The following is a 57,671-nucleotide window of genomic DNA, read 5'->3' on the forward strand; positions in this document are numbered from 1 at the left end:
TCTTTCTATTGCTTTGGTGAAAATTGCATCAAAATAGCAAAATCCGTACAAAAAAACTTCTAAATCAGGAATTTTTGTACGGATTTTCTTCATTTTGCACGTTCAGCGAAAATAACAGCTTTTTACATGGCAAAATCTCCTGTTTTTGTATTTTTTTAGCCGAAAATGGTGTTTTTAATACAAACAGATCTACCCGGGTGGCAGATGGCATCCGCAATGAGCCACGCTATTCATAAGATTGTCAGCAAAAAGCGCTGCCAATCTTATTTCATATCGCGGCGTTCGCCGCATCACGTCAAAAGTAAAAACCGTGATTTGTGAGCAAGCTCCAAATCACGGTTCTTATTTTGCCTATGCGCGGCTCATTGCTCGCGTAAACTCTCAATTTATATAGCAAAGGTGTAAAGAAAAAATACTTGACACCTATGACTTTCTATAGTATGATAGCCAAGGTGCATATCGCATGACCTATAGAAAGGCACTGGATAAGATGGACAGGATTTTGGAACAGAATCTGTTGTATGATTTCTACGGTGAGCTTCTCACCGAGCATCAGCAGCGAGTGTATGAGGATGCAGTATATAATGATATGTCTCTCAGTGAGATCGCTGGAGAACAGGGCATCAGCAGGCAGGGCGTCCATGATCTGATCAAGCGTTGTGATAAGATCCTGCAGGATTATGAAAGCAAGCTTCATCTGGTGGAACGCTTTATGGCAGCCAAGGAGAAGATCGGTGAGATCGAACAGTTGACAGCGGAGGATACCACGGATCCCGAAGAACGGATGAGACGCATCCGAGAATTGTCCAGATCCCTTTTAAAGGAATGGTAAGGAGTAGCAAATGGCATTTGAAAGTTTAACAGACAAACTCCAAAATGTTTTTAAAAACTTAAGAAGCAAAGGCCGTCTGACGGAAGAGGATGTCAAGTCCGCACTGAAGGAAGTCAAGATGGCGCTACTGGAGGCAGATGTTAACTTCAAGGTAGTCAAGCAGTTCGTGAAGGCAGTGGAAGAACGTGCCATTGGTCAGGATGTCATGAACGGTCTGAATCCCGGACAAATGGTGATCAAGATCGTAAATGAAGAGATGATCAACCTCATGGGCAGTGAGACCACAGAGATCGCCATGCAGCCGGGTAAGGCCATTACCGTCATCATGATGGCAGGTCTTCAGGGTGCAGGTAAGACCACAGCAACTGCGAAAATTGCCGGTAAGCTGAAGCTCAAGGGCAAAAAGCCGTTATTGGTAGCCTGCGATATTTACCGTCCCGCAGCCATTGAACAGTTACAGATCAACGGTAAGAAGCAGGAAGTCGATGTGTTCTCCATGGGAACGGATCACAAGCCTGCAGAGATTGCACAGAATGCGATCGCATATGCGGAGAAGAACGGTCATAATGTAGTAATCCTCGATACTGCCGGACGACTTCATGTGGATGAAGACATGATGGCAGAACTTCAGGAGATCAAAGAAACCGTGACAGTGCATCAGACACTGTTGGTAGTCGATGCAATGACCGGTCAGGATGCTGTAAATGTGGCAAAGGAATTCGATGAAAAGGTGGGCGTCGACGGTGTGATCCTGTCCAAAATGGACGGCGATACCAGAGGCGGTGCGGCACTTTCCATCAAAGCAGTCACAGGTAAGCCGATCCTTTTTGTAAGTATGGGAGAGAAGCTGTCTGACTTAGAGCAGTTCTACCCCGACCGTATGGCAAGCCGGATCTTAGGCATGGGCGACGTATTATCCCTCATTGATAAGGCGCAGGCAAGCATTGACATCGATGAGGAGAAGAGCCGTGATATGGCCGGCCGCATGAAGAAAGGTAAGTTCGATTTTGAAGATTACCTGGAGAGCATGAAGCAGATGCGCAACATGGGCGGTCTGTCCAGTATCTTAGGGATGCTTCCCGGAATGGGTATCAAGACCTCGGATTTAGAGGGTGCCATTGATGAGACCCAGATGAAGCGCACGGAAGCCATCGTATTATCCATGACGAAGGAAGAGCGCAGGAATCCCAAGATCCTGACCCCTCAGAGAAAACACCGCATTGCAAAAGGTGCCGGCGTGGATATCGCAACGGTGAACCGGTTTATCAAACAGTTTGAGCAGACCCAGAAGATGATGAAACAGTTTGGCGGCGGCAAAAAGGGCCGCGGTGGCATGGGCGGTATGTTTGGCGGCGGAAAATTTCCCGGCATGGGCGGCAGATTTTTCTAAGCACTTTTACTTATTTAACTTAAGTCCGATATGAACAATCAGTTCTTATCATATAAATTTAATTTTTTATTAATGGAGGAAAAAGAAATGGCAGTAAAGATCAGATTAAGAAGAATGGGACAGAAGAAGGCTCCTTTTTACAGAATTATTGTAGCAGATTCTCGTTCTCCCAGAGACGGTAGATTCATCGAGGAGATCGGTACTTACGATCCTTCCACCGATCCTTCCACTTTCAAGATCAACGAAGACCTGGCTAAAAAGTGGTTACAGAACGGTGCTCAGCCTACCGAGCAGGTTGCTAAGCTTTTCAAGGTTGCGGGAATCGAGAAATAAGTTCTAAATATCTATTCATCGGAGGTGGATTATGAAGGAACTAGTAGAAGTAGTTGCAAAGGCACTCGTTGATAATCCGGATGAAGTAGTTGTAACTGAGAAGACAGAAGGAAAAAATATCGTCCTTGAACTTCATGTAGCTGCGTCCGATATGGGTAAGGTGATCGGTAAGCAGGGACGTATTGCAAAAGCAATCCGCTCCGTTGTGAAGGCAGCATCATCCAAAGACAACACAAGAGTGGACGTTGAGATCGTTTAATTCAAGTTAGAAGATCACAGACGTTGAGCGGAGAAACATACAGATGTGTGTTTCTCCGTTTTTTGGCTATCAGCCGGAATGGAGTAAGACTATATGGAAGATCTGTTACAGGTCGGCATTATCACTTCCACCCATGGGGTAAGAGGAGAAGTGAAGGTATATCCTACCACGGATGATCCCAGAAGATTCCGCAGATTAAAGGAAGTCGTTTTGGATACCGGCAGGGAAAAATTAAATCTGGAAATCGAAGGCGTCAAGTTCTTTAAACAGTTTGTGATCCTGAAATTCAAAGGACTGGACAACATTAACGATATAGAAAAATACCGTCAGAAAAGCCTGTATGTGACCCGTAAAAATGCGGTGCGTCTGCAAAGAGACGAGTATTTCATTGCAGACCTGATCGGACTTAAGGTGCAGGATGAGGATGGCATAGAATTAGGTACGGTAAAGGATGTCATCGAGACCGGTGCCAATGATGTTTACGAAGTGGAGATGGCGGACGGCAGAAGTCTGCTTTTGCCCGCTATCAAACAGTGTATACTGAACGTGGACGTGGAGAACGGCATGATGCAGGTACATGTATTGGAAGGATTGCTTGACTTATGATGAAGTTTCACATTTTGACCCTGTTTCCTGAGATGGTGCAACATGGACTGGCGACCAGTATTTTAGGAAGAGCGGCGGAGAAGAACCTGATCTCCATCGATGCGGTGAATATCCGGGATTACACACAGGACAAGCATGGAAAAGTAGATGATTACACTTATGGCGGCGGCGCTGGAATGCTGATGCAGGCACAGCCGGTCTATGATGCTTACCGGGCGGTAGCAGGAGAAAAAAAGATCCGCTGCGTCTATCTGACTCCCCAGGGAGAGCCTTTTACACAGAAAAAGGCAAAGGAATTGTCCGGGGAAGAGGAACTGGTATTACTTTGTGGGCATTACGAAGGAATTGATGAGCGAGTATTGGAGGAAGTGGTAACCGATTATATCTCCATCGGAGATTATGTTCTCACCGGCGGAGAGCTGGCTGCCATGGTCGTGGTGGACGCTGTGGCGCGACTGGTGCCCGAAGTGCTCAATAACGACGAATCTGCCGAGACAGAGAGCTTTCATAACGATCTGTTGGAATATCCCCAGTATTCCCGCCCGGAGAACTGGCATGGAAAGAAGGTACCGGAGGTTCTTTTATCCGGAAATCATAAGAAAATAAGCGCCTGGCGCCGGGAACAGTCCGAGCGACGCACCGAAGAACGCCGTCCGGATCTCTATGCAAAATATCAGGAAAAACAGCGGGTCATCAAAAAACTTTCCGCGAAGAAACGTATTTTTATTCATATGATGGAGACACTGTCCAGAGGACTGGGGGAAGTTCTCTATGCGGAGGGGAAAAATGTACTGATCTATCTGCCGGAGATCGGCAATGCTATGCTGAATGCGGAGGATGAGGAGCATTTGGAGCAAATGCTGCCACTGATTCCGAAAGCCGTGTCGGAGCATAGTATGGTGACCGTGACAGACCGGTGGAATGAACGTGTCAGTGAGATTTTAGGGTATCATGGCAGTATGCTATGTTCCCAGGCGTGCTATACCAGAGGAGAACCACTTCCGGTGAAGCATAAGGACATCCGGCAGCTGACAGTGGAAGAGGTCCCTTATGTGGCTGAGCATTATCATCTGGGAGATGAGATTTATGTTCGGGAGAGGATTGCAGCCGGAGATGTCTTCGGTATCTATATTGAAGGAAAACTCTGTGGTTTTATAGGATGTCACAATGACGGCAGCATGGGAATGCTGTATGTGGAGGATGCATACCGCAGACAAGGACTTGCAGCATCCCTGGAAGGTTATCTGATCAACAAACAGAGAGAACAGGGGATGATACCCTACGCCCATATTGTGAATGGAAATGAAGCGTCCGTACAACTGCAGGAACGGTTGGGGCTGAATCTGTCGGAAACTGTGATCTGGTGGCTGTACAGATAAAAAAAGCTTGCTTTTTATGCAGGCTTATGATAAAATCTGAATGTTGTGAAAACGAGATGGTCCTCTGTTACCAATAAGCGTATTAAGAACATCCATTTTATGAAGGAGGCTCATTATGAGTAACATTATCAAAGAGATCGAAGCAGAACAGTTAAAAGAGACCGTTGACCAGTTTGAAGTTGGCGATACCGTTAAGGTATACGGCAAGATCAAAGAGGGTAACCGTGAGAGAATCCAGGTGTTTGAGGGCGTTGTACTGAAGAGACAGGGCGGCAGCAACAGAGAGACTTTCACTGTTAGAAAGACTTCTAACGGAATCGGCGTAGAGAAGACCTGGCCTTTACACTCTCCCAATGTAGAGAAGATCGAAGTTGTAAGAAAGGGTAAAGTAAGACGCGCTAAGCTGAATTACTTAAGAGATCGTGTTGGTAAGAAGGCAAAGGTTAAGGAATTAGTAAAATAATTGTATTGACCGGTGAGGGCAGCTGTTTTAGAACAGCTGCCTTTTATATTTGAAAAAACACCCCGGATATGGTACACTTTGACTTGTAAACTTGGATAGTAAGATAGGGCATAACATTGAGAAATAAAGGACTAAGTTTTTACAAAAAAAAGAAAAAGATCAGTCAGGCACTTTTGCGGGAGATATTCAGCTGGATCTTCGGCATTGCGTTGTCTGTGTTTCTCGCCGGAGTTATAGTGATCTTCCTCGGCAGGTCGGCAAGAGTGGTGGGTATGTCCATGGAACCGACATTGGAGAACGGACAGCAGATCTACATTGACCGTTTTACCTATATCCTGTCGTCCCCCAAGGCAGGAGATGTTGTGGCATTTCTGCCCAATGGCAATGAGAATTCCCATTATTATATTAAGAGAGTCGTGGCAGGACCGGGGGATAAAGTACGGATCGCAGACGGAACACTGTATGTGAACGGTCAGCAGAGTATCTGGGTTACAGAGAGGGTACTGGATGCCGGTATTGCTGAGAATGAGCTGATTCTTGGAAGCGGAGAATATTTCTGCATCGGAGATAATCCGAATAACAGTGAAGACAGCAGATCAGCCAATATCGGTCCGGTGGATGAGGATGATATTGTGGGCAAGGCATGGTTCCACCTAAAATCTTCTACAGAAGGTATGGGATTTATCAAATAAAGGAATGCAGGAATAAAGGAAAGAGGAAACGAATGAATTATCAATGGTATCCCGGTCATATGACCAAAGCACGTCGTATGATGCAGGAAAATATAAAACTTATCGATCTGGTCATTGAACTGGTAGATGCCAGAATTCCCATCAGCAGCAGAAATCCAGACATTGATGAACTGGGAAAGGGAAAGTCCAGGATCATTTTATTGAACAAATCCGACCTGGCGGATCCTGTCTGGAATAAAAAATGGGTGGAATATTTTGCCGCAAAGGGAATGGGAGTGTTGGAGATCAATTCCCGTACCGGAATGGGAATCAAATCCATTCAGGGACTGGTACAGGAAGTCTGTAAGGATAAAATCGAGCGTGACAGGAAGCGTGGAATCGTAAATCGTCCGGTACGTGCAATGGTCGTAGGAATTCCCAATGTAGGAAAATCCACTTTTATTAATTCTTTTGCAGGCAAAGCCTGTGCAAAGACCGGTAATAAGCCAGGCGTGACAAAAGGAAAACAGTGGATCCGGCTGAACAAGGGACTGGAACTTTTGGATACTCCCGGTATTCTGTGGCCGAAGTTTGAGGACCAGCAGGTGGGAATGCGGCTGGCGTTTATCGGATCCATGAATGATGAGATCCTGATCCCTGATGAGCTGGCATGTGATCTTATCGGAGCCATCAAAGAGCTGTATCCGAAAGCACTGCAGGAACGCTACGCAGCAGATCCTGTGGGTAAACCCATAGAAATACTGGAAGCGGTGGCAGAGAGCCGCAAATGTTATTCAAAGGGAGAACAGCTGGACCTGGTAAAGGCATCCGGACTTCTGATCGATGATTTCCGTAGCGGTAAGCTGGGAAGAATGACACTGGAGAGGATAGATTCAGACAATGAATAAAGTAATGAAAGAATTTTTGAACACTGCCATTTACCTGCTCTGTGTTCTGGGAGCGGTATGGCTTGTGATCACCTTCGTGGGACAGCGTACCGAAGTGGAGGGAGCCTCTATGGAGAATACCCTTCACAATGGGGATAACCTGATTGTGGATAAGCTGAGTTATCGTTTTCGTGATCCGGAGCGTTTTGATATTATTGTATTTCCGTTTCAGTATCAGGCAAATACATATTATATTAAACGTATCATCGGATTACCCGGAGAGACGGTACAGATCATGGAGGATGGCAGCATTTACATCAACGGCGAGAAAATGGAGGAGTCCTACGGAAGAGAAGTGATTCAGCCGGAGACGATCGGGCGGGCCGCGGAACCAATCGTACTTGGAGAGGACGAGTATTTTGTCATGGGAGATAACAGGAATAATTCCAGTGACAGCCGGACGGATATCGTAGGGAATATCAAGCGGGAAGATATTATCGGAAAAGCATGGCTGAGAATCTGGCCGCTTTCTGATTTCGGAGTGTTAAAGCATCAGTGAATTTAACAGATGATCGGAGAAAAAGATGGAAAGTGCAGCGAAGATCAAAGAAATATTACAGGCAGCGGAGTTAGAGAAGCTGCCTGATTTTATAGCAGCATATCAAGAGGATCCCAGGAACGGCGTACAGAAACTGGTTGCATCAGCACAGAAAAAACTGGGCGCATTGGAAAAGGAAAAACAGAGAATAGAGAATCTGAAAAAATATGAGAAGGAATATGCAGGATACACTTATATCTGCGGTATTGACGAAGTGGGCAGAGGACCGCTTGCGGGACCTGTGGTAGCGGGTGCTGTCATTTTACCTAAGGATTGCAATATTCTCTATATTAATGATTCCAAGCAATTATCCGAAAAAAAGAGAGAAGAACTGTATGATGTAATCACAAAGGAAGCAGTAGCCTGGGCGGTAGGGTACGCATCTCCGGAGAGAATCGATGAGATCAATATTTTACAAGCTACTTATGAGGCAATGAGGGAAGCTATCGGTAAATTGTCACCGGCACCGGATCTGCTTTTAAACGATGCGGTTACAATTCCCGGAGTGAATATCCGGCAGGTACCGATCATTAAGGGAGATGCCAAAAGTATTTCCATCGGGGCGGCCAGTATTGTGGCAAAGGTGACCAGAGACCGGCTGATGGAACAGTATGCGGATGTGTTCCCGGAGTACGACTTTGCTTCCAATAAGGGGTATGGCAGTGCAGCGCATATTGCCGCTTTGAGGCAATATGGCCCCACACCGATTCACAGACACAGTTTTATCAAAAACTTCGGATTTTAGAAGAAAATCTCAGGGGAGAGCAGAATATACGATGAAACTGACAGGATGGTTTTCGCAGGACAAAATCACGGATAACAGCAAAGTGCAGACGACGGATACCCAAAATGCGGAACAGGTGAGTCGGCAGATCCGGACATTGGTTCCGGGACAGACGATTCGAGGGGAGGTAGTCTCCAGAGAAGGGAATAATGCGCAGATCCGTCTGCTTCAGGATGTTCTGATCGATGCCAGGGTGGATGCGGATATTCGTCTGGCTTTAGGACAGAATATTACATTTCAGGTCAAAAATAACGGACAGGTACTGAGCTTAAGTCCGTTATTTACAAATATGGCAACGGAGGGAACCGTGCTGAAAGCATTGGAAATGGCATCGCTGCCGACCAATGAGAGTACAGTAGCCATGACGAAACAGTTGATGGATGCAGGTTTCCCTATTGATAAAAATACTTTGCAGCAGATCTGGCATGAGAGCAATGTGTTTCCGGAAGCGGCAATCGAAGATATCGTGAACCTGCACCGGCTGGAACTTCCGGTTACGGAGGAAAATCTGACGCAGATGGCATCTTATCGTAATCTGACACATCAGCTGACGGAGGGAATCACAGCTGTGGCGGAGAACCTGAATAGTACATTGCAGGGACTGACAACAAACGGTGAGATAGAACAGGCAGCTACGATCTATGGTCATATTTTGGAGTTGTTGATTCCAGGAGAAGAGAATCCGGAAGCACAGCGGGCAACCGTACAATTCCCCGATTCGGAGCAGACAGAGACGGTATTGCAGCCGGGGGAGACCATGTCACAGACAAAGGAGGCAATAGCGCATACGGATACTGCTGTTACGAATGGAACGCCGGAAGCATCAAAAACTATGCTTCCTACACAGAAAATGATCGTGGACGGAACGAAACCGGAAGATGCCGCAGAAGTGGTGTTGAAGCTGTTAAAACAGGGATTGGCGACCAAGGACACTGCTTTACTGCGCAGTGTTTTACAGAATTTCAAAATAGAGGGATTGCCGGGCGAATTGTTGCAGGATGCATGGAGTATCCGACCGGAGGATGTGGAATCTTCGGAGAAGGTGGAAGAACTTTATCAGAAACTTGGAAAACAGTTAAAGAGTCTGGCGGGTCTTCTGGAAGAAAACGGACAAAGCAGTTCCAACGCTTTTCAGGCGGTGACAAATTTAAGCCGGAATGTGGATTTTTTACAGCAGATCAACCAGACGTATGCCTATATCCAGCTCCCTCTTCATTTGCGGCAGGGGGAACATAAGACAGGAGAACTGTTTGTATATACAAATAAGAAAAACCTCGCAGGGAAAGACGGACGGGTTAGCGCACTGCTTCATCTGGATATGGAACATTTGGGCCCGTTGGATGTCTATGTGGCGTTACAGGATACCAAAGTCAGCACGAAATTCTATGTTCAGAATGATACGATTCTGGATTACCTGGAAGCCAATATGGAGGTACTGACACAGAGACTGAAACAGCGGGGATATGTTTGCAATTGTGAGACTACTCTGCGAACAGAACTTCAGCAGACAGCACAGGCAATGGCCCCCATTCTTGAGGCGGGAGGCAGTGTTCCCGTGGCACAATATGCATTTGACGTAAGGACGTAGCGCAGTGAATGGATAGGGTAAGCAAAACTGGAGAGGGAACAGAATGAATGGATGACGAGAAAAAGAAAGTAAAACAGGCGATCGCCCTGGAATACGATCCTTCCGATGAGGCGCCGCGGGTGGTAGCCAGCGGAAAAGGAATTCTGGCAGATAAGATTATCGAAAAGGCCCGGGAGAGCAGCGTGCCGATCCATCGGGATGACAAGCTGGCAGATACTTTGTCCAGGCTGGATATCGGAGAGATGATCCCACCGGAACTCTATGAAGTGGTAGCGGAAATTCTGGTATTTGTAGATGCGGTAGATCATCGTATGGTAAAAGAGAGTGCAGCAGATGGGGGAAAACATAAGAATTGAATAACAGGCAGACGGGGAATGCTTATGAGCAGGTGGCAGCAGAATATCTGCAAAAAAAAGGAATGATAATCCTGGATAGAAATTTCCGCAGGGGGAGAAACGGAGAAATTGATATTGTAGGCAGAGACGGAAAATATCTTGTATTTGTCGAAGTGAAATATCGATCCGGAACCGCCAAAGGAAATGCGGCAGAAGCTGTGACAATATCAAAACAGCGAAAAATATGCAGTGTAGCGGATTATTACCGTTGTCTGCATAACTATAACGATAATACATGGGTGCGCTATGATGTGGTGGCAATTCAGGGAGAGAAGATTCAGTGGATCCCTAATGCTTTTCCACATTATTATCGCACAAGAGGTTAGAGATATGTATCAACTGATCAGAAGTAAGCACGGCGATAAAAACAGCATACAACAGAGACAGGCAGGAGAACTGGAGTATCTGGTGTTCCCGAAGCTGGAAGAGACCGGAGTGGTGAAACATTTGTTTACCACCAGAACCGGTGGTGTAAGTAGCGGAATTTATGCGACCATGAATCTCAGCTTTTCCAGAGGGGATGATCCTTTGAATGTTATGGAGAATTACAGACGGATCGGGGAAGTACTCGGCACGGACCCGGAGCATATGGTGGCATCCAGACAGACCCATACTACCAATATACACGCGGTAACGGAGAAGGATTGCGGCAATGGAATCGGCAGAGCTTCCTCTTATGAGGATATTGACGGACTGGTAACGGATGTTCCGGGGATTGCACTGGTGACTTATTATGCGGATTGTGTTCCTCTGTATTTTGTAGATCCGGTACACAGAGCAATAGGTCTGGCACATTCCGGATGGAGAGGAACGGTTGCGGGAATGGCTGCCTGTATGGTACTGTATATGCAGGAGCATTTTCATAGCAGACCGGAGGATCTGGTGACGGCAATCGGTCCATCCATCTGTGCTGACTGTTATGAGATCGGTGAAGACGTAGCGGAACAATTTCGGGGACATTTTCCGGAAAAAGTTCTGCAAAAGGGAAAGGCACCCGGAAAATATCAATTGGATCTGTGGCAGGCCAATCGGAGCATTTTATTAAATGCGGGGGTACTTCCGGAACATATTGCTGTAACGGATGTATGTACCTGCCATAACCCGGAGTACCTTTTTTCACACCGTGCAAGTCACGGACAAAGAGGGAATCTTGCAGCTTTTTTAATGCTGAAAAATAATAGTTAATAACATTTTAGGTGGGAGTAGCGTGCAGACGCAGAAATGAGGGAAGTATGGCAAACATTTTAGTGTGTGATGATGACAAAGAGATCGTGGATGCGATTGAAATCTATCTGAGTCAGGATGGTTACAAAATATATAAAGCATATGATGGAGAGCAGGCGATACAGATTTTGGATAAGGAAGAAATTCATCTGCTGATCATGGATATTATGATGCCGAAGCTGGATGGCATACGTGCAACACTGAAGATCCGTGAGTACAGCAGTATTCCCATTATCATTCTGTCGGCGAAATCCGAAGATACGGATAAGATTCTGGGTCTGAACATCGGGGCGGATGATTATATCTGCAAGCCGTTTAATCCGTTAGAACTCGTGGCCAGGGTGAAATCGAACCTGCGCAGATATACTTCCCTGGGAAGTCTCACCGGAGAGAATAAGGCAATCTATCAGGTGGGAGGACTGGTGTTGAATGACGACACCAAACAGGTAACGGTGGATGACGAACCGGTCAAGATGACACCCATCGAGTACAATATTTTATTGCTTCTGATGAAGAATCAGGGGCGCGTATTTTCCATTAATCAGATCTATGAGAGCATATGGAACGAGGATGCCATAGGGGCAGACAATACCGTTGCGGTGCATATCCGGCACATTCGCGAGAAAATAGAAATCAACCCCAAGGAACCAAGATACTTAAAAGTAGTATGGGGAGTCGGTTACAAGATTGATAAGGAGCAGGCATGAGAAAACCAACGTTAAAGCGGCTGGCACTGGGATTGGTACAGCAGACGGCCGCATTGCTGCTGATGGTTGCCATTGCTGCGATCCTGTTTAATTCTTACCTGGCAGTGGATACGGCAGACGGAACCAAAGTATATGAATTATCACCATTGGATGCGGAGACTGAATTTGAGGACTCTGTGATTTTCCATGATCTGTTTCAAAGCTCAGTATCGGACATTATACAGCTTATGGTGATTAAGGGACAGATGGAAACAAATGGTTCGTTTGATCCCTACAAACATATTGACATTACGGAATTTGTCTCCGGTAAAACCGGCAGTGCAGACTGCCCGGTGACTGCGGTGTACGAATTGGAGGATCTGATCAAATGGGGAAAATACGGCGTGGAATATACGGATCGTATTATGAGCATGTCGGATTTTGTGAATTACTTTGGATCGGTGAATCAGAACTCTAATTTCAGACTGGACGCAGACGGGCAGCTGGTATTCTCTGTGGAAGGCACACAGACAGAAGAACAGCAGCAGGCGGTAACACAGGCAATCGAAGCAATTCCGGAGAGCCAGCGGACAGAACGGCTGGAAGATCTGGCATTTACGTATATCGTCAAAGAGAGTGTCACGGATATCAGAGTGTCCAGGGAAGATGACGGAACATTGACTGTCTATTTTCCTATGCTCGTATGCAGATATGCCACGGTGGATGGGGAAAAACAACTGACCGCCTGTGCCAATAACTGGGTGGAGTACACTGCTTTACAAAATAATCTGGCACTGGCAATCCATACATTGTCCGCAAATTACGAACAGTATCAGAACTGTAATGATCTGTATCAGGAGAATGCGAGCAACCTGAAGTATGCGGTGCGCCTGATGTCAAAGGATGGCATTACGAGGACTTATACAAATGTCTCGGAGATTGCGGACAGTTCCGATAACGAGATGACGGATTATTTCTCCGAATACAGAAGGTATCTTATTTACTATCCGGACAGTCTGGAATTTACCGGCAATACCGGAATGACGGAGAGACAGATCTACCAGTATCTCAAGGATTATGATTATGCGCATCCGGATATGACACATATATGGATCGCAGTGGATACGAACTATCCGGTACAGGGAGATGCATTTTACAATGCCAATGTAGTGTTCCAGAGAATTGTTCCGAATATCTGGTATTTGATCGGCGGGGGCATTCTGCTGGTGGTGTTATGGCTGTTGATCGGTATTTATCTGACGGTGACAGCAGGAGTGGCTTTTGACGAGGAAGACGAACCGGTATTGTATCTGAACGGAATAGATCATGTCTGGATCGAATGCATGGTACTGGTTTTGCTGGCATGTGTTTATGCCGGAAAAGTGGGATATGGTTATCTGATGGATACGGCCAATAAGGTATATCTGAGTCATTCGGAAATACAGGGCCGGGAAATTACCCGCCTGGCGGCCTATGGTGTGTTCGCAGTGTACGGGTTCTCGGTTAGTGCCGGAATCAACGTATTCTGGTATAGTCTGATCCGCAGAATTAAATCTCATAATATGTGGAGTGACAGTTTTCTGCACTGGCTGGTCAGCAGCTTTGGCAAGGCGGTACATTTTGTGTCATCCCACAGGAACTCTGCGGTCAGTTCCCTGATTCCGTATAATCTGTTTCTGTTGGCAAATCTTGCTGGAATATTAGCGGCGTATCTGCTTCGCGGCAAGGGAGTATGGTGGCTTCTTCCTGCATTTGCGGCCGTTATTCTGGATGGCATTGTGGGAGTGCTCAAATTCAAGCAGAAGGCGGAACAGATTGACATTGTGGAGGGAATCCGCAGGATCCGTGACGGAGAAGTGGATTACAAACTGGATGTGGAGGCGCTTCACGGAGATAACCGCGAGATGGCGGATGCAGTAAATAACATCGGCGAAGGTATTCGCAAGGCGGTAAGTACCAGCATGAAGGATGAACAGATGAAATCGGATCTGATCACCAATGTCTCCCATGACATCAAGACACCTCTGACTTCCATTATTAACTATGTGGATCTGTTGAAGAGACTAAAAATTACAGAAGAACCGGCCAAGAGTTATATTGCGGTGCTTGACAGTAAGTCTCAGAGACTGAAGCAGCTTACAGATGATCTGGTGGAGGCTTCTAAAATATCTTCCGGCAATATCGTACTGAACCTGGAACCGTTGAATCTTACAGAATTGCTGAATCAGGCAGTAGGAGAATTCTCGGATCGGCTGGAAGAGAAAAAGCTGCAGATCATATTTGACGGAAGTGATGTAGCGGGGATGATATATGCTGACAGCCGCAGAATGTGGAGAATTATAGAAAATTTATTCCAAAATATCTGCAAATACGCATTGGAAGGAACCAGAGTTTATCTGGAGATGAAGGTTGAAGGTGGGAGAGTAACCGCTTCCCTTAAAAATATTTCCGACAGACCGATGAATCTGAAGGGAGAAGAGCTTTCGGAACGTTTTATCCGGGGAGATACCTCCAGAACAACGGAAGGAAGCGGACTGGGACTATACATTGCAAAAAATCTTACCCAGGCCCAGCATGGTGAATTTCAGATTCAGCTGGACGGAGATCTGTTTAAAATCATTCTGGATTTCCCGGAGTATGAGAGACCGTCGCAGGAGGAGACAGCGGTTCCGGTTAAAACTATAGAAGAAGCATAATAAAAACGCAGGAGCCATTACAGGCTTCTGCGTTTTTATGTTTGCTAGTTAAAAATGAAATTCATTCATATCTTTTCGGCTGTTGTATGCCTCTACAATACCATGAATCTTGTCGGTAGTGGCCATGACGTTAGACAAAGAAGCGTCATGGTTCATAAAGTCGATCAGGGAAGCAATAAATTTGCTCATATCGGCTTCTACGAAATAAGGTCTGGTGTAGATTTCGGGGGGCAGATAAGTGAGATTTGTAGTAATGACCTTATCGAAGTCCCCATGCTCATAAGCAGCATCGAAGTTCTTCAGCCCATCGGTGAACAGGCCGAAAGTACAACAGATATAAACTCTTCGTGCATTCATGGCTTTTAACTGTCTGGCGGTATCCAGCATGCTTCCTCCCGAAGAAATCATATCGTCGATGATAATGATATCTTTGCCGTCAATGTTGTCACCTAAGAATTCATGAGCCACAATTGGGTTTTTGCCGTTGACAATGGTGGAGTAGTCACGTCTCTTATAGAACATACCCGTATCTACACCGAGGACGCTGGCAAAATAGATGGCACGGTCCAAAGCTCCCTCGTCCGGGCTGATTACTAACAGATGGTCTTTGTCCACGATCAGATCATCCTCGGAATTTAACAGTGATTTAATGAATTGATAAGGGGTAGTAAAGTTATCAAAGCCGTTCAGAGGTGTGGAATTCTGAACCCTGGGATCATGGGCATCAAAGGTAATAAAGTTATCGATTCCCATATCTCTTAATTCTTCCAGTGCATAGGCACAGTCCAGGGATTCCCGGCCGCTGCGGCGATGTTGTCTGCCCTCGTAGAGGAAAGGCATGATCACATTGATACGTCTTGCTTTTCCGTTGCATGCGGCAATGACACGCTTCAGATCCTGGTAATGATCATCGGGAGACATATGGTTGGTATAGCCGTTCATGTTGTAAGTAATACTATGATTGCATACATCTGTTAAAATAAACAGATCCTTGCCACGGATAGTCTCACCGATCTGCGCCTTTGCTTCACCGCTGCCGAAGCGGGGTACATCCACGTCTACAAGATAATTGCTCTCGATATAGCCGTGAAAGGCAGGATCGTTTTTCACTTTGTCATTGTGGATATTTTTGCGGAATTCTACCATGTAGTCGTTGATGCGGCGCCCCATTTTCTCTGCGGACGGCAGAGCGATGATCTTCAAAGGAGCCACAGGCATGGCATTTTCCAGTTCGTGTAAATTAGGCATGATGTCCCTCCTGGACGAGATAGTTATTATAATATTGTAGAAATATGTCAAAGCGACAATTATTTTATATCATTATGCTAGTGACACGTCAAGGAATTTCTTGTACAATGGGATAGAAGAAAGTTAGTCAGGTGAATTAAATGAAGAAAAAAGAACATATTGTAAAAACAATAAAACCGGGCAGTATTGCAGAGGAACTGGAGATCACTCCCGGAGATAAAGTACTTGCCATAGATAACACGGAAATCGAGGATATTTTTGATTATCAGTTTCTCACCCAGGATACGTATATTGAAATGCTTGTGGAAAAAGCGGACGGAGAGCAGTGGCTCTTAGAGATCGACAAGGAATTCGACGAGGATCTGGGCATTGAATTTGAAAACGGTCTGATGGACGAATACCGACATTGCCATAATAAATGTATTTTCTGCTTTATCGATCAGATGCCGAAGGGCATGCGGGATACCCTGTATTTTAAGGATGACGATTCCCGTCTGTCTTTTTTGCAAGGAAATTATGTGACACTGACAAATATGTCAGACCATGATATCGACAGAATCTGCAGATATCATCTGTCACCCATCAATATTTCCTTCCAGACCATGAACCCGGATCTGCGCTGTAAGATGCTGAATAACCGTTTCGCCGGGGAGGCACTGAAAAAGGTGGATATCCTGAATGAAGCCGGAATCCGGATGAACGGACAGATCGTACTCTGCAAAGGGGTAAATGATGGGAAAGAGCTGGAATTCAGTATTCAGAAGCTGATGGAGTACCTTCCGAATGTGGAAAGTGTCTCTGTGGTGCCGGTAGGACTGTCTAAATACCGTGACGGGCTGTATCCGTTAGAACCTTTTAACGCGCAGGATGCAGGAGAAGTCATAGATCTGATCGAGAAATATCAGAAGATCTGTATGGAAAAGTATGGAACACATTTTATCCAGGCCAGTGATGAGTGGTATATTCTGGCGGGAAGAGAAGTGCCTGAAGAGGAACGCTATGATGGTTATCTCCAACTGGAAAACGGTGTAGGTATGATACGACTGCTATTAGATGAATTCCATGACGGACTTGAGAGGAGAATTGCAGAAAAACAGTCAGGCGCAGGTCTTCCATGGGAAGGCACCAGAGAAATCTCCCTGGCAACGGGAAAGCTTGCATTTCCTTATTTAAAGAGAATGTCAGAAGAAGTGATGCAGGAATATCCGGGACTGCAGATTCATGTATATGAGATCGTAAATGAATTTTTCGGAGAGATGATCACTGTGTCCGGACTTTTGACCGGCGGGGATATTGAAAAACAGTTAAAGGGAAAAAAACTGGGAGATACCTTATATCTGCCCAGAAATGTACTGCGTAGCGGAGCGGATCTGTTCCTGGATGATGTAACGGTGCCTGAACTGGAAAAGTCTTTACAAGTGCCCGTGAATATTGTAAAATCAAGCGGATATGATCTTGTGGACGCTTTGCTTGGAATCGATGGTTCCGGGCAGAACTAAGATATCAGAAGTAAAAATGGAGGAAATTATGGCAAAGAGAAAATCCAAGCCCATCGTTGCGGTGGTGGGACGCCCAAATGTAGGTAAATCCACCCTGTTCAATGCATTGGCTGGCGAAAATATATCTATCGTAAAAGATACGCCCGGTATTACCAGAGACCGTATTTATGCGGATATCCATTGGCTGGATATGACATTTACGCTGATCGACACCGGCGGTATCGAACCGGACAGCAAGGATGTGATCCTATCCCAGATGCGTGAACAGGCAGAGATCGCCATGGAGACGGCGGATGTGATCATTTTCCTGGTAGATGTAAAGCAAGGGCTGGTGGACGCTGATTCTAAGGTGGCGGACATGTTGCGCCGCTCCCACAAACCGGTGGTACTGGTAGTCAACAAGGTAGACAGTTTCCAAAAGTATATGGCGGATGTTTACGAATTCTATAATCTGGGTATCGGTGATCCCCATCCGATCTCTGCGGTGAACCGCTTGGGAATCGGTGACATGTTAGAAGCTGTCACGGAATATTTTGATAAGGAGCAGGCGGAGGAAGAAGAGGATGACCGCACCCGTGTGGCTATCGTCGGTAAACCTAACGTAGGGAAGTCTTCCCTGATCAATAAGCTGCTGGGTGAGAATCGACTGATCGTATCCGATATCGCAGGTACTACCAGAGACGCGGTGGACACTGAGATCACTTATAACGGCAAGGAATATGTCTTCATTGATACTGCGGGACTCCGACGTAAGAATAAGATCAAGGAAGAACTGGAGCGTTACATGATCGTCCGTACTGTCAGTGCCGTGGAGCGTGCGGAGGTCGTGGTACTGATGATCGATGCGGAAGAAGGCGTTACGGAGCAGGATGCGAAGATCGCCGGAATCGCACATGAGAGAGGCAAGGCTACGATCATCGTTGTGAATAAGTGGGATGCTATCGAAAAAGACGACAAGACTATTTACAAATTTACGGAAAAGGTGCGCAATACTTTGTCCTTCATGCCGTATGCGGAGCTTTTGTTCGTCTCTGCGAAGACGGGTCAGAGACTGCCCAAGCTGTTCGAGACCATCGATATCGTCAGCGAGAACCATGCCATGCGTGTGGCAACCGGCGTGCTGAATGAGATCATGGCAGAGGCTGTAGCCATGCAGCAGCCCCCTTCCGATAAGGGTAAGAGACTTCGTCTGTACTACATTACCCAGGTAGCGGTAAAACCCCCTACTTTTGTTATTTTCGTAAATGATAAGGAACTGATGCATTTCTCCTATACCAGATATATTGAGAATCAGATCCGGGAGACCTTTGGCTTCAAGGGTACTCCCCTCCGGTTTATCATCAGAGAACGAAAGGAAAAAGATCAATAATGGAACGTGTTATCTGTTTATTCATCGGCTATGTATTTGGACTGTTTCAGACTTCATATTTTTATGGCAAGACAAAGGGAATCGATATCCGTAAGTACGGAAGCGGCAATGCCGGTACCACCAATGCCTTAAGAGTACTGGGAACGAAGGCGGGACTGATCGTGTTTGCGGGAGACTGTTTAAAATGTATCATCGCCGTATGCATCACCAGAGCTTTATTCAGTACCGGACATCCGGAGAATATTTATCTGCTGTGCCTGTATACCGGCGCAGGATCCATCATCGGACACAACTTTCCGTTTTATATGGGATTTAAGGGCGGAAAGGGTATTGCTGCCACCGCAGGACTAATCCTGTCTTTTCACCCTTATTTTATCGTAATGGGTGTGGTACTGTTTTTCGGCGCATTTCTGACCACACATTATGTGTCGCTGGGATCACTGCTGGTATATGCCGGATTTATGATCCAGATGGTAGTCTGCGGACAGATGGGACTGTTCGGTGCCATGCCACAGTCACAACTGTATGAAATGTATGCAATTACTGCATTTCTCACTGTTATGGCATATTGGAAGCACAGACAGAATATTGTCCGCCTGATCCATGGGAATGAGAGGAAGACCTATCTGTTCAAGAAAAAGGCTGCAGAAGAGCAGACGGAAATATCCGGGGAGGATAAATAAGCTATGGCAAAAGTATGTATATTGGGTGGCGGAAGCTGGGGTATCGGCCTGTCAGTGGTATTACATAAGAACGGACATGAAGTGACGGTATGGTCTGCGGTTCCCGCAGAGATTCAGATGCTTCAGGAGAAGCATGAGCACAAGATGCTGCCGGGAGTAAAGCTTTCGGAGGATATGATCTTTACTACAGATGATAAATCTGCGATTGAGGGTAAGGACCTGTTAGTTATGGCAGTGGCAAGCTCCTACACCAGAAGCACGGCACACCGCATCAGCCCGCTGGTGGCGAAGGGACAGAGGATCGTCAGTGTCTCCAAAGGAATCGAGGAGCATACCCTGATGACCCAGGCACAGATCATCGAAGATGAGATCCCCCAGGCACAGGTAACGGTACTGTCCGGGCCTACCCATGCGGAGGAAGTCAGCCGTGGTATCCCCACGACGATCGTAGCGGGTTCAAAGAGTAAAAGCTGTGCGGAATATGTGCAGAATCTGTTTATGAACGAGGTGTTCCGTGTCTATACCAGCCCGGATGTACTGGGTATTGAACTGGGTGGTGCCTTGAAAAATGTAGTAGCACTGGCTGCCGGTATTGCCGACGGATTGGGCTACGGAGACAATACGAAGGCAGCTCTGATCACCAGAGGTATTACTGAGATTGCCAGACTTGGTACTGCCATGGGTGGTAATTTCGAGACCTTCTGCGGTCTGACCGGTATCGGAGATCTGATCGTGACCTGCGCCAGCATGCATTCCCGTAACCGTCGTGCCGGTATCCTGATCGGGCAGGGCAAGACCTACGAGGAAGCCATGAAGGAAGTACAGATGGTGGTAGAGGGCGTGTATTCCGCTAAAGCGGCCATGGAACTGTCGAAAAAATATGATGTTCAGCTGCCTATTATTGAGCAGGTAAATGAAGTGCTCTTTGATGGTAAGCCCGCGGATCAGGCGGTAAAAGAATTGATGCTTCGTGACAAGAAGCTGGAAGTATCCCACCTGCCCTGGCCGGAAGAATAAATCGTATTTTTGGTGTTGACAGAAAAACGCAAACTGGCTATAATAAGCTCATGTTTAACGCAAACATAGGATAAGAAGAATGCGATGAAGGGAAGAAGTACTGTTCCTCCACTTCTGACAGAGAGCAGCCGGCAGGTGAGAGGCGCACAGAAGCAGAGCAGGAATACATCCCGGAGCAGCCGGTGGAAAGAGAAGGATCAGAAGATTTTATAAGAGGATCCCGAACGAGTAGATCAGGACGGTAGGCACCGATATCGGCCGAAGTATTGATAGATACTTACTGAGCTGTCAGATGTGAGTCTGGCGGGAACATTAGGTGGTAACACGAGTGATCAAGCTCGTCCTTTTGAAAAAAGGGGCGGGCTTTTTTAGTGCCTTTTGAGCCGAATCCCCTAAAATGTAAAAAAGGCATACAGGGTAAAAAGAGCACAAAAAGGAGAAGAGAAAATGACAGTATTTGATGAATTAAAAGCAAGAGGACTATTGGCACAGCTGACAGATGAAGAGGAGATCAAGGAACTGATCAATAACGGAAAGGCTACCTTCTACATCGGTTTTGATCCTACCGCAGACAGCCTTCATGTAGGACATTTCATGGCACTGTGCCTGATGAAGAGAATGCAGATGGCAGGTAACAAGCCGATCGCTCTGATCGGCGGTGGTACCGCAATGATCGGTGATCCTTCCGGCAGAAGTGACATGCGCACCATGATGACCAAGGAGACCATTCAGCATAATGTAGACTGCTTCAAGAAGCAGATGAGTCGTTTTATTGATTTCAGCGATGGTAAGGCACTGATGGTCAATAATGCGGACTGGCTGCTGAACCTGAACTATGTGGAACTGTTAAGAGATGTGGGAGCGCATTTCAGTGTTAACCGTATGCTGACTGCAGAGTGTTACAAGCAGAGAATGGAGAAGGGCTTAAGCTTTCTTGAATTCAACTACATGATCATGCAGAGCTTTGACTTCCTGACCTTATATCAGAAATACGGCTGTAATATGCAGTTCGGCGGTGACGATCAGTGGAGCAATATGTTAGGCGGTACCGAGCTGATCCGCAGAAAGCTGGGCAAGGATGCTTATGCCATGACCATCACACTGCTGTTAAATTCCGAGGGTAAGAAGATGGGCAAGACCCAGAAGGGTGCCGTATGGCTGGATCCCAACAAGACTACTCCTTTCGAGTTCTACCAGTACTGGAGAAACGTATCAGACGCTGATGTCCTGAAGTGCCTGCGCATGCTGACCTTCCTGCCTATGGAACAGATCGATGAGATGGACAAATGGGAAGGCAGCCAGTTAAATCAGGCGAAGGAGATTCTGGCATACGAGCTGACCAATCTGGTACACGGCGAGGAAGAGGCTAAGAAGGCACAGGAGAGTGCGAGAGCACTGTTTACCGGTGGCAACGCCGCAGAAATGCCTACCTGTGAGCTGACAGAGGCAGACTTTACCGATGGTAAGATTGATATTCTCGGTGTTCTGGTGAAATCCGGACTGTCCGCATCCCGCAACGAAGCAAGACGTGCTGTAGAACAGGGCGGTGTTGTCGTAGCAGATGAGAAGGTCACCGATATTAAGACGACTTACGCTCCCGAGCAGTTTGACGGAGAGGGTCTGGTAGTCCGCAGAGGTAAGAAAAACTTCAAGAGAGTCGTTATGAAGTAAAAGATTAAAAATTCAAGGATGGGGTCTTTCACAAAAAACAGTGAAGGATCCTATTTTTATTGTGATTTTTCTTGCATTTACAGGTGCGGTATGGTTTAATATGATTAGTATGTTAAAAAAATATCAAAAGGCGGTAATGTGATATGAGCAGCATGAGAGGGATCGATACTCCGGTAAGACAGCGGAGAAGAAGGGTATTTAAGGAAGTGGCTAATCTGGCTTACAATTCCACGAATCTGAAAGATGATATGGAGGCGCTGCCTTATAAGATCGTAGACTATGAAGAGTCGGAGTTCTGGGAGAGCGTTTATCGTGACAGAGCGATCATCCGTGAGCGCATCCGTCTGGCCATGGGTATGAGTTTACGCCCGGAGAATCGTGAACATCCCGGCCATCTGACACAGGGTCTGGAGGAGAGTAATATTGATGAAAAATATTACGAACCACCTCTGATGCAGGTCATTCCGTCGGCGTGTAATGCCTGCCCGGAGAACCGTTATGAGGTGACCAGCTCATGCATGGGATGCCTGGCACATCCCTGTCAGAGTGTCTGTCCCAAGGGCGCGATCTCTATGAAAAACGGCAAGTCTGTTATTGATCAGGAGAAATGCATCAAGTGCGGAAAATGCCGTGAAATCTGCCCTTATGATGCAATTTGTCATAAAGAGCGTCCCTGTAAGGCTGCCTGCGGTATTGGAGCCATCACATCTGACCATGTGGGAAGAGCTGTGATCGACAATGAAAAATGTGTATCCTGTGGTCAGTGTATGGTAAGCTGTCCCTTCGGAGCGATTGCTGACAAGTCACAGATCTTCCAGCTGATCCGTGCCATGCAGTCCGGACGGAAGATCATAGCTCAGGTGGCACCGGCATTTGCCGGACAGTTCGGTCCGAAGGTGACACCGGAGATGTTCAAGACAGCTTTGAAAGAACTGGGTTTTGCGGATGTCTATGAGACAGCGTTGGGCGCTGACATGGGATGTATGGCGGAAGCGGAACATTATGTGAAGGAGGTTGCTACCGGTAAGCAGCAGTTTGCGCTGACTTCCTGTTGCCCTTCCTGGTCTGTGATGGCGAAGAATCTGTTCCCTGAGACCATCGATAAGATCAGTAATGAATTGACCCCTATGGTTGCAACAGCCCGTCTGATCAAGCAGGAGCATCCGGATGCTTCCGTAGTATTCATTGGCCCCTGCGCTTCCAAGAAGCTGGAAGCCAGCAGACGTACCGTCCGCTCTGATGTGGATTTTGTTATCACTTTCGAGGAATTGACCGGTATGTTCGAAGCTAAGGGAATCCTGCTGGATGAGATCAAAGCAATGGATGAGATGAAGGATGCTACCGCTGCCGGAAGAGGTTACGGCGTGGCAGGTGGCGTTGCCAATGCTATCAAGGAGTGTATCGAAAAGTATTATCCTGGCACGCCGGTAAATATCCAGCATGCGGAAAGTCTGGCGGAATGTAAGAAAGCTCTGCTCCTTGCTAAGGCCGGTAAGATGAACGGCTGCCTGATCGAGGGTATGGCATGCCCCGGAGGATGCATCGCCGGAGCCGGCACCAACATTGCTATCCCTGTAGCGGCCAAAGCCGTGGACAAGTTCAAGAACGAGGCAGAGAAGAAAGTACCTGATGAAAGTGTGGATCAGGAAATGGTGGAACTGGAAAAAAAATAAACATAGGACAGAAATTTTGTCGGGAAAGGGAATCATCACAGAAGCGTGATGGTTCCTTTTTGCTGTATGTAAATTAGCTATTGTTATTTTAACAAAGATACTATAAAATATCGTGGAGAACTTTTGGGAGAAACAGATTATGAACATTCAGGATAGCATTATTTTTTTCATGGAAATCTTAGGAACCATCGCTTTTGCCGCGTCAGGTGCCATGGTGGGGATCCGAAAACGAATGGATATTTTCGGGATCTGCGTGTTGGGCGTGGTGACGGCAGTGGGAGGAGGTATGACCAGGGATGTAATCCTTGGAAAATTACCTTCAGCACTGGAGAAACCGGTGTATGTTGGTGTCTCGGTAGCCACAGCACTGGCTATTTTTGTACTGCTTTATATCAAACATGATCTATTAAGCGGCAGACTGGGAACCTTTTATGACAAGGCTATGTTAGTCATGGACTCCATCGGGCTTGGCATTTTTACCTCTCTGGGAGTGATGTCTGGCATTGACAACGGGTATCCGGACAATACCTTTTTGTTGGTATTTATCGGTATGCTCACCGGTGTGGGAGGCGGTCTGATGCGTGACATGATGGCGGGAGAGGAACCCTACATCTTCGTGAAACATATTTATGCCTGTGCATCCCTCGTGGGAGCACTGGGCTGTGTGGAGATCTACCGAGAGTGGGGAAGACTGCCGGCGGTATTTATCGGAGCTTTCATTGTCATGGCGATCCGTTTCCTGGCTGCACATTACAGATGGAATCTTCCCCATCCGAAATCAACGTCTTAACTGTTGCAGTTTTTGAAAAAAGGCGGTAGAATAAGAAAGTAGTCTGCCCGAGAGATGGTGGACAGGAATATATAAGCAGGAAAATGTATGCCGGAAGACCGTAGCCCGGATATGCACAGATTCCCTGCGGAAATGAGGAGAAAATGACAAAGATCAGAACAAGATACGCACCCAGCCCTACCGGTAAAATGCATGTAGGTAATCTGCGGTCCGCATTATATGAATTTTTGATTGCAAAGCATGCCGGTGGAGATTTCATGCTCCGTATCGAAGATACCGACCAGGAGCGCTATGTGGAAGGAGCTACCGAGATCATCTACCGTACCCTGGAGAAGACCGGACTGGTACATGATGAGGGACCCGATAAGGACGGCGGCTACGGTCCTTACGTACAGAGTGAGCGTATGAAGACCGGTATCTATATGAAATATGCCAAGGAGCTGATCGATAAGGGCGAGGCATATTATTGCTTCTGTGATAAGGAGAGACTGGCTTCCCTGAGGACCGAGGTGGTGGACGGCAAGGAGATCACCGTATACGACAAACACTGCCTGTCTCTGCCCAAGGAAGAGATCGAGGCAAATCTTGCTGCAGGCAAGCCTTTTGTCATCCGTCAGAATAATCCAAAGGAAGGAACTACAACATTCCATGATGAGTTATACGGAGACATTACCGTAGATAATTCCCAACTGGATGATATGATCCTGATCAAATCCGACGGCTATCCAACTTACAATTTTGCTAACGTGGTAGATGACCATACCATGAATATCACTCATGTAGTACGAGGCAACGAATATCTGTCCTCCTCCCCGAAGTATGTGCGTCTGTATGATGCTTTCGGCTGGCAGGTACCGGTATACATTCATCTGCCTCTGATCACCGATGAGAACCATAAAAAGCTGTCTAAGAGAAGCGGACATGCTTCCTTCGAGGATCTGATCGATCAGGGATTCATTACCGAAGCAATCGTCAACTATGTGGCACTGTTGGGATGGAGCCCGGAGGATAATCGCGAGATTTTCTCTCTTGATGAACTGATCAAAGAGTTTGATTACCATCGTATCAGTAAGTCTCCCGCAGTCTTCGATATTGTAAAACTGCGCTGGATGAACGGCGAGTACCTGAAAGCTATGGACTTCGATAAATTCTACGAGATGGCAGAACCTTATCTTAAGAAAGCGATCAGTAAGCCATTAGATCTTAAGAAGATCGCAGCCATGGTAAAGACCCGGATTGAAGTATTCCCGGATATCGCCGGACTGGTAGATTTCTTCGAGGAACTTCCGGAGTATGATGTGGCAATGTACACACATAAGAAGATGAAGACTACCGCAGAGAGTTCTCTGGAGGTATTAAAAGACCTGCTTCCGATCCTGGAGGCACAGGAGGATTACAGCAATGACGGGCTGTATCAGGCTCTTGTAAAATATGTGGAGGAAAAAGGCTGCAAGAACGGTTATGTGATGTGGCCGATCCGTACTGCTGTATCCGGCAAGCAGATGACACCTGCGGGTGCTACGGAGATCATGGAAGTCCTGGGCAAAGAGGAATCCCTGAACAGAATTCGTAAAGGTATTGAATTACTGAAGGCGAATGTTTAATCTTACGGATTGCAATCCCTCCCAAAGGGAGGCTGTAACTTTCGGAGAGGGCCCGCTTTTATTATTGGCGGGTCCCGGCTCCGGCAAGACGTTTACTATTACGAAGAGAATCCTCTGGCTGATTCATGAGAAAGAAGTCGCTCCCGAACAGATTCTGGTGATTACGTTTACCAGAGAAGCGGCACTTTCTATGCAACAGCGCTTTGCACAGACTTCTTCGTTTGCCGGTTCCGTTAATTTCGGAACATTTCATTCGATTTTTTATCAAATCCTGCTCCGGTCGGGCAGAGTACAACCGGGCAATCTCTTAAATGAAAGACAAAAATTAAATCTGATTTATCCCATTTTAAAAAAGAACAAAGAATGCAGTGCGGAAATTGCCAAAAGCTTCCTGGATGCGATCGCGTATTACAAAAATACCGGAGAAAAGGAAAAAACACTGGAAAAAATCCCGGAGGAATGGAAAAATTGCTTTCCTCAGATATATCGGGAATATGAGTCTGCAAGGACAAAAGTCCGAGGTGTTGATTTTGATGATATGCTGAAAGAGTGTGAGGAACTGTTGCAAAATAATACTCCACAGAGGGAATACTGGCAGAAACGTTTTTCACATATTCTGATCGATGAATTTCAGGATATTAACTATAGGCAGTATTGTATTGTACGGTTGCTGGCGGAAAAACATAAAAATGTATTCGCAGTGGGAGATGATGACCAGGCAATTTACAGTTTTCGTGGAGCCAGACCGGCCTGTATGCAGATGTTTGTACGGGAATTTGCGGCAACACAGATACTGCTTCGCACCAACTACCGTAGCCATCAGGACATTGTGGAGGCTTCCCTTCTGGTGATCAATGAGAACCTGGATCGCTTCCCTAAAATATTGGAAGCCAGCGAGTTGAATCAGCGGAAGGAAGAAACATACAGAGGAACCGCCTGCAGGGTAAGAATAAAAGAATTCAGGGATGCACCGGAGCAGATGCAATATTTATTACATCGCCTGAAGGGACGTTCCACACAGGAGACCTGTGCAATATTGTTCCGAACAAACCTGGCTATGCAGAGCGTGGCGGCAAGACTTGGCAGAGAAGGAATTCCCTATGTTATGAAGGAAAAAAAACGAAATATATATGAACACTTCATTGTACAGGATATTATGTCATATCTGCGTATTGCAGCAGGAACTGCAGAGAGAATAGATTTTCTGAGAGTGATCAACAAACCGTTTCGTAATATATCCAGGGAAGCTTTTGGAAAGCATGTTTCATTGCAAGCACTGGAAGATTATTACTCCATGAAAAACAATGATTATTCTGCAGACTGTAATCGTAAAGCGTGTGAGGCGATCAGATTGTGGAAACGTCAGATGGAATTTGTAAAAAATGCAGAACCAAAGCTTGCAGTGATCTTTGTATGCAAAGCTTGCGGATATGAAAGGTATCTGCGTCAGAGAGCAAATGTTGAAAATAATGAGAAAACACAGGAATGGGAAGAAATTTTGAACTATATTGTGGAAGAAGCCGGTCATTTTAAAACAGCAAAAGAGTGGCAGGAAGCACAGGAGGCCTTCGGAGAACAACTGCGGAAAGGTGTGGCACGGGAATCCGGAGACAATGCGCAGGCGGCAGACGGAGCGGTAAGACTGCTTACGGTACATGCTTCGAAAGGACTGGAGTTTGACAGTGTATGGATTCCAGACTGCAATGAAAAGAATTTTCCCCATGGGAACGGACTGGACCCTGAGCACATTGAAGAGGAACGCCGTATCTTCTATGTGGCTATGACAAGGGCAAAAAAAGACCTGGAACTTCTCTGCCTTACAGGCACAGCAGAGCGCCCCAGGTTCCCATCCAGATTCCTTATTCCTCTGAATCGTTATCGTCGATGATCTCATCGAATTCACAACTGTCCAGATACTCGTCAAAAGCATCGGCAACTTTTTCGTAGACATCATCATCTTCAATGTATTCGAGAACAGGCTCTTCATTCGGGTCATCCGGATTCTCGGCATATCCGTAGAACCATACTTCTCCGTCTTCGTTTTCGCCGTCTTCATCCAGAGGCAGAAGCACGATATAATCCTTAGCCTCTACGGTGAGAATGGTGATGACCGCACAGTTTACGACAGTGCCATCTTCCAACTCCAGCTCAACGGTCATTTCTTCATCTTCATAGCTTTCATTTTTACCCATGGGAATCCTCCTGTGAAATGTTATTGGGTGTAACAGTATTTTGTTTCCTTATTATAACCGTTTACGGATATTCTTGCAATGCTTGTTTTTCTTAAGGTTACCGACTATAATAAAATAGTGAAAAAAGACAAATCAGCCAGAAGATGGAGTGTAGCAATGACAGAAAAAAAGCATGCAATAAAGCCTTATCCGTTAGGAGCTCATGTGGAGGACGGAGCGATACGTTTCGCTTATGCGTCCGGAAAAAAGGATTGCGGCATTATCCTATATGACAGAGAGAGCGGTAAAAAATTACACAAAATCCCGTTCCGCCGGGAAGAGCGGATGGGAAATGTCTACTGCAAATACCTGGAACTGGATCCACAGCAGATCGGATATCAGTTCTATGAAGAGGAACGGATCGTGCCGGATCTGCATGCGCGGGGCTTCTTAAGTAAGCCTGTTTACGGGAAAATGCGAAAAAATGTCAATCGCATTGCGGTATTTCCCGGAGAGGATTTCGACTGGGAGCAGGATGAACATCCGATGCTTTCCTATCGTGAGAGCGTATGTTATTGCATGCATGTCCGTGGCTTTACCATGCATGCTTCCTCCAAGGTGACACACAGAGGCACCTTTGCGGGAATTGCGGAGAAACTGGATTATCTGCAGGAAATCGGCATCACGACGGTGGAATTGCAGCCTGTTTATGAATTTGATGAGACTCCGGAAGAGGTGAACACGAAGACATCCGCAGACATTGTAGCCACAGCAGGGGAAAATGGTGGAGAACTCCCCGGTTACCGGGTATTAAACTACTGGGGCTACCGTGAGGGCTTTTATTATGCACCAAAAGCTGCCTATGCGGCAGAAGAAGATGCAGCGTTGGAATTCAGACAACTGGTGAAGGAATTTCATAAGCGCAGGATGGAAGTGATCTTACAGTTTTATTTCCCAAAAGGGATGGATGTGACAGAGATTGGGAATATTTTACGCTTCTGGGTATTAACTTATCATGTGGATGGGTTTCATCTGATGGGAGAGGTGCCGGCACAGGCGCTGGCAGGAGACCCTGCACTGACAGACACCAAGCTTTGGTATTACGATTTTGATGCAGCGAAGCTCTACGATCCGGCACAGAAGCCGGAGTATCGGAATCTTGCGGAATACCGGGACGATTATCTTTACACCATGCGTAGATTTTTAAAAGGCGATGATAACATGCTTTCGGGAGTATTGTACGAGATGCGTCATATTCCCGCCAATATGGGACGGATCCATTATCTGTCTAATTATTACGGATTTACCCTGATGGATATGGTGTCTTATGACCATAAGCATAACGAAGCCAACGGCGAGGGCAACCGGGACGGTAACGATTATAATTGCAGCTGGAACTGTGGTGAGGAAGGTAACTCCCGACGCAAAAAAGTGCTGGCTCTCCGGCAAAAACAGTTACAGAATGCATTTTGTATGTTGTTATTGACCCAGTCCACGCCGCTGATCTTCATGGGAGACGAATTCGGTAATTCCCAACAGGGAAATAACAATCCCTACTGTCAGGATAATAAAATTACCTGGCTGAACTGGCAGGATAAGGAGAAAAATGCCGGACTGCTGGCTTTCTGGAAACAGATGATCGCTTTCCGTAAGGCACATCCGATCCTGCATCCGGAGGAAGAGCTTCGGATCCTGGATACGTTATCCTGTGGTTATCCGGATCTGTCCTACCACGGACAAAATGCATGGAGACCTCAGACAGAGAGTTATAACAGGCACGTTGGAATGATGTATTGCGGAAAATATGCAAAGACCAAGGCAGGTGCAGATGATTCTTTTCTCTATGTTGCCATGAATATGCATTGGGAACCTCAGAAACTGGCATTTCCCAAGCTTCCGAAGGGTATGGAATGGAAATTGGTTTTAGCGACGGAAGAAGCAGGGAATATCCTGACAGTGCAGGAGAGAGAAGAACAGATGGCTGATCAGACGAGGACCGTAGCCCCCAGGAGCATTGCCGTCTACGAAGGCGTGATGGGAATATCACAGGATAAGGGAAAAAGTACCGGTAAGAGACGGAAAAAGAAATCGGAAGCTTCTGAAGAAAGATGATAGAACGAAATGAATATCTGGAAACATTTTAAAACGATCACACACCATAAGGTTCTGGTGGCAAAGGGCTGCTTTAAGGTAGGTCTGTATAAACAGGGACTTTTACACGATATGTCGAAATACAGCCCCACAGAGTTCTGGGTAGGAGCAAAGTATTACCAGGGTGACCGCAGCCCCAACAACGCGGAGAGAGAGGATATCGGTTATTCCAGTGCCTGGCTGCACCACAAGGGCAGGAACAAGCATCATTACGAATACTGGATTGATTACAGTATGCAGGCATTGCCGGGCGGAATGGCACCGGTACCCATGCCGGATCGTTATATTGCGGAGATGATTATGGACCGGATCGCCGCCAGTAAGGTTTACATGGGAGACAAATATACGGACAGATCACCGTTAGATTACTATTATCGGGGCACAGATAAGGCACCTATCCATCCTAAGACAAAGGCAAAGCTTCTGTATGTGCTGGAAATGCTGGCAGAACAGGGCGAAGAGAAAACCTTTCAATTTATCAAAGAGGAATTGGTACAACACAAAAGGTGTATGGACTGGCACCAGCTGGAAAAAGCGGAATAGAATAGTAAATAAACAGTGGTAAGTAGAGGATCCTATGAACTGTATCATTCTGTTATTATTACTATTTTGTGGTGGAAATTCCTGTGGCAACAACAATTCCTGTGGCAGTTCGAATGCCTGCGGCGCCCGCCGCCTGGAAGATGCGGGGTGCTGTGAAGACAGAGACTGCAGACCGCTAAGACCGGATTTCCCGAATTTTACACCGGTGGATGATCCGGCATTTTCCAGAAGAAATGATGGGAAATGTGAGACCTGCGGATGTGAACAGAATTCCTGAAATATGGGAAGATCAAAAGCCCCCAGGCTGTTTTGACAGCTTGAGGGCTTTTGATTTGCTTTATATAGAATTAATTGGACATAACTTCTTTCCAGTATTTGTTGAAAAGCTCTTCGCCATCCTCACCGAGGTACAGGAAGGTCTCCAGATTGTTATACTGTGTCAGATCCGGGAATGCGATGGGAGAGTTCTTCAGGTCCTCATCCTCGATCAGCTCTCTTGCAGCGGTATTGGGGGTACCGTAGGTAATGTACTCGAAATTCTTCAGAGCTACATCCGGACGGCACATGAAATCAATGAATTTCTCTGCATTTTCCTTGTTAGGAGCATTCTTGGGAATAACCCAGCCGTCAATCCATACATTTGTACCTTCCTCAGGAATGACATAATCGAGATCCGGATTTTCCCCGATCACATAAATGGCATCACCGGAGAACATTACACCGATCGCAGCCTCGCCGCCGATCATTTTGTCACGTACCTGATCTACAACATATGCCTGTACCAGAGGCTTCTGGGCGATGAGATCATTGGTAGCTATCTGGAGCTCGGATTCGTCCAGACTGTTAGAAGAGAAGCCGTTTTTCTTCAGAGCAACCATAAAGCTGTCTTTAATAGAATCCATCATCAGAATATTATCAGCATATTTTTCATCCCACAGGTCTGCCCATTTGGTGGGAGGAGTATCTACCATGGTTTTATTGTAGATGATTCCAACAGTTCCCCAGCAATAAGGAACACAATATTTGTTACCGGGATCGTAAGCAGCAGCCTGCTCGTAGTACTGGGCACCGATGTTTTCTTTGGCATTGGGAATCTTATCGTAATCCAGTTCCTGAATCAGATCATTCTCGATCATTTTCTGCACCATGTAATCGGAAGGACATACCACATCATAAGCGGATGAACCGGCTTCCACCTTTGGATACATGATCTCGTTGGTCTCAAATTCGTCATAGACCACCTTGATACCGGTTTCTTCCTCAAACATAGTGAGAGTCTCCGGATCGATATATTCTCCCCAGTTGTAGACGATGACTTCACCGTTTTCACCGGCAGAGGAAGAGGATCCGCAGCCGGTCAGAGCAGTTGCGGTAAGGATGCCGCACAGAAACAGTGCAATAAATTTTTTCATTTATTTTCCTCCTAAAATATATGTAGAAAAAGTTATTTCTTTTTCTTTCCTTTGGGTGTGTAGTTTACTAACAAAAGTAAAATCAATACAGTTACGAATATAATGGTGGATAGTGCGTACATTTCCGGTTTTATACCTTTTTTTACTTCCGTATAGATCTTGGTGGACAGGGTGTCGACACCGGGACCCTTGGTAAAGTGGGTAATGATAAAGTCATCCAGTGACATGGTAAATGCCATCAGAAAACCGGACAAAATACCCGGCAGGATATCCGGAAATACCACTTTGAAAAAGGCATACGTATGAGATGCGCCCAGGTCGAGGGCTGCTTCATAGGTGCTGGGGTTCAGCTGCTTCATACGGGGCATTACGCTTAATATCACATATGGAATATTAAAGGTAATGTGTGCAAGCAGAATGGTCCCGAAGCCAAACTTTATACCAAAGCTGAGGAACAGAAGCATCAGGGAGATACCGGTAACGATTTCCGCGTTCAGCATTGGAATATTCGTGATTCCCATGAGGACAGCACGGCTGGTACGTTTCATGGATTGCATGGCGATGCAGGCGATCGAACCTATGAGGGTGGCAATCAGCGCAGATAAGATTGCCAGCGCCAGTGTATTCCACAAAGCCTGCATGATCTGCTCGTTCCGGAACAAAGCCGCATACCACTTGGTCGTAAAACCGCCCCATTTTGCACGGGTCTTACTGGCATTGAAGGAGAGTACGATCAAGGTAATAATGGGGGCGTATAAAAAGATAAAAATCAGTCCCAGATATATTTTTTGCGCAGTTGTTTTGATCATAATGTGTTCGCCTCCCCTTCTTTATCCGTGATCACAGAGATCACCATATTGAAGATGATGAACAGCATCAATACGATGGAGAGACCACTTCCCAGATTCCAGTTGCCGGTCTGGGTGAATTCCTGCTCGATGACATTACCGATGAGCAGGATCTTGCTGCCACCCAGAATCTTGCTGATAACGAAAGTAGTCAGGGCGGGGACAAACACCATGGTGATACCGCTTAACATGCCGGGCAGACTTAAAGGAAAAATGATCCGTAAGAAAGTCTGTATGCCGTTGGCACCCAGGTCATAGGCGGCGTTGATCACATTCTTGTCGATTTTGACCAGCACGTTATACAGAGGCAGTACCATAAAAGGTAAAAAGTTATATACCATACCCAGTACAATGGCATAGGGGGTATTGATAATATTTAACGACGGCAGATGCAGGACGGAGAGGATGCTGTTGATCACACCGGTCTTCTCAAGCAGAGTCTGCCATGCCAGGGTACGAAGCAGAAAATTCATCCACATGGGCAAAATGAAAATCAGTACCAGGAATGAATTCTGATTCACATTCATGTTACACAGGATCATGGCAAGAGGATATGCTAAAAGCAGGCAGATCACAGTGCTGATCACAGATAACTTTAATGCCTCCCACAGAGCCTTGGAATGCTCGGCAGTAGCAATCGCCAGAATATTATCAAATGTAAATGCACCGCTCTTATCGGTCAGACCATAGTAGAAGACCATGCACAGAGGCACGATGACAAACATGGCTGACCAGAAGATAAAAGGGAGCGATAATAATTTTCTATTCATTGACTCCAATGGCCTCCTCGTCCTCAGATTCCGGCTTCTTCATGATCTGGATGTTAAAAGGATCAACCTTGATGCCGACTTTGGTACCAACGGGAACCATCTTCGTGGAATGTACCAGCCATTCAAAGCCATTTGCCATAACTTCCATCTCATAATGAACACCCTTGAAGATAGAGTGGATCAGGGTACCCTGGAGGATACCTTCCTCCGGAGATACCAGTTCCACGTCCTCGGGTCGGATGACTACATCTACGGGCTTATTCTCACCGAAACCGGTATCTACACAGTCAAAACGGGCACCCAGGATTTCTACCAGACGATCTCTGATCATGGTGGCACCGATGATATTACTGTCACCGATAAAATCGGCAACGAAAGCATTTTCCGGTTCATTATAGATGCTCTCGGGAGTACCGATCTGCTGGATATACCCCTGGTTCATGACTACGATGGTATCGGACATGGTCAGAGCCTCTTCCTGGTCATGGGTGACATAGATAAAGGTAATGCCAAGCTCGTTCTTCAAGCGGATCAGCTCATACTGCATGTCCTGGCGAAGCTTGAGATCCAGGGCGCCTAAAGGCTCGTCTAAGAGCAGGAGCTTGGGTTCGTTCACGATAGCACGGGCGATGGCGATACGTTGCTGCTGACCGCCGCTTAAGGAATCCGGCATACGATTCTCAAAGCCATCCAGATTGACTAACTTCAGAGCGTATTTAATTTTATCATTAATATAAGATTTACTTTTACCACTGATCTTTAACCCAAACGCGATGTTTTCTGCAATGGTCATATGCGGGAACAGGGCATACTTTTGGAATACAGTATTCAGATTGCGCTTATTGGGTGGAAGGTTAGTGATATCCCGGCCTTCGAAAATGACCTGACCTTTGTCGGGAGTCTCGAAACCGCCCAGAATACGGAGGGTTGTAGTCTTTCCGCAGCCACTGGGTCCCAACAGTGTCAGGAACTCATTTTCGCGGATGTACAGATTGAGATCATCCAGAACCATTTGATTGTCAAATGATTTTGAAATGTTCACTAAATTGACTAAAGCATTTTTCATCAATTTTTTCCTTCCTGATGTAAAAAATCCTGCAAAAAATTATCGAAAAACCTAAATGAAAATTTTTTGCAAGTCGAATTAATATTATACGTAAATACATGGAAAGTCAATGTGAAGTTTTGCATTTTCCGGGCTGATTTACATAAACTTTACCTCAGGGAAAAAACAGGAGTATTTTTCGGGATTTTTACAGAAAAATGTTTCACAATTTTCAGAATTGTGCTATATTTATAAACATAAAAAGATATAGAATGCTAAGGAGGATCCGGTCATGAACAAGGGAAAATATGTTGCCTATGTTTCCAGTTATACACAGGGGGACAGTCACGGTATCAGAATATATGATGTGGATATGAAAAACGGTCGTTTTAAGGAAAAAGATAAAGTAGAGATCACCAACTCTTCTTACCTGACCATTTCCCATAACGGAAAGTTTCTTTATTCTATAACGGATTTTGGTGTAGAGGCTTATACGATCATGCCGGACGGAGATCTGGAACTGATCAACTTCGCACCGATCAACGGTATGAGAGGATGTTATGTATCTACGGATTACACAGATCAGTATCTGTTTGTGGCAGGTTATCATGACGGTAAGCTGACCGTACTCCGTCTGAAGGAGGATGGTTCCATCGGAGAGATCACCGACGAGATCTACCATAAAGGACTGGGCAGTATGGCAGAGCGCAATTTCCGCCCCCACATCAACTGTGCTCGTATGACGCATGACAACAAATATCTGCTGGTAGCGGACCAGGGAATGGATCATGTCAATGTGTATCGTTTTGATGTAGAGAAGGGTAAGGTGAAGCTGGAGGATATCATCCGCAGTGAGATGGAATCCGCACCCCGTCATATCAAGATTTCAGAGGATGGCAGATATATTTATATCCTGCATGAACTGAAGTGTTACATTGATGTCTATGAGTATGTGGACCATGATAATGATCCTACTTTCGAGAAGATTCAGACGGTAGAGCTGATCAAGCTGACCAGAGGCAATACGAACAGTGCCAGTGCATTCAGTTTCTCCCTGGATTATAATTATCTGCTCAGCTCCATCGCGGGAGATAATTCAGTCATTGTATTTAATGTGGATAAGAAGACAGGATTGCTTAAGAAGAATTTCCTGCTGCCGGTCAGCGGTGAGTATCCGAAGGATGCGGAGTTCTTCCCGGATAATAAGTTTCTGGTGTCTTTGAATCATGAAAGTAATACGATGACTTTCTTCCATATTGATCTGGAGCATGGAACGATGATCATGAATGGACCGGCGATGAAGGTCAATATGCCCAACTGTATTGTGTTCCATAAGTTGGGGTAGGTATTATTAGAAATAAAACCCCCACAGCCTCGGCTGGGGTAAGAAACGCGGCACGCTTTCGCTCTGTCGCAGAGCGTAACGGCACATAAGCGGTCAGAATACGCCCGCTAAGTGCCGACGTCTGCTTACGGCCTGCTTATTCTTACACCCATTCGGGGCTGCTTGCTTATTTAAATAACCTTGTGATATGAGACGGTATTTGGTAAAATAAATTTATATGTAGAAGAAATTAGGAGGTAGGAGTATGGCACAGATTAGACCATTTAGGGCATATCGTCCCTGTCAGGGGATGGAGGAGAGGATTGCGGCACTTCCTTATGATGTATATAACAGGGCGGAAGCGTGTGAAGTGGTGAAGAAGAATCCGGAATCTTTTCTGGCGATTGACCGGGCGGAGACGCAGTTTGGCGAGGAAGTAGACACATATGCGGACTGTGTGTATGAGAAAGCGGATCAGATGCTTCGTGAGAAAATTCTGGAAGGAAAATTTGTACAGGATCCGACGCCATGTTTCTATCTGTATGAACTGACGATGGATGGACACAGTCAGACCGGGGTGGTAGGCTGTGCATCGATTGATGATTATCGGAACAATGTGATCAAAAAGCACGAGAATACCAGGGCAGACAAGGAGGAAGACCGTATTCGTCATGTGGATACGTGCAGTATGCAGACGGGACCGATTTTCCTGGCGTATCGGGCGAAGGAGGAGCTGAAGGAGAAAATCGTAGAGATGAAAAAGCAGGCGCCGGTCTATGATTTTGTCAGTGAGGATGGAATCGGGCATCGTGTGTGGGTGATTGATAACGATGTGGATGTGGCGATGATCGAGAAGGCTTTTGGGAAGATCCCGGCAATCTATATTGCGGATGGGCATCATCGATGTGCTTCTGCGGTGAAGGTGGGGCTGAAGAGGAGAGAGCAGTATCCGGATTATACAGGAGAAGAGGAATTTAATTATTTTCTTTCCGTGATTTTCCCGGATGAAGAGTTACGGATCCTGGATTACAATCGTGTAGTGAAGGATCTGAACGGACTGGATGCAGCAGCTTTCCTTACGCGTATTAAAGAGCATTTCACAGTGGAGAAAATGGGACAGACTCCTTACAGACCCACAAAGAAGGGCATGTTTGGCATGTATCTGGAGGATGAATGGTACAGTCTTGTCGCAAAAGAGGAAATAAAAAGTGAGGATGCCGTAGAGGGACTGGATGTATCGCTTTTGCAGAATTATCTGTTAGATCCCATTTTGGGGATTAAGGATCCGAAGACAGATAAGAGAATTGATTTCGTCGGAGGTATCCGGGGACTGGGAGAACTGGAACGGAGAGTACATACGGACATGAAAGTGGCGTTCTCGATGTATCCCACATCTATTGCAGAGCTTTTTGCAGTGGCGGATGCGGAGAGGCTGATGCCTCCGAAGTCTACCTGGTTTGAGCCGAAGCTTCGAAGCGGGCTGTTCCTGCATGAGATTGAACGTTGATCCGCAGGGTTTCTAAAGGCAAAATGACAGAATAGAATGCAGCAATCGCGCTGCAGAAAAGAGGGAATATGACAAATAAACTTTATAAATTGATGAACTGGCCCCAAATAGAAGAAATCACGTATTCCGAATGCGATAATCCCCATGAGCTGTTGGGACCCCATAAGCAGGGAAGCAAAATGCTGGTACAGGCATACTTCCCGGGAGCAGAGAAAGTAACGATCCACTGGAAGAAGACCGGACAGGTGGGAGAAGCATTTCTTATGGATGTTCCCATGGAACTGGCAGATGAAGAGGGATATTTTGCAGCACTGGTAAACGCAGGGAAAATGGCACCTTATGAATATGTAGTGGAATACAGTAAGACCGAAAACCGTGAGGCACACAGATGGATCTGTGGGGATGCGTACCGGCATGTTCCGCAGATCACGAAGGAAGACATGGATCGTTTTGCCGCCGGCATTCATTATACAATCTATGAAAAGCTGGGAGCACATCCCATGGAACTGGATGGGGACGAGGGAACCTATTTTGCTGTCTGGGCGCCGAATGCCATGCGTGTCAGCGTAGTCGGTGATTTTAATGAATGGGACGGGCGGATCCATCAGATGAGACGGCTGGGGGATTCCGGTATCTTTGAATTGTTTATTCCCGGAGCGGAAGTCGGAGACTGTTACAAATACGAGCTGAAGATCAAGGGCGGACTTACTTATCTGAAGGCGGACCCCTACGGCAATGCAGCGCAGAAGAGACCGGAGACGGCTTCTGTAATTGCGGATATCCGTAATTATCAATGGGAGGACGACGAATTTCTGAAAAGTCGTGAAAAATATCAGTGCGGTAATGCTCCGGTGAGCGTCTATGAAATGTATCTGGGAAGCTTTGTGACACCGGGGGAAGGACAGGATTATGTCAATTACCGGGAAATTGCTCCGAAGGTTATAGAATATGTAAAGAAAATGGGATACACCCATGTGGAACTGCTGCCGGTGATGGAGCATCCCTTAGATGCTTCCTGGGGATATCAGGTCATCGGTTATTATGCACCGACTGCCAGATACGGTACACCGGAGGACTTTATGTTCTTCGTGAATGCACTGCATAAGGCGGGAATCGGTGTGATCCTTGACTGGGTGCCTGCACATTTTCCGAGAGATTCTTATGGATTAGCTGCATTTGACGGCACCTGTCTTTATGAGCATCAGGATCCCAGACAGGGCAGTCATCCTCACTGGGGCACCCTGATCTACAATTACGGTCGTCCACAGGTATCGAATTATCTGATCGCCAATGCGCTGTTCTGGGTGGAGAAATATCATGCGGATGGTATCCGTATGGATGCAGTAGCCAGCATGCTTTATCTGGATTACGGCAGACAGGACGGGGAATGGATTCCCAATATGTACGGTGGTAACGAGAATCTGGAAGCCATTGAAATGATCAAACACTTAAATTCCATCCTGAAAAAGAGAGATCCCGGAGTATTATCCATCGCAGAGGAGAGTACGGCATTCCCCCTGATCACCGGTTCCCTGGAAGAGGGGGGACTTGGTTTTGATCTCAAATGGAATATGGGCTTCATGAACGATTATCTGGATTATATCAAATACGATCCGTACTTTAGGAGCCACCATCACGGAGAACTTACCTTCAGCATGATCTATGCCTACAGCGAGAAATTCATGCTGGTATTTTCGCATGATGAAGTGGTACATGGGAAAGGAACCTTACTTGGCAAGATGCCCGGAGACAGAGCACAGAAGCTTGCCAACTTACGTCTGACCTACGGCTATATGATGACTCATCCCGGGAAAAAGCTCCTTTTCATGGGACAGGATCTGGCGGAAGAAAAAGAATGGAACGAAATGCGTCAGGTGGAATGGGCACTGGAAGAGCGGAAGGAAAATGCCGGAGTCCAGAGGCTGGTGAAGGATCTGAATGCATTATACAGGGAGAATAAGGCACTGTATGAATGTGACGATCAGGCGAAGGGATTCCAGTGGATGAACGAGATCTCTGCCAATGAATGTTATGTAAGCTTTGTGCGTAAAGGCGAAGCTGCGGAGGAGATGCTTTTGGTCGTAGCAAACTTCTCCGGTGTGCCCAGAGAGATCACTACAGGAGTTCCTTACGAGGGAAAATATAAGGAGATCCTGAATACGGATGCTGTCTGCTACGGTGGTACCGGTGTGGTCAATGACCGCATGAAACGGGCAGAGGACGTGGAATGGGATGATAAAAAGCAGTCCGTCACCGTGAAACTTGCACCGTTGTCCTTAAGTATTCTGCAATTTATCCCTTACACAGAGGCAGAGCTGGAAAAAGTGATCGAGAAGCGGATCCGTAAAAATACGCCCATTCGTAAGACGACGAACAAGACCGCAAAAAAGAAACAGGAGAAATAAGATAACATGGATCTGACAGATAACGTAATCGAAGAGGTACAGCAAAAGGAAGGAATGATAGCGTCTTTTCTGGATACCCTTCCGGAGAAAGCATTGAACTTAGGCATCCGTATCGGACTGGCACTGTTATTTTTCTTCATCGGTGTACAACTGATCAAGCTGATCCGCAAGATCATCCGCAAGTCCATGAACCGCGCGGGAGCGGAAACGGGAGTGATCCAGTTCGTGGATTCTTTTGTGAAAGCTTCTTTATATATTATACTGATCCTGACCCTGGCATCCTCCTTTGGCGTTGATGCTGCCAGTATCGTGGCACTTCTTGGCTCAGCCGGAGTGGCAGTGGGACTGGCAGTGCAGGGAAGTCTATCTAATCTGGCGGGCGGTGTGCTGATTTTATTATTGAAGCCGTTTAAGGTGGGAGATTACATTGTGGAAGGCTCCTCCGGTAAGGAAGGTACAGTAAAAGAGATCCAGATCTTCTATACAAAGCTGTTAACCTATGATAATCAGACGATTATTCTTCCCAACGGCAATCTGGCAAATAACACCATTGTGAATGTCACTGCTGCCGAATCCAGACGATGTGATGTGAAGGTATCGGTTGCTTACAGCGCAGATATTAGGAAGGCAAAGGAAGTCCTGACAAAGGTTCTCTCTGAAGATCCTGATACTATAAAGGAAAGAGAGCATTTTGTATTTGTAGATGAACTGGCAGACTCCGGAATCAACCTATGTGTACGCTGCTGGTTTAAAAATGAGGATTTCTGGCAGGGAAAATGGCGTATTACCGAACAGTGTAAGTATGCACTTGATAAAGCAGAAATTGAAATTCCGTTCCCACAAATGGATGTGCATATGCGTTAATTAAAAATAGATATTGAATTTTACAGACTATGATGATAATATTACCGTTGTGATTCAATGTTTTAATATTTACATTTTAGGAGGAAAAAATTATGAAAAAGTTTCTGGCACTTGCACTTGCATCTGTCATGGCTGTTTCTCTGGTAGCATGCGGCAGCACCAATGCTGACACCAATGCAGAATCCAGCGTGGCAGCTACCACCACTGCAGCAGCAACAGAGAGCGGCAGTGAAGAACCCGGTCTGAAGATCGCTATAGTATCCAGCCCCTCCGGCGTGGATGACGGTTCCTTCAACCAGGACAACTACAACGGTGTTCTGAAGTTCATCGAGGAGAATCCTAATGCAACCGTAACCCCCATCCGTGAGGAAACCGGTGACAGCGCAGCAGCTGTTCAGGCAGTAGCTGATGTTGTAGCGGATTATGATGTTATTGTATGCTGTGGTTTCCAGTTCGCCGGCATCGGCAATCTGGCACAGGAGAATCCGGATACCAAGTTCATCCTGATCGATTCCTGGCCTACCATTGACGGTACCGAAGTAACTGCTGATCAGGTGATCGACAATGTATACGCTGCTTACTATGCTGAGCAGGAGAGCGGTTTCTATGCAGGTATGGCTGCAGCTCTGTCTACCACCACAGGTAAGGTAGCAGTAGTAAACGGTATTGCATATCCTTCCAACGTTAACTATCAGTATGGTTTCGAGTGCGGTGTTAAGTATGTGAACGGTACCGAAGGCATGAATGTAGAAGTAGTAGAGCTTCCTTCTTACGCAGGTACCGATGTTACCGGCGCTAATGTAGGTGGTAACTATGTTGGTAACTTCTCTGATGAAGCTACCGGTAAAGTACTGGGCAATGCTCTGATCGCTGAAGGCGTAGATATCCTGTTCGTAGCAGCAGGAGGTTCCGGTAACGGCGTATTTACCGCTGCCAAGGAAGCTGACGGCGTTAAGGTTATCGGTTGTGATGTTGACCAGTATGATGACGGTGCAAACGGTGACAGCAATATCGTTCTGACCAGTGGTCTGAAGGTAATGCATGATACTGTTTACAACGTACTGAACGAAGTAAAAGATGGTTCCTTCAAGGGCGCTAATGTGACTCTGACTGCAGCAGATGATGCTACCGGTTTTGTAAGTGAGGAAGGTAGATGTCAGCTCACCGCAGAGGCTATTGAGAAGATTAATGCAGCACAGGCTCTGTTAAAGGAAGGCAAGATCGTTCCTGCGGCAAACTTTAACGGTGTAACTCCGGAGACCTTTACCTGGTAGGAAGAATGAATTCACAAGAAGGTGATGGTGAGGAACTGTCACCTTCTTATTTATTTACATGAGTAGAAATGAGGATGAACATGTCGGAATATATTGTTGAGATGAAACACATCACCAAACGCTTCCCCGGGATCGTAGCCAACGACGATGTGACGATCCAGATCAAAAAGGGTGAGATTTTTGCTCTGTTGGGAGAGAATGGTGCCGGAAAATCCACCTTAATGAGTATGCTGTTTGGAATGTACGAGCCGGATGAAGGAGAGATCTATATCCGGGGAGAAAAGGTGAAACTGGAATCCCCCAACCATGCCACCAAATTAAACATCGGTATGGTACACCAGCATTTTAAACTGGTATCCAACTATACCATTGCAGAGAATATTGTGATGGGTATGGAACCGGTGAAGAAGGTATTGGGATGTATTCCGGTAGTGGATATGAAGAAAGCCAATCAGGATATCCGCGAACTTTCGGAGAAATACGGACTGGCAGTGAATCCTACCGACGTGATCAGTGATATTAATGTTTCTACACAGCAGAGAGTAGAGATATTAAAAATGCTTTACAGAGAAGCAGAGATCCTTATTTTCGACGAACCCACAGCGGTTCTGACTCCTCAGGAGATCGACTTTTTATTAGACATTATCAAATCTCTGCGGGATGACGGCAAGACCATCATCTTAATCACACATAAACTGGAAGAGATCAAACGTATTGCAGACAGATGCGCAATCTTGAACCGCGGACGTCTGATGGATGTTATGGAAGTGGCAACCACATCCACCAAAGTCATGGCAAACAAAATGGTAGGCCGTGAAGTGAATTTTGAGACAGAAAAAGAACCCGCGAAACCGGGTAAGACGATCCTCGACATACAGCATCTGAACGTCTATAACAAGCAGGATTTTCAGGTGGTAAAGGATGTATCCCTTGAGGTGCATTCCGGTGAGATCGTAGCCATTGCAGGCGTAGCCGGCAACGGTCAGGTAGAGATTGCCGATGCTATTGCAGGATTGATCCCGGCACGTTCCGGTAAGATTCTGTTAAACGGCAGAGACATTACGGATCTGTCCATCAGGGAACGTACCACAGAAGGAATTTCCTATATTCCCGAGGACAGACAGAATTATGGACTGGTCATGGATTTTACCCTTTCGGAAAATCTGGCACTGCGTAACTACTACAAAGAGCCTTTCTGTCATAAGGGAGTGCTGGACCAGAAGATTTTTGAAGATAACAGTGAAAAACTGATAGAAAAATACGATATCCGAAGCGGACAGGGTAGCAAGACGGTGGTACGCTCTATGAGCGGCGGTAATCAACAGAAAGCCATCATCGCCAGAGAAGTGGAGCAGGATTCCTCTCTGATGATCTTCGTTCAGCCCACCCGTGGACTGGATATCGGTGCCATAGAGAATATTCATAAACAGATCATTGCGGAGAGAGACAAGGGTAAGGCAATCCTTTTAATATCTCTGGAACTGGATGAGATCATGAACTGTGCGGATACCATCGCCGTTATTTATAACGGAAGCATACAGAAGATCGCCAAAGCCAGTGAGCTGACCACCAATGAAGTGGGTGAGTTCATGATGGGCGTTAAGAACAAGGAGAAGGAGGCATAAGACCATGAAAAATATGACAAAATTCTGGAATGCAGTAAAGATCCCTCTTCTTGCAATCCTTTGCAGCCTGGTAGTGGGTGGTGTGATCATCGCCGTGACCGGTTCAAATCCTTTCAAGGCTTACTACGCATTGCTGCAGGGCAGCGGACTGTCACCCAAGTCTTCTTATGCAAGCTATAAGAGCATGTTGACAGACTTTATGAGTTATGTGAACTATTTTACCCCTATGATCTTCGCAGCATTGGCAGTAGCGGTAGCTCTGCGTGCGGGTTTGTTCAATATCGGTGTCTCCGGACAGATGCTGGCAGCCGGGTTCACTGCAAGTATTATTGTGGGCTACAGCAGTTTAAATGCTGTACTGGCAAAGCCACTGGTAGTGATCATCGGTCTGATCGTCGGCGGACTGGTGGGTGGACTGATCGGCTTTTTGAAGTATCGTTTTAATATTAATGAAGTTGTTTCATCCATTATGTTAAACTATACGTTCCAATACGTGATCAGCTTCTTTATCAATACCTTTTTCGTGGATCCGGTCTCCAGACAGTCAAAGGAGATCTCTGCGGCTTCCAGACTGACGCTGATGGATACCATGGTGGGCAATCTGAAAATGGATATTCCGCTGGGAATTATTCTGGCTCTGCTGACTGTAGTGGCAGTGTGGTTCTTATTAGAGAAGACGAAATTAGGATACGAACTGAAGGCTGTGGGCTATTCCCGCAGTGCTGCAAAATATGCGGGTATTAAAGTCGGCAGAAGCATGGTGCTGTCCATGATGATCTCCGGTGCCCTGGCAGGACTTGCCGGTGTGACCTATTATCTGGGTTATGTGGGTTCTATTCAGCCCAAGGTACTGATCAGCACGGGATTTGATGCTATCGCAGTGTCACTACTTGGTAACAACAATCCCTTCGGAATTGTATTTTCCACCATGCTGATCACCTTGATCAGTAAAGGTAGTACTTACATGAAATCTGCAGCCGGTGTCGATGCGGAGATCGCATCGGTTATTACCGGAATTATTTTGTTGTTCAGTGCATGTAATGCTTATATCAAATGGAAAATGGAACGAGGCAGAAGAGAGAAAACGAACAAGACAAAGGAGGACAAATAAATGGATATTGTGATCATTGACGGGTTATCCTTTGCATTACCTTTATTTATTATGGCAATTGGCGGTATTTATTGCGAGAAGTCCGGTGTGACTATGTTAGCTGTGGAAGGATTGCAGGGTTTCGGTGCCTTTATCGGAGCATTTGTGGCAGTTGCCATTGCAGGGAATTTCTCCGGAGATTCTCCGGTACCTTTCTACATTGCCATGATCATGGCGGCAGTAGGAGGAAGTATTTTTGCCCTGATCCATGCGCTGCTGTGCCTGAAGTTTAAAGCCAATCAGGTGATCAGTGGTGTCGTAGTCAATATTCTGGCTATGGCATTGACAGCATATTTGACCAAACTACTCAACAGAGTTGTATTCGGTGCCACCTCTGACAAGTTTGTTCTGACCGTATCTTCCAGAATTACCATCCCGGGAATTTCTAAGATTCCGGTACTGGGAGCTGTATTTACCAATCTGTATCCTTTTGAACTGGTGATCGTTGCCGTAGCATTTATTGCATGGTTTGTAATGTACAAGACCCGCTTCGGCATGCATCTGCGCGCCTGCGGTGACAATCCCCATGCGGTGGATGCAGCCGGAAGACAGGTGGGACAGATCCGCCTGGCAGCTATCATGATCTGCGGTGCGTTGTCGGGACTTGGCGGTATCTGCTTTGCATATTCTATTTCCGCGAACTTTTCTTCCAGTATCTATGTAGGTTACGGATATCTGGCCATCGCAGCGCTGATCTTCGGTAACTGGCGAATCCTTCCGACCCTGGGAGCATGCCTGTTATTCGGATTTGCCAGATCCGGCGGCTACCGACTGGTACAGGTATTACAGATGCCCAGCAGTTATCAGGATCTGGTGATGATCCTGCCGTATGTACTGACACTTTTACTGCTGGTATTCTTTTCCAAACAGAACGGTGCACCGAGAGCTTTGGGGGTAATCTATGACAAGGGAGCAAGATAAATCTGCCGGAATGCAGGCATTGCAGAACGCGGTTTTTCATGGCTTTGAATAATTAATACAAAAAAGAGAAAGCTTTTTGGCTTTCTCTTTTTCATAGATAAGCTGAAAATGGGACTCGAACCCACGACCCCTTCATTACGAGTGAAGTGCTCTACCAACTGAGCTATTTCAGCGGACTAGGTTATTATATATGTTCTTGGGAATTTTTGCAACTGTAAAATTTATTATTTTAAAAGTTCGTTTTGCAGAACTGTAGATTATGTAGGAGACTGTAAGACGAAGATGCCATCCTGCAGATCTCCGAAGAAAATATTTTAATCAGTTGCGATGCTTTTTGCTGCAATGTTCCAGAGACTGGGTCAGCAGATAGAGCAGCATGGCAATGACACATAACAGTAAGATAGAACTGATTACCATATCCAGCTGGAACACCTGGGAACCGTAGATGATGAGATAACCCAGCCCTCGTCTGGCTGCCAGAAATTCTCCGATGATGACACCGACTAAAGACAGACCGATATTGACCTTGGTGGTGCTGAGCAGTGTGGGAACAGATCCCGGGAGGACGACTTTGAAAAAGATATCTCTGCGGTTCCCACCCAAAGTGCGGATCAGAATCTCCTTTTCCGGATCCACCTGGTGAAAGGCAGTGTAAAAGCTGATAATGGAGCCGAAGACTGCCACAGAGATCCCGGCGATGATAATGGTGTTGATGCCGGTGCCCAGCCAGACGATGAACAGGGGAGCCAGGGCAGATTTCGGTAGACTGTTGAGTAGTACCAGGTAAGGCTCTAAAATCTCCGACAGTTTGTCAGAGAACCACAATAGGGTGGCAAGCAGGAGACTGATAACGAACACTAAAAGGAAACTTAATATGGTTTCTAATAAAGTAATGCCGATATGCATCGGAAGAGAGCGCTCGGTCCACAACTGTATCAGACATAGGACGACTCTTCGTGGGCTGGAGAAAAAGAAACTGTCGATCCAGTATGCATCTGCACTGATTTCCCAGAGAATCAGAAAGATTCCCAGGAGAAAGATACGCAGAAAGGCAACCTGTCTATGATGATTTTTGTGCTTGCGAAGATATTGTTCCTGGACCGTCAACGGGTGGTCATTTTGCACATTCTTAGGTTTCATCGGTTAATTCCTCCCAAAGTTGTTTGAAATAATATGGAAATTCCGGGGCGTTTCTAGCGGCGAGTGGAGAACTGTCCGTCAGGGTGAGCTGAATGGGCAATACCGTTTTGATCGTTGCGGGACGGGCAGACAGCACGTAAACTTTATCCGCCAGGCTGATAGCCTCTGACAGATCGTGAGTGACGATGATCATGGTCTTCCCAGCCTTGCGGATCAACTGACAGATATCCGAAGATACCATAAGTCGCGTCTGGTAGTCCAGGGCACTGAAGGGTTCATCCAGTAACAGCAGCTGGGGATCCAGGGCAAGGGTTCGGATCAGAGCAGCGCGCTGCTTCATGCCGCCGGATAATTCGCAAGGGCGCTTGTTCTTAAATTTTTCCAACCCGTAATCGGACAAAAGTTGTTCCACATGGGCGATGCGCTCCGGAGTGAGGGCGTGATGGATCTCCAGACCCAACGTAACATTCTGATAGATGGTGCGCCATTCGAAGAGATGGTCATGCTGCAGCATATAGCCGATACGGGGATAATGAAGGGAACCGTCGGGATTATTTACGACAATGGTTCCGTTCTCAGGGGAGAGGAGCCCTGCGATAATGGACAGCAGAGTGGATTTACCGCAGCCGCTGGGTCCAACAAGTGCTACAAATTCCCCTTCCTCCACGGAGAAGGAGATATCTTTTATGGCACCGGTCTCCCCGGAAAGTGTGTGATAGGAGTAACCTATATTTTTAAGTTCGATAAGAGCTCCCATAAAAAGGCATACTTCCTTAACATGAATATTTATAGTTATTGTATGAATTCCAGTGGAAAAAGTGTTTTCTGTAGCGGAAAGTGATGAAATTCACTGTATTGCATTAAAGTGTCGTTTGTGATATGATTAATTGCAATTAATGTCTGTGAGAAATTTTATCTGATAGACTACCAACGTAAAAAGATGGGAGAATGACCATGGCACAGTTATGGGGAGGACGTTTTACGAAACAGACCGATCAGCTGGTATTTGATTTCAATGCGTCCATAACATTTGATAAAAGACTGTTTCACGAAGATGTCACCGGCAGTATCGTACATGCCACCATGTTGGCAAAGCAGGGGATCCTCACCGAAGAGGAGAGGAAGAGTATTGTCGAAGGACTGACTGGGATCTTAGAGGATGTGGATGACGGAACATTGGCAATTGATGAGAGCCAGGAAGACATTCACAGTTTCGTGGAGGCTACCCTGATCGACCGGATCGGAGATGCTGGGAAAAAGCTTCACACCGGCAGAAGCCGTAACGACCAGGTGGCACTGGACATGCGTCTCTATACCAGGGCAAGAGTGGCAGAGATCGACGGACTGCTGAAAAAGCTTTTGGAAGCCATTCTTGATACCATGAAGAACAATTTAGATACCTACATGCCGGGCTTCACCCATTTACAGAAGGCACAGCCCATTACCCTGGCGCATCATTACGGTGCCTATTTTGAAATGTTCAAGAGAGACAGACAGCGTCTGACAGATATCTATAAGCGTATGAATTATTGTCCTTTGGGAGCCGGAGCACTGGCAGGTACCACATATCCTTTGGATCGTGAATATACCGCGAGACTTCTTCGCTTTGAAGGACCGACGTTAAATAGCATTGATTCTGTGGCGGACAGAGATTACCTGATCGAATTCCTTTCCGCACTTTCTACGATCATGATGCATTTAAGCCGTTTCAGCGAAGAGATCATCATCTGGAATTCCAATGAATATCAGTTCGTAGAGTTGGATGATGCTTATTCCACCGGAAGCAGTATCATGCCCCAGAAGAAGAATCCTGATATCGCAGAGTTGGTAAGAGGCAAGACCGGAAGAGTCTATGGTGCTCTGATGGCGTTACTTACTACCATGAAGGGATTGCCCCTGGCTTACAATAAAGACATGCAGGAAGACAAGGAGATGGCATTTGATGCCATGGATACCGCAGCAGACTGCATCACTTTATTCACAGGCATGATTCAGACCATGAAGTTCCGCAAGGACCGCATGGCGAAGAGTGCCATGAACGGATTCACCAATGCCACCGATGCTGCAGATTATCTGGTAGGTAAGGGTGTGCCTTTCCGGGATGCCCACGGTATTATCGGCAGGCTGGTATTGTACTGTATTGAGAAGGATACTTCTATTGATGCTTTAAGCTTAGAGGAACTGCGTTCCATCAGTGATAAGTTCGACGAAGATATCTATGAGGCCATCTCACTGAAGACCTGTGTGGAGAAGCGTCTGATCATCGGTGCACCGGGTGAGAAAATGATGAAACAGGTCATTGAGAAAAATAAAGAATACCTGAAAAATGATGCCATAGAAGAGTATCAACAGTCTTTGGAAGACAGACTTTCGTAAAATCAGAAAAGAATGTCTTTTCAGATAAAAAGGAAATGCATAGAGCTGAGGAGGAAATGAAAAATGAGTGAAAAATTACGTGTAGGTATCCTGGGTGGAACCGGTATGGTAGGACAGAGATTTATCTCTCTGTTAGAGAACCATCCATGGTTCGAAGTAACGACTATCGCAGCCAGCTCCCGATCCGCAGGCAAGACGTATGAGGATGCAGTGGGTGATCGATGGAAGATGACGACTCCCATGCCTGAAGCTGTGAAAAAGCTGATTGTCATGAATGTCAACGAAGTGGAAAAAGTAGCCGCACAGGTAGATTTCGTATTTAGTGCCGTAGATATGTCCAAGGACGAGATCAAGGCAATCGAAGAAGCTTATGCCAGGACAGAGACCCCTGTAGTATCTAATAACAGTGCCCACAGATGGACTCCCGATGTTCCTATGGTAGTACCCGAGATCAATCCCGAGCATTTCCAGATCATCGAAGCACAGAAGAAGAGATTGGGAACCACCAGAGGATTTATCGCTGTAAAGCCCAATTGCTCCATTCAGAGCTATGCACCGGTACTGACCGCATGGAAAGAATTCGAGCCCTATGAAGTAGTAGCCACTACTTATCAGGCTATCTCCGGTGCCGGCAAGACTTTTAAGGACTGGCCCGAGATGGTAGGCAATATCATTCCTTACATCGGTGGTGAGGAAGAGAAGAGTGAGAAGGAGCCTTTACGTATCTGGGGTAAGATCGAAGGCGACAAAATCGTTCCTGCAACTTCTCCCGTGATCACATGCCAGTGTATCCGTGTTCCGGTACTGAACGGACATACTGCAGCCGTATTCGTAAAATTCCGTAAGAAGCCCACTAAGGAACAGCTGATCGAGAAGTTAACTTCTTTCAGCGGAGAACCTCAGAGACTGGGACTTCCCAGCGCACCGAAGCAGTTTATCCAGTATCTGGAGGAGGACAACAGACCTCAGGTAGCTTTGGATGTGGATTTTGAGAATGGTATGGGTATCAGTGTAGGCCGTCTGAGAGAAGATACCGTATATGACTTTAAGTTTGTAGGACTTTCACACAATACATTACGCGGAGCGGCTGGGGGAGCTTTGCTTTGCGCAGAACTTTTGAAAGCACAGGGTTACATCACCAAAAAATAAAGGGTGAGTGGGGTTATGAACGAGTTACACTATCAGCTGGATCTTATGCGCGCAATGAATCAGAAATTAAGCGACAGGGAGAAAATGTACCGCCTTTTGTGCGATACCATGGATTATGCTTATATCTACTATTCTTTTGAGAAAAATTCTGTCACGACGCTTGGAAAATGGGATGATTTTTTCGATTTCCAGATTCGGGACAGACGGGACTTTACTAAGCTTTTAGAGATGGTAGATGAGCCATATGTGCTGCCTCTTAGGGATATGCTGTTTTTGGAGAAGGGAGGTCAGGAAACTTCTTCTGTGGAATGCATGCAGAAGGGGAAGAAGATCTGGCTGCAGTTCTCCTGCAGGATATTCTATGAGGACGGCAGACCTGCGGATCAGATCATTGTGGTACAGAATATCACAAAACTGAAGACGCAGAACGAAGAACTTCTCTATATGGCGTATTATGACGGACTTACAGGACTGTACAACCGGAACTATTTTGTACGTCTCCTGACGGAGTACCTACGGCGCGCGAAAGAAGATAACCGGCTGGTCAGTGTGCTGGTCATCGATATTGACGATTTCCGTAAGGTCAACGACGGACTGGGAATCGTGGCAGGAGACGAACTGGTACAGCAGTTCGGATCTTTCTTAAAGGAATTCAACAGTGACGATGTGATCGTCTGCCATCTGACCAGTGATGTCTACTGCATGGCAATCTATGATTCCTGCGGTGACAGAAGCGTGGAACACATTCATAAGGAGATCGTGAAGCGTACCAGAGAACCTTTTTATCTGGTGGGCGGACAGATATTGAATATTACTGTAAGCGTAGGCGTTGCGGAATATCCGGAAGCTGCTACATCCGCACTGGAACTGATCAACTGTGCCGAGATCGTTATGTTTAAAGGGAAGTCCATGGGCAAGAACCGGATCCAGTATTTCGATACGCCGATCCTGAATGATTTCCTGAAAAATGTGGAACTGGACAGCAAATTAAAAGAAGCGGTATTTGATCATAACTTTATTCTGTATTATCAGCCCCAGTACTACGCGGGGAATCAGAAACTGCGCGGAATGGAAGCGCTGATCCGCTGGAAGGACGGCGACGGGAAAATGATCAGCCCGGCGAAGTTCATTCCGATTGCAGAGAAAAACGGCACGATTATCCCTATCGGCAACTGGGTACTGGAGCAGAGCATCCGGACATTTTCCGAATGGAGGAACCGGTACGGCGTTCCGTTTGTATTGTCTGTCAATATCTCCGCACTGCAGTACCAGAAGGAAGACTTCGTAGATTTGCTGTTGAATATTATCCGCAAATATGATGTGTCTCCGGAGGAGATCGAACTGGAGATCACAGAGAGCATACTGATCGATGATTTCCGGGCAGTGACTGAGAAAATGCAGCTGTTAAAAGAATATGGCATCCGCATTTCCTTAGATGATTTCGGAACGGGATTTTCCTCCCTGTCTTACTTGAAGAAGCTTCCGATCAATACGCTGAAGATCGATAAATCCTTTACGGATACGCTGCTTACGGATTCCGCTACCAGAATCATTACGGAATCCATTGTCAGTATGGTGAAATCCTTAGGATTTGAATCTATTGCCGAGGGAGTGGAGGAAGAACAGCAGTATAAATATCTGCGTGCCATCGGCTGTGATATCATTCAGGGATATCTGTTCGGAAAACCGCTGCCCCAGGAGGAGATCGAACAGCTATTACAGAAGATATACTGATCAGTTGTTGCAGAAAGAATGAGGCTGACATGTTAACTGGAAGGGAACAGGAAACAGCTTTTTTGGAAAATCATTATAAGAGACCGGGGAGTCAGATACTGGTGGTATATGGACAGAGAGGCGTTGGTAAGACGGCTCTCTTAACCGCTTTTGCGGAAAAAAAACAGACCATACGATATACCGCTCCCAACTGCTCTTCCAGGGAAATGTGCTATCAGTGGGGACAGGAGCTTAGAGAACAGGGGAAAGAGATTTCACGGAACCCTTCCTGGGAAGAAGTATTACAGTGTGTATCCGGAGAAAAAAGTGATCGCAAAAAAGTTCTGATCATAGAAAATTTTCATTATCTGCTAAAGGGGGATACCTTTTTTTTACAGGAATTGATCCGTTATCTGAAAGAACACAGGGAGGTTTCTCTTCTTGTAATTCTTACGACCTATGCATCCGGATGGGTGGAGAACAGTATGATCTCTAAAATAGGGAACCTGGCATTTTCTGTCAGTGGTTTTCTGAAGGTCAAAGAGCTGCCTTTTTCAGTAATGCGCCGGATTTTCCCAGGTGGGACGCTTCAGAAGAGCATAGAACTCTATGCGGTGTTAGGCGGAATGCCGGGATTATGGAAACTGTTGGAACTGTCAGCTTCTGTGGAGGAGAATCTGACGACGCTTTTTTTAGAAAAAAACAGTTTTCTTCCGGAACTGATGATCAAATGGCTGTCGGAAGAACTGCGGGAGACTGCTGTCTACAATACCATCCTTGCCACCATAGCAGATGAGAAGAACGGCAAGCTGAATGCTATGTATGCCCGTACCGGATTCTCCCGGGCGAAGATCAGTGTCTATCTGAAGAATCTGATGGAACTGGAGCTGGTGGAAAAAGTACTGCCCGGAACCTATGAGATCAGCAATTCTTTTATACGGTTTTATTTCCGTTTTTTGTTTCCTCACCAGACTGCCTGGAGAAGAGATAACGGCAGAGCTTTTTATGAAACATATATCCGTGAGGATTACAGTAGCTTTGTGAGATCCGCATACCGGAGAATCTGTCAGGAGATACTGCAGGCAGATTTCCATACGGTGGAACTGAAGAAGGCGGTACAGGGGAGAACATATTTTTTATGCAAAGATACTGCAGGAAAAAAGATCGCAGTGGATTATTCCGGTACGGTATGTTATACTTCGGAAGATTATGACGCACTGCAGACAGCGTTGAAAAGCATCCGGATGGAAACGGATGAGATAATAATATTTTGTGAGAATGGTTATGAAAATGCACTGGCGGAGAAAGTGTCCGGAAAGCTACAGTTTCGCAGCGTGGGTGTGTGATTTATGACAGGAAGACGGTAATACGTGGGTAAAAATTTATTTATTGCAGAGAAACCCAGCGTGGCAAAGGAATTTGCCAACGCTTTAAAATATAATATGCGTTCCAAAGACGGATATCTGGAGTCGGAAGAAGCCATTGTTACCTGGTGTGTGGGACATCTGGTGACCATGAGCTATCCGGAGGTGTACGATGAGAAATTTAAGAGATGGAGCTTCGAGACACTTCCTTTTCTCCCGGCGGAATTCAAATACGAAGTCATTGAAAATGCCAGGAAACAATATACCATCGTGAGTTCCCTGCTAAACAGAGAGGATGTCTCTACCATCTATGTCTGCACCGACTCCGGGCGGGAGGGAGAATATATCTATCGGCTCGTGGAGCAGATGGCGGGCGTGCAGGGCAAAGAGCGGAAGCGTGTATGGATCGATTCCCAGACGGAGGAGGAGATCTTACGTGGGATCAGGGAAGCCAAGGATCTCTCAGCGTATGATAATCTGGGGAATGCCGCTTATCTGCGTGCCAAGGAGGATTACCTGATGGGTATCAACTTCTCCAGGGCACTGACTTTGAAATACGGCAAGACTGTAAAGGATTACCTGAAGAGGGACCGTGCGGTGATCTCTGTGGGGCGTGTCATGACCTGCGTTCTGGGCATGATCGTGAACAGAGAACGGGAGATCCGGTCGTTTACCAAGACTCCCTTTTACCGGGTGATCGGCAATTTTAAGCTGCAGGAGAAGCCTTTTACCGCAGAGTGGAGAGCCGTGGAGGGTTCAAAATACTATAATTCTCCTGTATTGTATAAGGAGAACGGTTTTAAGAAAAAAGAGGATGCCGAGCGACTGATCGGGGAACTTTCTGCGGAACCTGCAGGACCGGCGACCGTCATCGGCATCGAGAAGAAAAAAGAGAACAAAAATGCGCCGCTTTTATATAATCTGGCGGAGCTGCAGAATGATTGTTCCAAATACTTTAAGATCAGTCCGGACGAGACGCTTAGGATCGTTCAGGAATTATATGAAAAAAAGATGACTACTTACCCCAGAACGGATGCCAGAGTTCTGTCTACGGCAGTGGCAAAGGAAATCCATAAAAATATCGGAGGACTTCGTAATTATGCCCTGGCAGCACCTTTCGCCAAAGAAGTATTAGAGCAGGGCACCTATAAAAATATAGCAAAGACCCGGTATGTGAACGATAAGCAGATCACGGATCACTATGCCATTATCCCTACCGGACAGGGTCTGAACAATCTGGCGGGGCTGGCCCCTACTGCGGCAAAAGTATACGAGGTCATTGTACGTCGGTTTTTAAGTATTTTCTATCCGCCGGCAGTCTATCAGAAGTTCTCACTTACATTGCAAGTAAAGGAAGAAAGCTTTTTTGCCAGCTTCAAGGTGTTGATACAGGAAGGATATCTGAAGGTGACTGATTTCTCCTTCAAAAAGGAGAATACGGTCCCGAAGGAGGACAAAGAGAACGAGAACGAAAGTGCCGATGAAAAATGTGATGCAGAGCTTACCAATCTGCTGACACATCTGAAAAAAGGAGATACCTTATCCGTAGATACCTACGAGATCAAAGAAGGCGAGACTTCTCCACCCAAGCGATATACCTCAGGCAGCATCATCCTGACCATGGAAAATGCGGGACAATTCATAGAAGATGAGGAACTGCGGGCACAGATCAAGGGAAGTGGTATCGGCACCAGCGCTACGAGAGCGGAGATCCTGAAGAAACTGGTGAACATCGAGTATCTGGCACTGAATAAAAAGACCCAGGTACTGACGCCTACCCAGATGGGAGAGATGATCTACGATGTGGTATCGGATTCCATAAGACCGCTTTTGAATCCGGCATTGACAGCCAGCTGGGAAAAAGGACTTACCATGGTGGCAGACGGTGTCATCACACCGGATGATTACATGGGAAAGCTTACGGATTTCGTGGGCAGGAGAACCGTTGCCGTGCGGGGACTGAACAATCAGGGAGTGCTCTGGAGACAGTTCCAGGCTACGGAAGAGTTTTACCAGAAGAAACAAAAGCAATCCAATGCGAAAAATAAAGAATAAAGAAGAGGAGAAACTATTATGGAAAATATTACGATTGAAAATCTGTATGATCTGACAGAGACCATTGCGGCAGAACTGTTCACCGAGGCAGAGTATCCCTGGGAGGTGCTTCCCCGGATCCACGATTTTATTTTGGAACTGGGCAAGAGACTGCCGGAGGAAATCTATGAAAAAAGAGGCGAGGATATCTGGGTGGCTAAAAACGCAAAAGTTGCTCCTACTGCCTGCCTGAACGGACCGCTGATCATTGATGAGGAAGCGGAGATCCGTCACTGCGCATTTGTCCGTGGCAATGCCATTGTGGGAAAGGGTGCGGTAGTCGGCAATTCCACCGAACTGAAGAACGTGGTCCTGTTCAATAAAGTACAGGTGCCACATTATAATTATGTGGGAGACAGCGTGCTGGGCTTTAAGTCTCATATGGGAGCCGGTTCTATTACTTCCAATGTAAAAAGCGATAAGACACTGGTTGTTGTGAAGAACGGCGAGGAAAAGATCGAGACTGGACTGAAGAAAATGGGAGCCATGTTAGGTGACCATGTGGAAGTAGGCTGCAACAGCGTACTGAACCCGGGAACTGTCATCGGACGTAATTCCAATGTGTATCCTACCTCTTGCGTCAGAGGCGTGATCCCTGCCGGACATATCTTCAAGAGACCCGGTGAGGTTGTGAAAAAATCTGATATTTAAAAAATTGATCAATATTATCTAATGCATCGATGAAATCAGCTTGACGAATGCCCTTTTATAGTTTATGATATTTATCAGTGCAACGCTTTGACGGATTAAAGCGTCTATGCATTACAGTGAGCGGATCGAAAGATCGGCAGAAAAGAGGGCATTTATTATGAAAAAGAAATTATTATCTGTTGTACTTACCGCAGTAATGGCAGCGACTGTTCTGACAGGCTGTGGCAGTACCGATAACGGAACTGCTTCTACAACAGCAGGTAGCGCAGCACAGACTGAAGCAGCAGCTTCCACAGACGGCAAGGTATATAACATCGGTATCTGTCAGCTGGTAGAGCATGAGGCTCTGGATGCAGCTACCCAGGGATTCCAGGATGCATTAAAAGAAAAGCTTGGCGATAATGTAAAATTCGATCTGCAGAATGCACAGGGTGAGCAGACCACCGCAGCTACCATCTGTAATGGTTTTGTATCTGATGGTGTGGATCTGATCCTTGCAAATGCTACGTCTCCTTTACAGAGTGCAGCAGCAGCTACGACCTCGATCCCTATCTTAGGTACTTCCGTAACCGACTATGCTACCGCGTTAGAGATCTCTGACTGGTCCGGTGCTACCGGCAGAAATATTTCCGGTACTTCCGATCTGGCTCCCATTGAAGAGCAGGAAGCTATGTTAAAGGAACTGTTCCCGGACGTAAAGCAGGTTGGTCTGTTATATTGTTCTGCAGAAGCAAACTCACTGTATCAGATCCAGCTGTTTGAGGCTGCTCTGGACAAGGACGGTATTGCTTATAAAGAGTATGCAATCGCTGATACCAATGAAGTACAG

Annotated in this window: 52 protein-coding genes, 1 tRNA gene, 1 pseudogene and 1 other annotated feature (1 of these 55 running past the window's edge); of the genes and pseudogenes, 45 read left to right on the forward strand and 9 right to left on the reverse strand. The window is 46.3% G+C overall.

The features are described from left to right. Positions 1–490 precede the first annotated feature (490 nt). The 18 genes and pseudogenes from ylxM to FYJ59_RS11915 all read left to right on the forward strand — a co-directional run bounded on the left by ylxM (position 491) and on the right by FYJ59_RS11915 (position 14,791). Positions 491–832, forward strand: coding sequence for a YlxM family DNA-binding protein (ylxM, locus tag FYJ59_RS11835; protein WP_117466484.1), 342 nt, complete (start codon positions 491–493; stop codon positions 830–832). A 10-nt stretch (positions 833–842) separates the two neighbouring features. Further along, the gene (gene ffh, locus FYJ59_RS11840) at positions 843–2,222 is read left to right on the forward strand and encodes a signal recognition particle protein (RefSeq protein ID WP_118550768.1); all 1,380 of its coding nucleotides are present in this window, start codon (positions 843–845) and stop codon (positions 2,220–2,222) included. A gap of 87 nt (positions 2,223–2,309) precedes the next feature. Beyond that, positions 2,310–2,555 carry a 30S ribosomal protein S16 gene (gene rpsP / locus FYJ59_RS11845; RefSeq protein ID WP_022154076.1) on the forward strand — a complete coding sequence of 82 codons (246 nt, stop codon included), beginning with the start codon at positions 2,310–2,312 and terminating at the stop codon, positions 2,553–2,555. 31 nt (positions 2,556–2,586) lie between these two features. After that, positions 2,587–2,814 (forward strand): KH domain-containing protein, encoded by a 228-nt coding sequence (locus FYJ59_RS11850; protein ID WP_022154075.1) that lies wholly within the window; start codon positions 2,587–2,589, stop codon positions 2,812–2,814. 93 nt (positions 2,815–2,907) lie between these two features. Further along, on the forward strand, positions 2,908–3,420 hold the full coding sequence (gene rimM / locus FYJ59_RS11855; protein WP_154497606.1) for a ribosome maturation factor RimM: 513 nt from the start codon (positions 2,908–2,910) through the stop codon (positions 3,418–3,420). After that, positions 3,420–4,121: pseudogene (trmD, locus tag FYJ59_RS14550) on the forward strand (tRNA (guanosine(37)-N1)-methyltransferase TrmD); the annotation flags it as partial. The gene rimM and the pseudogene trmD, both read left to right, overlap by 1 nt. Positions 4,122–4,379: 258 nt before the next feature. Next, positions 4,380–4,799 (forward strand): GNAT family N-acetyltransferase, encoded by a 420-nt coding sequence (locus FYJ59_RS14555; RefSeq protein ID WP_456300785.1) that lies wholly within the window; start codon positions 4,380–4,382, stop codon positions 4,797–4,799. Between the two features lie 115 nt (positions 4,800–4,914). Beyond that, positions 4,915–5,262, forward strand: a complete 348-nt coding sequence (gene rplS, locus FYJ59_RS11865) for a 50S ribosomal protein L19 (RefSeq protein WP_022153355.1) — start codon at positions 4,915–4,917, stop codon at positions 5,260–5,262. A 116-nt stretch (positions 5,263–5,378) separates the two neighbouring features. Then, positions 5,379–5,954 carry a signal peptidase I gene (gene lepB / locus FYJ59_RS11870; protein ID WP_154497609.1) on the forward strand — a complete coding sequence of 192 codons (576 nt, stop codon included), beginning with the start codon at positions 5,379–5,381 and terminating at the stop codon, positions 5,952–5,954. Positions 5,955–5,986: 32 nt separating this feature from the next. Continuing rightward, positions 5,987–6,841, forward strand: coding sequence for a ribosome biogenesis GTPase YlqF (gene ylqF, locus FYJ59_RS11875; protein ID WP_154497612.1), 855 nt, complete (start codon positions 5,987–5,989; stop codon positions 6,839–6,841). Beyond that, positions 6,834–7,379, forward strand: coding sequence for a signal peptidase I (gene lepB, locus FYJ59_RS11880; protein WP_118550765.1), 546 nt, complete (start codon positions 6,834–6,836; stop codon positions 7,377–7,379). The genes ylqF and lepB (FYJ59_RS11880) overlap by 8 nt, the downstream gene beginning before the upstream one ends. A gap of 25 nt (positions 7,380–7,404) precedes the next feature. Beyond that, positions 7,405–8,163 carry a ribonuclease HII gene (locus FYJ59_RS11885; RefSeq protein ID WP_154497615.1) on the forward strand — a complete coding sequence of 253 codons (759 nt, stop codon included), beginning with the start codon at positions 7,405–7,407 and terminating at the stop codon, positions 8,161–8,163. Between the two features lie 31 nt (positions 8,164–8,194). Further along, a complete protein-coding gene (fliK, locus tag FYJ59_RS11890) occupies positions 8,195–9,790 on the forward strand; it encodes a flagellar hook-length control protein FliK (RefSeq protein ID WP_205839538.1) in 1,596 nt (531 codons plus the stop codon). Between the two features lie 47 nt (positions 9,791–9,837). After that, positions 9,838–10,146 carry an EscU/YscU/HrcU family type III secretion system export apparatus switch protein gene (locus tag FYJ59_RS11895; protein WP_154497621.1) on the forward strand — a complete coding sequence of 103 codons (309 nt, stop codon included), beginning with the start codon at positions 9,838–9,840 and terminating at the stop codon, positions 10,144–10,146. Next, the gene (locus tag FYJ59_RS11900; protein WP_154497624.1) at positions 10,143–10,511 is read left to right on the forward strand and encodes a YraN family protein; all 369 of its coding nucleotides are present in this window, start codon (positions 10,143–10,145) and stop codon (positions 10,509–10,511) included. The genes FYJ59_RS11895 and FYJ59_RS11900 overlap by 4 nt, the downstream gene beginning before the upstream one ends. A 4-nt stretch (positions 10,512–10,515) precedes the next feature. Then, complete coding sequence (gene pgeF / locus FYJ59_RS11905; protein WP_154497627.1) at positions 10,516–11,370, forward strand: peptidoglycan editing factor PgeF; 855 nt, start codon at positions 10,516–10,518, stop codon at positions 11,368–11,370. 47 nt (positions 11,371–11,417) lie between these two features. Beyond that, a complete protein-coding gene (locus FYJ59_RS11910; RefSeq protein WP_022153346.1) occupies positions 11,418–12,116 on the forward strand; it encodes a response regulator transcription factor in 699 nt (232 codons plus the stop codon). Then, the gene (locus FYJ59_RS11915) at positions 12,113–14,791 is read left to right on the forward strand and encodes a sensor histidine kinase (protein ID WP_154497630.1); all 2,679 of its coding nucleotides are present in this window, start codon (positions 12,113–12,115) and stop codon (positions 14,789–14,791) included. The genes FYJ59_RS11910 and FYJ59_RS11915 overlap by 4 nt, the downstream gene beginning before the upstream one ends. 48 nt (positions 14,792–14,839) lie before the next feature. Here the strand turns inward: FYJ59_RS11915 and FYJ59_RS11920 are convergent, their stop codons facing one another. After that, positions 14,840–16,039 (reverse strand): ribose-phosphate pyrophosphokinase, encoded by a 1,200-nt coding sequence (locus FYJ59_RS11920; protein WP_154497633.1) that lies wholly within the window; start codon positions 16,037–16,039, stop codon positions 14,840–14,842. A 140-nt stretch (positions 16,040–16,179) separates the two neighbouring features. Here FYJ59_RS11920 and FYJ59_RS11925 point away from each other — a divergent pair, with 140 nt between their 5' ends. From FYJ59_RS11925 to FYJ59_RS11965, 9 genes are all read left to right on the forward strand, one after another. After that, complete coding sequence (locus tag FYJ59_RS11925; protein ID WP_154497636.1) at positions 16,180–17,538, forward strand: DUF512 domain-containing protein; 1,359 nt, start codon at positions 16,180–16,182, stop codon at positions 17,536–17,538. A 28-nt stretch (positions 17,539–17,566) separates the two neighbouring features. Then, positions 17,567–18,907 carry a ribosome biogenesis GTPase Der gene (gene der, locus FYJ59_RS11930; protein WP_118547893.1) on the forward strand — a complete coding sequence of 447 codons (1,341 nt, stop codon included), beginning with the start codon at positions 17,567–17,569 and terminating at the stop codon, positions 18,905–18,907. Further along, positions 18,907–19,590 (forward strand): glycerol-3-phosphate 1-O-acyltransferase PlsY, encoded by a 684-nt coding sequence (gene plsY, locus FYJ59_RS11935; RefSeq protein WP_154497645.1) that lies wholly within the window; start codon positions 18,907–18,909, stop codon positions 19,588–19,590. The genes der and plsY overlap by 1 nt, the downstream gene beginning before the upstream one ends. Positions 19,591–19,593: 3 nt before the next feature. Then, entirely contained in the window at positions 19,594–20,607 is a 1,014-nt protein-coding gene (locus FYJ59_RS11940; RefSeq protein WP_154497648.1) for an NAD(P)H-dependent glycerol-3-phosphate dehydrogenase, read from the forward strand. A 75-nt stretch (positions 20,608–20,682) separates the two neighbouring features. Continuing rightward, positions 20,683–20,956, forward strand: a binding site (T-box leader). A 98-nt stretch (positions 20,957–21,054) separates the two neighbouring features. Next, positions 21,055–22,278 carry a tyrosine--tRNA ligase gene (gene tyrS / locus FYJ59_RS11945; protein WP_154497651.1) on the forward strand — a complete coding sequence of 408 codons (1,224 nt, stop codon included), beginning with the start codon at positions 21,055–21,057 and terminating at the stop codon, positions 22,276–22,278. A gap of 152 nt (positions 22,279–22,430) precedes the next feature. Beyond that, a complete protein-coding gene (locus FYJ59_RS11950; protein ID WP_154497746.1) occupies positions 22,431–23,951 on the forward strand; it encodes a 4Fe-4S dicluster domain-containing protein in 1,521 nt (506 codons plus the stop codon). A gap of 139 nt (positions 23,952–24,090) precedes the next feature. After that, a complete protein-coding gene (locus FYJ59_RS11955; RefSeq protein WP_154497654.1) occupies positions 24,091–24,741 on the forward strand; it encodes a trimeric intracellular cation channel family protein in 651 nt (216 codons plus the stop codon). Between the two features lie 143 nt (positions 24,742–24,884). Continuing rightward, positions 24,885–26,345 carry a glutamate--tRNA ligase gene (gltX, locus tag FYJ59_RS11960; protein WP_154497657.1) on the forward strand — a complete coding sequence of 487 codons (1,461 nt, stop codon included), beginning with the start codon at positions 24,885–24,887 and terminating at the stop codon, positions 26,343–26,345. Beyond that, on the forward strand, positions 26,338–28,233 hold the full coding sequence (locus tag FYJ59_RS11965) for an ATP-dependent helicase (RefSeq protein WP_154497660.1): 1,896 nt from the start codon (positions 26,338–26,340) through the stop codon (positions 28,231–28,233). The genes gltX and FYJ59_RS11965 overlap by 8 nt, the downstream gene beginning before the upstream one ends. Here FYJ59_RS11965 and FYJ59_RS11970 read toward each other — a convergent pair. Next, positions 28,205–28,537, reverse strand: coding sequence for a DUF1292 domain-containing protein (locus FYJ59_RS11970; protein WP_022153144.1), 333 nt, complete (start codon positions 28,535–28,537; stop codon positions 28,205–28,207). The genes FYJ59_RS11965 and FYJ59_RS11970 overlap by 29 nt on opposite strands. Positions 28,538–28,693: 156 nt before the next feature. Here FYJ59_RS11970 and FYJ59_RS11975 point away from each other — a divergent pair, with 156 nt between their 5' ends. Genes FYJ59_RS11975 through FYJ59_RS11985 form a run of 3 tightly spaced genes read left to right on the forward strand, consistent with a single transcriptional unit; the run spans position 28,694 to position 31,487 of the window. Next, complete coding sequence (locus FYJ59_RS11975; RefSeq protein WP_205839539.1) at positions 28,694–30,628, forward strand: alpha-amylase family glycosyl hydrolase; 1,935 nt, start codon at positions 28,694–28,696, stop codon at positions 30,626–30,628. Between the two features lie 9 nt (positions 30,629–30,637). Further along, complete coding sequence (locus FYJ59_RS11980; protein WP_022153142.1) at positions 30,638–31,210, forward strand: DUF5662 family protein; 573 nt, start codon at positions 30,638–30,640, stop codon at positions 31,208–31,210. Positions 31,211–31,244: 34 nt separating this feature from the next. After that, entirely contained in the window at positions 31,245–31,487 is a 243-nt protein-coding gene (locus FYJ59_RS11985; protein WP_022153141.1) for a hypothetical protein, read from the forward strand. A 70-nt stretch (positions 31,488–31,557) separates the two neighbouring features. Here FYJ59_RS11985 and FYJ59_RS11990 read toward each other — a convergent pair whose 3' ends face one another. The 4 genes from FYJ59_RS11990 to FYJ59_RS12005 are packed head-to-tail and all read right to left on the reverse strand — an operon-like array spanning position 31,558 to position 35,306. Then, positions 31,558–32,622 (reverse strand): ABC transporter substrate-binding protein, encoded by a 1,065-nt coding sequence (locus tag FYJ59_RS11990; RefSeq protein ID WP_118547600.1) that lies wholly within the window; start codon positions 32,620–32,622, stop codon positions 31,558–31,560. A gap of 32 nt (positions 32,623–32,654) precedes the next feature. Further along, a complete protein-coding gene (locus FYJ59_RS11995; protein WP_154497666.1) occupies positions 32,655–33,431 on the reverse strand; it encodes an ABC transporter permease in 777 nt (258 codons plus the stop codon). After that, positions 33,428–34,240, reverse strand: coding sequence for an ABC transporter permease (locus FYJ59_RS12000; RefSeq protein ID WP_154497669.1), 813 nt, complete (start codon positions 34,238–34,240; stop codon positions 33,428–33,430). The genes FYJ59_RS11995 and FYJ59_RS12000 overlap by 4 nt, the downstream gene beginning before the upstream one ends. Next, positions 34,233–35,306, reverse strand: a complete 1,074-nt coding sequence (locus tag FYJ59_RS12005; RefSeq protein ID WP_154497672.1) for an ABC transporter ATP-binding protein — start codon at positions 35,304–35,306, stop codon at positions 34,233–34,235. Before FYJ59_RS12005 ends, FYJ59_RS12000 begins: the two co-directional genes overlap by 8 nt. A gap of 271 nt (positions 35,307–35,577) precedes the next feature. Here FYJ59_RS12005 and FYJ59_RS12010 point away from each other — a divergent pair, with 271 nt between their 5' ends. The 8 genes from FYJ59_RS12010 (at position 35,578) to FYJ59_RS12045 (ending at position 46,355) form a co-directional block, all read left to right on the forward strand. After that, entirely contained in the window at positions 35,578–36,630 is a 1,053-nt protein-coding gene (locus tag FYJ59_RS12010) for a lactonase family protein (protein ID WP_154497675.1), read from the forward strand. A 244-nt stretch (positions 36,631–36,874) separates the two neighbouring features. Beyond that, positions 36,875–38,116 carry a DUF1015 domain-containing protein gene (locus FYJ59_RS12015; protein ID WP_154497677.1) on the forward strand — a complete coding sequence of 414 codons (1,242 nt, stop codon included), beginning with the start codon at positions 36,875–36,877 and terminating at the stop codon, positions 38,114–38,116. 68 nt (positions 38,117–38,184) lie between these two features. Continuing rightward, positions 38,185–40,521, forward strand: coding sequence for a 1,4-alpha-glucan branching protein GlgB (glgB, locus tag FYJ59_RS12020; protein ID WP_154497680.1), 2,337 nt, complete (start codon positions 38,185–38,187; stop codon positions 40,519–40,521). A gap of 6 nt (positions 40,522–40,527) precedes the next feature. Beyond that, a complete protein-coding gene (locus FYJ59_RS12025) occupies positions 40,528–41,385 on the forward strand; it encodes a mechanosensitive ion channel family protein (protein ID WP_235898034.1) in 858 nt (285 codons plus the stop codon). A gap of 92 nt (positions 41,386–41,477) precedes the next feature. After that, positions 41,478–42,659, forward strand: coding sequence for a BMP family lipoprotein (locus FYJ59_RS12030; protein WP_154497684.1), 1,182 nt, complete (start codon positions 41,478–41,480; stop codon positions 42,657–42,659). An 80-nt stretch (positions 42,660–42,739) separates the two neighbouring features. Further along, positions 42,740–44,284: an ABC transporter ATP-binding protein gene (locus FYJ59_RS12035; RefSeq protein ID WP_154497687.1), complete on the forward strand. Its 1,545-nt coding sequence runs from the start codon at positions 42,740–42,742 to the stop codon at positions 44,282–44,284. Positions 44,285–44,288: 4 nt separating this feature from the next. After that, on the forward strand, positions 44,289–45,395 hold the full coding sequence (locus FYJ59_RS12040) for an ABC transporter permease (RefSeq protein WP_154497690.1): 1,107 nt from the start codon (positions 44,289–44,291) through the stop codon (positions 45,393–45,395). Then, on the forward strand, positions 45,396–46,355 hold the full coding sequence (locus tag FYJ59_RS12045) for an ABC transporter permease (RefSeq protein ID WP_022153129.1): 960 nt from the start codon (positions 45,396–45,398) through the stop codon (positions 46,353–46,355). 100 nt (positions 46,356–46,455) lie between these two features. Here the strand turns inward: FYJ59_RS12045 and FYJ59_RS12050 are convergent. The 3 genes from FYJ59_RS12050 to FYJ59_RS12060 all read right to left on the reverse strand — a co-directional run bounded on the left by FYJ59_RS12050 (position 46,456) and on the right by FYJ59_RS12060 (position 48,252). Next, positions 46,456–46,528 (reverse strand) — tRNA-Thr (locus FYJ59_RS12050). 145 nt (positions 46,529–46,673) lie between these two features. Beyond that, positions 46,674–47,495 (reverse strand): ABC transporter permease, encoded by an 822-nt coding sequence (locus FYJ59_RS12055; RefSeq protein ID WP_154497693.1) that lies wholly within the window; start codon positions 47,493–47,495, stop codon positions 46,674–46,676. Continuing rightward, positions 47,485–48,252 carry an ABC transporter ATP-binding protein gene (locus FYJ59_RS12060; RefSeq protein WP_154497696.1) on the reverse strand — a complete coding sequence of 256 codons (768 nt, stop codon included), beginning with the start codon at positions 48,250–48,252 and terminating at the stop codon, positions 47,485–47,487. Before FYJ59_RS12060 ends, FYJ59_RS12055 begins: the two co-directional genes overlap by 11 nt. A gap of 197 nt (positions 48,253–48,449) precedes the next feature. On the opposite strand from FYJ59_RS12060, the gene argH reads away from it, so the two are divergent. The 7 genes from argH to FYJ59_RS12095 form a co-directional block, all read left to right on the forward strand. Further along, positions 48,450–49,871: an argininosuccinate lyase gene (argH, locus tag FYJ59_RS12065; RefSeq protein ID WP_154497703.1), complete on the forward strand. Its 1,422-nt coding sequence runs from the start codon at positions 48,450–48,452 to the stop codon at positions 49,869–49,871. A gap of 63 nt (positions 49,872–49,934) precedes the next feature. After that, a complete protein-coding gene (gene asd, locus FYJ59_RS12070; protein ID WP_154497708.1) occupies positions 49,935–51,020 on the forward strand; it encodes an aspartate-semialdehyde dehydrogenase in 1,086 nt (361 codons plus the stop codon). 15 nt (positions 51,021–51,035) lie between these two features. Further along, positions 51,036–52,754, forward strand: a complete 1,719-nt coding sequence (locus FYJ59_RS12075; RefSeq protein WP_154497711.1) for a putative bifunctional diguanylate cyclase/phosphodiesterase — start codon at positions 51,036–51,038, stop codon at positions 52,752–52,754. 29 nt (positions 52,755–52,783) lie between these two features. Continuing rightward, the gene (locus FYJ59_RS12080; protein WP_154497714.1) at positions 52,784–54,079 is read left to right on the forward strand and encodes an ATP-binding protein; all 1,296 of its coding nucleotides are present in this window, start codon (positions 52,784–52,786) and stop codon (positions 54,077–54,079) included. Positions 54,080–54,103: 24 nt separating this feature from the next. Further along, positions 54,104–56,152 (forward strand): DNA topoisomerase, encoded by a 2,049-nt coding sequence (locus FYJ59_RS12085; protein ID WP_328597241.1) that lies wholly within the window; start codon positions 54,104–54,106, stop codon positions 56,150–56,152. An 18-nt stretch (positions 56,153–56,170) separates the two neighbouring features. Next, positions 56,171–56,842, forward strand: coding sequence for an LbetaH domain-containing protein (locus tag FYJ59_RS12090; protein ID WP_022153121.1), 672 nt, complete (start codon positions 56,171–56,173; stop codon positions 56,840–56,842). A gap of 157 nt (positions 56,843–56,999) precedes the next feature. Continuing rightward, positions 57,000–57,671: the 5' portion of an ABC transporter substrate-binding protein gene (locus tag FYJ59_RS12095; protein ID WP_118547589.1), read on the forward strand. It continues 348 nt past the right edge of the window; 672 of the gene's 1,020 nt are visible here — the first part of the coding sequence; the start codon lies at positions 57,000–57,002; its stop codon lies beyond the right edge, outside the window.

The sequence above is a fragment of the Waltera intestinalis genome (assembly GCF_009695995.1).
GTDB classification, from domain to species: domain Bacteria; phylum Bacillota; class Clostridia; order Lachnospirales; family Lachnospiraceae; genus Acetatifactor; species Acetatifactor intestinalis.

Bases quoted from the DNA above. Each gene is read 5' to 3' on its own strand.
- FYJ59_RS12040 (WP_154497690.1), top strand. From the start codon at position 44,289: ATGAAAAATATGACAAAATTCTGGAATGCAGTAAAGATCCCTCTTCTT.
- FYJ59_RS11975 (WP_205839539.1), top strand. From the start codon at position 28,694: ATGACAGAAAAAAAGCATGCAATAAAGCCTTATCCGTTAGGAGCTCAT.
- der (WP_118547893.1), top strand. From the start codon at position 17,567: ATGGCAAAGAGAAAATCCAAGCCCATCGTTGCGGTGGTGGGACGCCCA.
- pgeF (WP_154497627.1), top strand. From the start codon at position 10,516: ATGTATCAACTGATCAGAAGTAAGCACGGCGATAAAAACAGCATACAA.
- FYJ59_RS14555 (WP_456300785.1), top strand. From the start codon at position 4,380: ATGCTATGTTCCCAGGCGTGCTATACCAGAGGAGAACCACTTCCGGTG.
- rpsP (WP_022154076.1), top strand. From the start codon at position 2,310: ATGGCAGTAAAGATCAGATTAAGAAGAATGGGACAGAAGAAGGCTCCT.
- ffh (WP_118550768.1), top strand. From the start codon at position 843: ATGGCATTTGAAAGTTTAACAGACAAACTCCAAAATGTTTTTAAAAAC.
- FYJ59_RS12075 (WP_154497711.1), top strand. From the start codon at position 51,036: ATGAACGAGTTACACTATCAGCTGGATCTTATGCGCGCAATGAATCAG.
- gltX (WP_154497657.1), top strand. From the start codon at position 24,885: ATGACAAAGATCAGAACAAGATACGCACCCAGCCCTACCGGTAAAATG.
- FYJ59_RS12005 (WP_154497672.1), bottom strand. From the start codon at position 35,306: ATGAAAAATGCTTTAGTCAATTTAGTGAACATTTCAAAATCATTTGAC.
- FYJ59_RS11920 (WP_154497633.1), bottom strand. From the start codon at position 16,039: ATGCCTAATTTACACGAACTGGAAAATGCCATGCCTGTGGCTCCTTTG.
- FYJ59_RS12025 (WP_235898034.1), top strand. From the start codon at position 40,528: ATGGATCTGACAGATAACGTAATCGAAGAGGTACAGCAAAAGGAAGGA.
- FYJ59_RS12030 (WP_154497684.1), top strand. From the start codon at position 41,478: ATGAAAAAGTTTCTGGCACTTGCACTTGCATCTGTCATGGCTGTTTCT.
- FYJ59_RS11955 (WP_154497654.1), top strand. From the start codon at position 24,091: ATGAACATTCAGGATAGCATTATTTTTTTCATGGAAATCTTAGGAACC.
- FYJ59_RS12000 (WP_154497669.1), bottom strand. From the start codon at position 34,240: ATGAATAGAAAATTATTATCGCTCCCTTTTATCTTCTGGTCAGCCATG.
- FYJ59_RS11950 (WP_154497746.1), top strand. From the start codon at position 22,431: ATGAGAGGGATCGATACTCCGGTAAGACAGCGGAGAAGAAGGGTATTT.
- FYJ59_RS11965 (WP_154497660.1), top strand. From the start codon at position 26,338: ATGTTTAATCTTACGGATTGCAATCCCTCCCAAAGGGAGGCTGTAACT.
- FYJ59_RS12035 (WP_154497687.1), top strand. From the start codon at position 42,740: ATGTCGGAATATATTGTTGAGATGAAACACATCACCAAACGCTTCCCC.
- FYJ59_RS11895 (WP_154497621.1), top strand. From the start codon at position 9,838: ATGGATGACGAGAAAAAGAAAGTAAAACAGGCGATCGCCCTGGAATAC.
- FYJ59_RS12090 (WP_022153121.1), top strand. From the start codon at position 56,171: ATGGAAAATATTACGATTGAAAATCTGTATGATCTGACAGAGACCATT.
- FYJ59_RS12045 (WP_022153129.1), top strand. From the start codon at position 45,396: ATGGATATTGTGATCATTGACGGGTTATCCTTTGCATTACCTTTATTT.
- rimM (WP_154497606.1), top strand. From the start codon at position 2,908: ATGGAAGATCTGTTACAGGTCGGCATTATCACTTCCACCCATGGGGTA.
- plsY (WP_154497645.1), top strand. From the start codon at position 18,907: ATGGAACGTGTTATCTGTTTATTCATCGGCTATGTATTTGGACTGTTT.
- lepB (WP_118550765.1), top strand. From the start codon at position 6,834: ATGAATAAAGTAATGAAAGAATTTTTGAACACTGCCATTTACCTGCTC.
- FYJ59_RS11915 (WP_154497630.1), top strand. From the start codon at position 12,113: ATGAGAAAACCAACGTTAAAGCGGCTGGCACTGGGATTGGTACAGCAG.
- FYJ59_RS11885 (WP_154497615.1), top strand. From the start codon at position 7,405: ATGGAAAGTGCAGCGAAGATCAAAGAAATATTACAGGCAGCGGAGTTA.
- FYJ59_RS12080 (WP_154497714.1), top strand. From the start codon at position 52,784: ATGTTAACTGGAAGGGAACAGGAAACAGCTTTTTTGGAAAATCATTAT.
- FYJ59_RS11995 (WP_154497666.1), bottom strand. From the start codon at position 33,431: ATGATCAAAACAACTGCGCAAAAAATATATCTGGGACTGATTTTTATC.
- fliK (WP_205839538.1), top strand. From the start codon at position 8,195: ATGAAACTGACAGGATGGTTTTCGCAGGACAAAATCACGGATAACAGC.
- FYJ59_RS11980 (WP_022153142.1), top strand. From the start codon at position 30,638: ATGAATATCTGGAAACATTTTAAAACGATCACACACCATAAGGTTCTG.
- ylqF (WP_154497612.1), top strand. From the start codon at position 5,987: ATGAATTATCAATGGTATCCCGGTCATATGACCAAAGCACGTCGTATG.
- FYJ59_RS11910 (WP_022153346.1), top strand. From the start codon at position 11,418: ATGGCAAACATTTTAGTGTGTGATGATGACAAAGAGATCGTGGATGCG.
- FYJ59_RS12015 (WP_154497677.1), top strand. From the start codon at position 36,875: ATGGCACAGATTAGACCATTTAGGGCATATCGTCCCTGTCAGGGGATG.
- rplS (WP_022153355.1), top strand. From the start codon at position 4,915: ATGAGTAACATTATCAAAGAGATCGAAGCAGAACAGTTAAAAGAGACC.
- FYJ59_RS12060 (WP_154497696.1), bottom strand. From the start codon at position 48,252: ATGGGAGCTCTTATCGAACTTAAAAATATAGGTTACTCCTATCACACA.
- argH (WP_154497703.1), top strand. From the start codon at position 48,450: ATGGCACAGTTATGGGGAGGACGTTTTACGAAACAGACCGATCAGCTG.
- FYJ59_RS11850 (WP_022154075.1), top strand. From the start codon at position 2,587: ATGAAGGAACTAGTAGAAGTAGTTGCAAAGGCACTCGTTGATAATCCG.
- FYJ59_RS12055 (WP_154497693.1), bottom strand. From the start codon at position 47,495: ATGAAACCTAAGAATGTGCAAAATGACCACCCGTTGACGGTCCAGGAA.
- asd (WP_154497708.1), top strand. From the start codon at position 49,935: ATGAGTGAAAAATTACGTGTAGGTATCCTGGGTGGAACCGGTATGGTA.
- FYJ59_RS11985 (WP_022153141.1), top strand. From the start codon at position 31,245: ATGAACTGTATCATTCTGTTATTATTACTATTTTGTGGTGGAAATTCC.
- FYJ59_RS11990 (WP_118547600.1), bottom strand. From the start codon at position 32,622: ATGAAAAAATTTATTGCACTGTTTCTGTGCGGCATCCTTACCGCAACT.
- FYJ59_RS11940 (WP_154497648.1), top strand. From the start codon at position 19,594: ATGGCAAAAGTATGTATATTGGGTGGCGGAAGCTGGGGTATCGGCCTG.
- FYJ59_RS11970 (WP_022153144.1), bottom strand. From the start codon at position 28,537: ATGGGTAAAAATGAAAGCTATGAAGATGAAGAAATGACCGTTGAGCTG.
- glgB (WP_154497680.1), top strand. From the start codon at position 38,185: ATGACAAATAAACTTTATAAATTGATGAACTGGCCCCAAATAGAAGAA.
- FYJ59_RS11925 (WP_154497636.1), top strand. From the start codon at position 16,180: ATGAAGAAAAAAGAACATATTGTAAAAACAATAAAACCGGGCAGTATT.
- ylxM (WP_117466484.1), top strand. From the start codon at position 491: ATGGACAGGATTTTGGAACAGAATCTGTTGTATGATTTCTACGGTGAG.
- FYJ59_RS12010 (WP_154497675.1), top strand. From the start codon at position 35,578: ATGAACAAGGGAAAATATGTTGCCTATGTTTCCAGTTATACACAGGGG.
- tyrS (WP_154497651.1), top strand. From the start codon at position 21,055: ATGACAGTATTTGATGAATTAAAAGCAAGAGGACTATTGGCACAGCTG.